This window comes from Sphingomonas sp. FW306-1B-B10E, assembly GCF_058782005.1.
Genome location: NZ_JBYSXG010000009.1, coordinates 66,386 through 112,480, shown reverse-complemented (window position 1 = coordinate 112,480; position 46,095 = coordinate 66,386). Strand labels below are relative to the sequence as shown.

Sequence of the window (46,095 nt, the reverse complement as noted above, 5' to 3'; positions counted from 1 at the left end):
CCCCCAACCCCTCCCCTGAAGGGGAGGGGCTAGACCGGCTTAGCATCAGTCGCCGCGGCGAGCGCGCCTCCAAGCCCGGCAGGCGCACGTCGAGCTTCGGGCGATCGACTTCCCAAGTGCGGCGCCCGACGAGGATCGCCTCGTGCCGCGCGCGTTCGAGATGGGCGTGCGCGCGCGCCTCGGGCCCGGTGATCCAGCGGCTCTCGCCCGACGGCAAGGCGATACGGCCGTCGAGCGAAGTGGCGAGCTTGAGCGTGACGAACGGACGGCGCTTCACCTGGCGGGTGAGAAAGCCCGCCATCGCCGCGCGCGCCGGCGCTTCGGCCACGCCCTCGGCAACCGTGATCCCGGCGGCGCGGAGCTTCGCAGCGCCCTGGCCGTTGGTGCGCGGATCGGGATCGCCGAGCGCGATCACCACGCGCGCCACGCCGGCCGCGGCGAGCAGGTTGGCACAGGCCGGCCCGCGCGGCGAGACATGCGCGCAGGGTTCGAGCGTGACGTAGCAAGTCGCGCCGCGCGACTTTTCGCCGGCCTGGGCGAGCGCCATCGCCTCGGCATGCGGCCGCCCGCCGGGCTGGGTCCAGCCGCGCCCTACGACACGGCCGTCCTGCACCAGCACGCAGCCGACATTGGGATTGGGCGCGGTGCGCCCGCGGCTACGCTCAGAAAGCGCCAGCGCCGCATCTAGCCAGCGCGCGTCGCTCAGAAGCCCCACGACTTCAGCTTGTCGTCATAGCGCTGGAATTCGGCCTGCTTGGCCTTGCGCCGCTTCTCGAGCTCGGCCTCTGCGATATGCTTCTTGGCCTGGTCGATCTTCTGCTGCGCCTTGATCTGCTCATCGGTGCGCGTGATCGGCCATTGCTCGACATAGATGATATTGCGCTCGTACGGCTTTTCGAACCCGGTCGCCGAATCCTTGAAGAAAACGAACAGCACGACCACCGTGACCGCGAGCGCCAGCCCGAGGAATCCCAATTGATGCGGCCGTCGGGTGGCGAGATACTGGCGCAGGTCGCGATAGGCCGCGACTGGCGAGAAGAATCTGAGAAAGCTCATGTCGCCGCAGAGATAGGGGCGCGTGGGCTCCAGGGCAAACCCCCGCGCCGCCGGCCGCCGCGGCAGCCGGCAAGGACGGCGTCACTGGTCCTTGATCAGGAACCGGACGCTGAGGGTCTTCCAGCTCTCTTCGGGAATGCCGCCGCGCGTCGCCGGCTTGAAGCGCCATTTGGCCAACGCCTGGCGCCGTGCCGCCTCAAAGAATGCGTCGCTGGTGGCGCTGACCGCCTCGGCCGCCTTCACACGCCCGTCCGCACCGATCAGCACGCGGAGCTGGACGACGCCATCGCGCTGCGCGCGCAGCTCGACCGCCGGATAGGTCGGCTGGAAGTCCTTGAGGTATCGCGGGTCCTGTTCCGCGCGGACCAAAGGCGGCAGCGGCGGTGTGATCGGTTCGGGCACATAGGTCGGCCCCTCCGCCGCCTTGGGCATCGGCGGCCCAGGCGGATCACCGATTACCCGCGTCGTTTCGGTCGGATTGTCCGATGCGGTCTTGATATAGGGATCGGGTGCTGTGGGCGTCGGGTTCTGCGCGACGCGATTCTCGACCTTGGGCTGCGGCTTGGGCGGTTCGGGCGGCGGCACGGGCGGATCGAAGACATCGATCAGCTTGATGTCAGGGCCCTTGAGCGCCGGAACGATATTCGGCGCCGAATAGATCAGCCCGGCGATCAGCGCCCCGTTGATCAGGAAGGCGCCTCCGAGGCTCACCGCGCGCGATTTGGGCGGTGCGTAGCGATGTTCGGCATACATAGGTTGCTCTCCATCTTGCGCCGATCTCATGTCGGCTTAGTGATGATACAACGTATCACGTATGTCGTAAATAGGTTGCCTATCCAGCCGCCGAGAGCCGGGCCAGCGCACGATCCTTGCCGATCAGCGGGAGCAAGGCGGCCATATCAGGGCCATGCGCGCGGCCGGTGAGCGCGAGGCGCAGCGGCAGGAACAGCGCCTTGCCCTTGCGCCCGGTCGCCTGCTTGAGCGCGTCGGTGAGCGCGCGCCACGGATCGCCCGACCAGTCGATCGCGGCAGCGGCCTGCGCCGCCTCGGCGAGATAGGCGCGATCCTCCGCCGGGACTTCGGCCGGGTCGACCGGACCTTCGACGACGTGCCACCAGTCGGTCGCTTCGGCGACGGTCGCGAGATTGGGCCGGATCGCCGCCCATCCGGCTGACGTCATGCCGTCGGGGAGCCGCGACGCGACCGCGGCGAAGTCGAGCAGGTGAACGATGCGCGCATTGAGCTGGCCGAGCTCGGCTTCGTCGAAGCGCGCCGGCGCGCGGCCGAAGCGGGCGAAGTCGAAGCCGGCAATCAGCGGCGCGGGATCGACATGCGGTTCGACCGGATCGCTGGTGCCGATCCGCGCGAGCAAGGCGACCAGGGCCTGGGGCTCGATGCCGGCCTCGCGGAAATGCTCGACGCCGAGCGAGCCGAGCCGCTTGGACAGCTTGCCCTCGTTGCCGACGAGCAAAGCCTCATGCGCGAACGCGGGGGCCGTGCTGCCGAGCGCACCGAACATCTGGAGCTGGGTCGCGGTGTTGGAGACATGGTCCTCGCCGCGGACCACGTGGGTGACGGCCATGTCCATATCGTCGACCACCGAGGGGAAGAGATAGAGCCACGAACCGTCGGCGCGGCGGATGACGGGGTCGCTCATCGTCTTCGGATCGAAGCGCTGATGGCCGCGGATCATATCGTCCCATTCGATGGCGCTGTCGTGGTCGAGCCGGAAGCGCCAGTGCGGCGCGCGGCCCTCGGCCTCGAGCGCGGCGCGGTCGGCATCGCCCAGCGCCAGCGCGGCGCGGTCATAGACCGGTGGCAGCCCGCGCCCGAGCAGCACCTTGCGCTTGAGCTCAAGCTCCTGCGCTGTCTCATATGCCGGATAGACGCGCCCCGCCGCGACCAGTTCGGCAAAGCGCGCCTCGTAGCGATCGAAGCGCGCCGACTGGCGTTCCTCGCCATCGGGCACGAGCCCGAGCCAGGCGAGATCGGCGCGGATCGACTCGACGTGACGCTCCTCGGAGCGCGCCTGGTCGGTATCGTCGATGCGCAGCAGGAAGCGCCCGCCCTGCGCCTGCGCGAACATCCAATTGTGGAGCGCGGTGCGCAGATTGCCGACATGGAGCGTACCGGTCGGGCTGGGGGCGAAGCGAGTGGTGACCGTCATCGCGGCGCTCTAGCCAGCGCAGGTGCCGCGCGCAAACCGATCATAATCGGCGCAGGCCCGACGCCTCGAGCGTCGCACGCAAGTCGCCGCGCTGCTCCTCCGAGAGGATCGCCGCCGGAATCACATGATAATGCTGCTCGTTGACGTAGAGGAGGAAGCCGATCCCGGCCAAATGCCAGCCGTAGAAGTCGCTCCACGGCAATTCGCTGGTCCCATTGGCCGAGCGCGCCGAAAGCCCGGCGGCGGACCAGCACGCCTCGACCGGACGGCCCGACATCGGGTTCTGGCGCACGACCCGCCGTATCCGGCGCGGAATGACGGCGTAGAGCAGGGCGCACATGAAGGGCACCAGCACCAGCACTTCTGCGCCGAACAGCAAGGCGGTTTCGAGCGGGTGCGGGTCGCCGATCAGGATCCCGAAGGCCAAGCCGGCCGCCGCGAAGAGCACCGCGCCGATCGCGACGCGCGCCGCCATCCGCCGCGAGAAGATGCGGCGCCGGAAGTTGGCACGGCTCGCGGCGACCTGCGCTTTCTCGTCGAGCGAATAGGTCAGGCAGGTGACCGTTTCGGGATGTTCGATCGGCATCAGGTCTTCCCAATCCGCCACTTTGGCCTCTAAGGCGCGGTGCATAGCAAGCCTTTGCGGAGTGGCGCATATGAAACTGATGGCCGGCAATTCGAACCTGCCGCTCGCCAGCGCGATCGCGGACTATCTCGAGATCCCGCTGACCCAGGCCAATGTCCGCCGCTTCGCCGACGAGGAGATCTTCGTCGAGATCCTCGAAAATGTCCGCGGCGAGGACGTGTTCGTGCTCCAGTCGACCAGCTATCCGGCCAACGACAATCTCATGGAGCTGCTGATCATGATCGATGCGCTGCGCCGCGCATCGGCCAAGCGCATCACTGCGGTGCTTCCCTATTTCGGCTATGCCCGCCAGGATCGGAAGCCGGGCCCGCGCACGCCGATCTCCGCCAAGCTGGTCGCCAATCTGATCACCACCGCGGGTGCCAACCGCGTGCTCTCTGTCGACCTGCACGCCGGGCAGATTCAGGGCTTTTTCGACATTCCGACCGACAACCTCTTCGCCGCCCCGGTGATGTCGGCGGACATCCATAGCCGCTTCCCGGGCAAGCAGTGGATGGTGGTCTCGCCCGACGTCGGCGGCGTGGTCCGCGCGCGCGCGCTCGCCAAGCGCCTCGACAACGCGCCGCTGGCGATCGTCGACAAGCGCCGCGAGCGCGCCGGCGAGTCCGAAGTGATGAACATCATCGGTCAGGTCGAGGGACGCTTCTGCATCCTGATCGACGACATCGTCGATTCCGCCGGGACTTTGTGCAACGCCGCCGCGGCGCTGCGCGCGGCGGGGGCCGAAGACGTAGTGGCCTATTGCACGCACGGCGTGCTGTCGGGCGGCGCGGTCGCCCGGGTCGACGCATCGGCGCTGCGCGAATTGGTGATCACCGATTCGATCGGCAACCACACTGTCATCGCCGAGAGCAGCAAGGTCCGCCACCTGACGATCGCACCTTTGCTCGCCGAGGCGATCAAGCGGATCGCCGACGAAAGCTCGGTGTCGTCGTTGTTCGACTGAGCGCGGCCCTCTTACGAGCGCGCGTCAGACGGTACAAAACAGGTCCATCTTGACGTCAGAGTCCGGGTAGGCGATGATTCCCCCGCACCCCCTGACATGCTGGAGACTGGGCGATGGCGTCCCGGGCACAACCGTCGCTGCTGCGCGACACGATGAAGGCCGGCGTGCGCCGGAGCAGCGCACTCATCGCCGGAACCCTGCTGTTCCTTGCGACCGTCGGCGTGTTGCTGGCGCTGCTCACCTATAATTCGCAGGACCCCTCGCTCAACACCGCGTCGGGCGGACCGGCGCGCAACCTGCTGGGGCTGCCCGGCGCGTGGATCGCCGACCTGCTGCTCGCCACGCTCGGCCTGCCGGTAGCGCTGATCGCGCCGGCGGGGCTGATCCTGACCAACCGGCTGTGGCTCGATCGTCCGCTCGGCGACTGGAAGCGGATGCTGCGGGGCGTCGTCATCGGCGTGGTGCTGATGGCCACCGCGCTCGCTTTCTTCTCGAGCGATTCGGTGCTGTGGCTGGTCGGCGGCTGGGGCGGCGTGGTCGGGCTGTCGATCGCCGGGTTGTTCGGCTGGATGATCGGCTTCATCGGCGATCCGGTGATCATCTTCTGGATGGGCCGCGGGCTGGGGCTGGTCTTCGCGCTCGCCGGGCTGTGGATCTGGTGGCGCAGCCTCGACTTCACGCTGCCCGAGCGCGTCGGGATCGGCATGCCGCGGCTGTTCGGCCCTGGCAAGACGCCGCTGCTGCGTGCGCCCGATCCGCAGGAACTGCGCGAACCGCGCGAGGCACCCGAAGTGCGGGAGACCCGGGAGCCGCGCAAGTTGGTCGTGCCCGACAACCGCCCCGGCCCGGTGATCGCCGAGCCGAGCATTTCCCCCTCGCCCGCCAAGCCCAAGCCGCCGGTGCAGAGCAGCCTGGACTTCAAGGACACGTACAAGCTTCCGCCGCTCGACCTGCTCAAGCCCGCGCCGCCCAACCAGAATGCCGGGATCGACAAGCTCGCGCTCGAGCGCAACGCGCGGCTGCTCGAGAGCGTGCTCGACGACTTCCACGTCAAAGGCCAGATCGTCGAGGTGAAGCCTGGCCCCGTCGTGACGATGTACGAGCTCGAACCGGCGTCGGGCATCAAGGCGAGCCGCGTCATCCAGCTCGCCGACGACATCGCCCGCAACATGAGCGCGATCTCCGCGCGCGTCGCGACGATTCCGGGACGCAGCGTGATCGGCATCGAGCTTCCCAACGTGAAGCGCGAATCGGTCAATCTGCACGAGCTGATCGGCAGCGAGGCATTCGAGGCGCAGGGCGCGACCCTGCCGCTGGTGCTCGGCAAGAACATCGCCGGCGATCCGGTGATCGGCGACCTCGCGCCGATGCCGCATCTGCTCGTCGCCGGCACCACCGGCTCGGGCAAGTCGGTCGGTTTGAACGCGATGATCCTGTCGCTGCTCTATCGGCTGACCCCGGACCAGTGCCGGATGATCATGATCGATCCCAAGATGCTCGAACTCAGCATCTACAAGGACATCCCGCATCTGCTCGCCGACGTCGTGACCGATCCGCCCAAGGCGGTGCGCGCGCTGAAATGGGCGGTCGAGCAGATGGAGGACCGCTATCGGATGATGGCGAGCGTCAACGTCCGCAGCCTTGCCAGCTTCAACGACAAGGTGCGCCAGGCCAAGGCCAAGGGCCAGAAGCTCGGCCGGAAAGTCCAGGTCGGCTATGATCCCGATACCGGCCGGCCGATCTACGAGGAAGAGACGCTCGACCTGCAGGCGCTGCCGCAGATCGTGGTGATCGTCGACGAGCTCGCCGATTTGATGATGACCGCCGGCAAGGAAGTCGAGTTCCTCATCCAGCGGCTTGCGCAGAAGGCACGCGCCGCGGGCATCCACCTGATCATGGCGACCCAGCGGCCGTCGGTCGACGTCATCACCGGCGTGATCAAGGCGAACCTGCCGACGCGGATCTCCTTTCACGTCACTTCGAAGATCGATTCGCGCACGATCCTCGGCGAGCAGGGCGCCGAACAGCTGCTCGGCAAGGGCGACATGCTCTATATGCCCGGCGGCAAGCAGATCGTCCGCGTGCACGGACCGTTCGTCAGCGACGAGGAAGTCCAGGCGGTCGCCGATTTCTGGCGTGCGCAAGGTGCCCCCGACTACATCACCGCGGTCACCGAGGAGCCGGAAGATGGCGGCTTCGCGCTCGAAGGCGGCCCCGACGGCGACGATTCGCCCGAGGACCAGCTCTATCGCCGGGCGACGCAACTGGTCGCGGAGAGCCAGAAGGCGTCGACGTCATGGCTGCAACGCCAGCTCCGCGTCGGTTACAATTCGGCCGCGCGTTTGGTCGAGCGGATGGAGAAGGATGGGCTGGTCTCGCGCCCCGACCATGTCGGCCGCCGCGAAGTGCTGATGGACACCGACGGCCGGCCGCTGTGAGGATCGTTTCGGGGGCATCGGGGTTCAGGGGGCATTCAAACCGCGCTCGCTAGCGGTCCGGCCCTACATTCGGAGACAATGACGTGTTTGCACGGCCCCTCGCCTTCACCCTGCTTGCCGCTCCCGCGCTGATCGCGGCGGCGCCCGCGAACGAGCTTACGCAGGTCCAGCAGCATCTCGCCGGCGTGGCGAGCATGACCGCTGCCTTCAGCCAGACCGATCGAAACGGCCGCGTGCTCACCGGCACGATGACGCTGAAGCGGCCGGGCAAGATCCGCTTTCAGTACCAGAAGGGCGTGCCCCAGCTGATCGTCGCCGATGGCAGCAGCCTCTATTTCATCGACTATCAGGTGCGTCAGGTCGATCGCTGGCCGATCGGCAACTCGCCGCTCGCGGTCCTGCTCAACCCCAAGCGCGACATCACCAAGTTCGCCAAGCTTAATCCGACCGGCGACCCGCGCGTCGTGTCGATTGAGGTCCACGATCCCGCGCATCCCGAATATGGCCGGATCACGATGATCTTCCAGAAGAATCCCGCCGGTCCCGCGGGCCTGATGCTCCAGGGCTGGGTGGCGCTCGATTCGCAGAACAACCGCACGACGATCCGGCTGTCGAACCAGCAGCTCAACGGCAATGTCTCCGACGGAACGTTCCGCTGGAACGACCCGCGGAGCAAAGGCCCGCGGAATCGCTGAGTTTCCTGAACATCGTTCATGCTGGCGACAGGTTGCCGGCCCTAGAAATGTGCTTGCGGATGTGGGGCGGTACCCGGGATTTTCCCCCTGTTGCTCGGGATCGAACCACTTCCCGCCTGCGTGACGAACGCTAGGTCGGCCCTCGCTCCAATGCCCCCGGAGCGGGGGCCTTTCCGTTTCCAAGGGTTCCGCTTACATCGCACGCGATGAAGATCGCTTCCTGGAACATCAATTCCGTCCGCTTCCGCATCGAGATCGTCGAGCAATTCCTCCGCGAAGAGGCGCCCGACATCCTCTGCCTGCAGGAAACCAAGGTGATCGACGGCGACTTCCCCGAGGCGCCGTTCCGCGCGCTCGGCTATGACCATGTCATCAAGCACGGCCAGCGCATGCATCACGGCGTCGCGATCATCAGCCGCGTGCCGGTGGCCGAGGACGACCGCTTCGACTGGCAGGCCAACCAGGAGGCGCGGCATGTCGGGGTGCGGCTGCCCAATGGCGTGCGGCTCGAGAATGTTTATGTCCCCGCCGGCGGCGACGTGCCCGATCGCGAGGTGAACCCCAAATTCGGTCAGAAGCTCGATTTCGTCGAGCGGATGACGCGCTGGGCCGAGACGCTCGACGTGCCGACGATCCTGACCGGCGATTTCAACATCGCCCCGCTCGAATGCGACGTGTGGAGCCACAAGCAGTTGCTCGGCGTGGTCAGCCATACCCCGATCGAGGTCGAGGCGCTGGGGCGGCTGCAGGCGGCGCATGACTGGGTCGATCTCGGCCGCCATTTCATTCCTGCGCCCGAGCGCTGCTTCACCTGGTGGAGCTATCGCTCGAAGGACTGGACCGCGAACGATCGCGGCCGGCGGCTCGACCATATGTGGGCCAGCCGCGAAGTCGCCGACAAGGCGACGAGCCACAAGGTGTGCGAGCCGTGCCGGAGCTGGCTCAAGCCTTCGGACCATGTCCCGCTCATCACCGAGTTCGACTTTTGACCGACCCGCGCGCCGTTGCCCGCGCCGTCGACGCGCTGCGCCGCGGCTGGCCGGTAGCGATCCGCGGGAATGACGGGACGCTTCAGCTGCTTGCGATCGAGACTGCGGATGCCGAGCGGCTGAAGGCGTTCGACCCCGATGGGGCAGCGCCAGTGCTGCTCTCTGCCGGTCGCGCGGCGACGCTCAAGCTCGCCAACCAGCGCGAGGCGGCGGCGCCCGACGGACCGGTGCTGGTCGAGCGAGTGCCCTGGTTCGACTTCGACACCGCGACCGCACTCGCCGATCCGCAACTCGACCTCGCCACCCCGCTCAAGGGACCGTTCCGCGCTATCGAGATCCAGTCGTCCGACGCCGCCGCCGCGGCGCTGCGGCTGGCGCGCGTCGCCGGGCTGCTACCCGCCTTCTTCGTGCTGGATCGCGACGACTCAACCGCGGTCACCCCTGCCGATATCGACGCGCATGAGGACGCCGACCGGCTGCGAATTGTCGGGCGCGCGCGGCTCCCGGTCGACGGCGCCGAGGATAGCGAGATCGTCGCCTTCCGCACCGATGAGATGCCAGGCGAGCATGTCGCGCTGCTGATCGGCCAGCCCGACGGCAATCCGCCCTTGGTCCGGCTGCACAGCGAATGCCTGACCGGCGACGTGCTCGGTAGCCTCAAATGCGATTGCGGGCCGCAGCTCAAGGCCGCGATCGCCGCGATCGAGACAAGCGGCTGGGGGATCTTGCTCTACCTGCGCCAGGAAGGCCGCGGGATCGGACTGATCAACAAGCTGCGCGCCTATGCGCTGCAGGACCAGGGCTTCGATACCGTCGACGCCAATACCCGGCTCGGCTTCGCCGTCGACGCGCGCAACTTTGCGGTGGCGGGGCGGATGCTGGCGCTACTCGGCCAGAAGACGGTGCGGCTGCTGACCAACAATCCCGACAAGGTCGCCGCGCTCGAAGCCGCCGGGATCCAAGTGGCCGAGCGCGTGCCGCACAAGCTGCCGCCCAATCCGCACAACCTACGCTATCTGGAAGCCAAGCGGGATCGGACCGGACACCAGCTTTAGTTCTCGGTCAGCCGATCAGCCGGGCGACCTCGTCAAAATCGGTCGCGATCGCCTGAACGCCGAGCGCGCGGAGGCGATCGGCATGGTCGGGCGCGCAGTGCGTGCCGGCGCACAGCCCGATGACATAGGCGCCGGAGGCCACCGCGCCGGTCACGCCGACCGGCGAATCCTCGAGGATCACGCAGCGGCGGATATCGGCGCCGAGCTCCTTGGCGGCGTGCAGATAGACATCGGGCGCCGGCTTGCCCCGCGCGACATGCTCGCGGCCGCTGAAGATCTTGTCCCCGAATGCGTCGCGCACGCCGAGATGGTCGAGATGCCGCGTGATCCACTCGGTGCTGCTCGACGAGGCGATCGCGCGGGGCAGGTCGAGCGGCAGGTTCTCGATGAAGCGGATCGCCCCGGCAACCGCGGGAAGCCCCTCTTCCAGCACGCGCTTGTCCTCGACCGCGCGGATCGCATGGAAATCGTCCGGGATCGGGCGGCCGATCCACGCCTCGATTGCGCTGAAGAAATCCGCGCCGGCCAAGCCCATGAAGTTGGCCATAGAATCCGCCGGCGTGGTGGGATGGCCGATGCTGGTCAGATATTCGGCGATCTGACGATTGCCGGCATATTCGCTCTCGAGCAGTACCCCGTCGAAATCAAAAATCATCGCATCGAACTTCACGCACGCTCTCCAAACAACGCAGTCCCGACGCGCACATGCGTCGCGCCGATCGTGACGGCGGTCTCGTAATCGCCCGACATGCCCATGCTGAGCCCGGCCACACCCGAATCGCGGGCAAGCTTGGCGAGCAGCGCGAAATAGGGCGCCGCCTCGACCTCGGCGGGGGGAATGCACATCAGCCCGGCGATCGGAAGCTCGGCGCTCCGCGCCTCGGCGAGGAGCGCGGGAAGATCGGCGACGAGACACCCGCCCTTTTGCGGCTCGTCGCCGATATTGACCTGGAGGAAGCAGGCGGGCCGCTTGTCGGCCTTGTCCATCGCGCGGGCAAGCGCAGTCACCAGCGACGGCCGGTCGACCGAATGGACCGCATCGAACAGTGCCACCGCTTCCTCGGCCTTGTTCGACTGGAGCTGGCCGATGAGGTGGAGCGCGATATCCGGAAGCGCCTCGCGCAGCGCGGGCCACTTCGCTGCGGCTTCCTGGACGCGGTTCTCGCCGAAGACGCGTTGGCCGGCGTCGAGCAGCGGCTGGATCGTGGCGTCGTCGTGCATCTTGGAGACGGCGATGAGCTCGATCGCTGCGGGTTCGCGCCCGGCTAGGCGTGCGGCACGGCCGATTTTCTCGCGAATATCGGCGAGCCGGGTTGGGGCGTCGTCTAGGGGCATGGCGCGCGCTATAGGCGGACCGATGCGCCCCCGCCACCCTTTGCCGCGCCTCTGGCTGATGACCGACGAGCGCATGGGCGATTTGCTGTGGGATGCACTCGACCGCCTGCCGCGGGGAAGCGGCGTGGTGTTCCGCCATTACAGCCTGCCCTCGGCCGAGCGCCGCGAACTGTTTGTAAAAGTGGCGAAAGTGACCCGGCGGCGCGGACTGCTGCTCGTGCGCGCGGGCGAGACGCGGCTCGGGCAGGAGGACGGCGTGCACGGACAGCGCGGGCTGGGGGTTCGGACCTATCCGGTCCACTCGCGGCGCGAAGCCGTGGCGGCGATGCGCGCTGGCGCCGACCTGCTATTCGTCTCGCCGATTTTCGCGACGCGATCACATCCCGGTGCGCGAGCGCTGGGAAGCGTGGGGCTGGGACTAACGGTCCGCGGACTGCCGGTGCCGGTCATCGCGCTGGGCGGGATGGATTCTCGACGCGCTGGCGGACTTCGTTCGCTCGGGATCTACGGCTGGGCGGCGATCGATGCGTGGGCGAATGGAACCTGCAAAGCGCCTATTCCCCGTTCGCCCTGAGCTTGTCGAAGGGCTGTACTTTTTCGGTCCCGAAGAAAGAACGGTGCTTCGACAAGCGCAGCACGAACGAGAATGGGGATCCACGGCAAGAAATCCGCAGTCGACCGAACGTCAGAAGCGGAAGGCAGTGCCCACATAGACCGCCTGGCTGTCGCGCCGATTGTCGGTCAGCTTGGGCAGGCGATCCTGCTCGCTCTTGTAGCGGACGCCCGCGGTGACATCCAAGTTGCGGGTCAGGGAATAGCTGCCGCCGACGTCGATCGAATAGCTCGGCTTGTCGCCGATCAACACCGGCGTGTTCGCCAGCGGCCGCTCGCTCGCGGCCTGGACGCGACCGGAGACGCGGCTGCCCGAATAGCTGACGCCGACATTGGCCCGCTCGGTGCTGCCCGGCTGGGTGACGAGTTCGACGCGAGTCACATCGCCGGCGACGGCGAAGCGCTTCCAACCGACCGACACGCCGAGATTATAGGCGATCGGGGCGAGGCTGACCGGCGTCGTCGCGATCGCATCATTGCGGCTGGCGATCGCAGTGGTGCGGGTCGAGCGAGCGCGGACCGCGACGGTCACGGCACGGCCGCCGCGGCGCGATTCGGACGGGGTGAAGCGGAAGCCCGATTCTGGCAGGCCGCTGCGTGCGAGGATCGCAGCGAGCTTGGGGTCAGCGGCGGCAGGCGTGAAGGTGCCGATGCCGCTGCGCAGCGCCGTCGCGGGCCGCTTGGCGAAGCCGCGCTCGACACGGCTATTTTCCTGTGCCTGGAGCGCCGGCGCGACGAAAGCACCGGCGGCGCAGATCGCCCCCAGTCCCATGATCGTCGCCCACCGTGCCAAACGCATTTTCATCCCCTTTTATGTAGAGGTGCCTACCATGATTCGGAAGCAAGGTTCCACAGGATGCTGAAATTTCGTGCCACTGTTGCCCGATGCCCACAGATTCGGCAGCGAATCGACCGCTTTGCCAGCGAATCCTCCGCGCGCTGCCGCCTTGCTCCCGCCACATGAGCCCCTATAGATGCGTTCGCTTATTTCTTTCGGGCTTAGGAATGTGTCGATGAACCGCCTGTTGCGCACCGCGATCCTGGGGTCGCTCGCTCTTTCGATCACCGCGTGCGGCGGCGGCAAGCGTCCGGAGGCGGACCTTGCCGCCTCGAAGGTCACGACGATCGGCGTCAATTCCTATCTGTGGCGCGCCAGCCTCGACACGCTGAGCTTCATGCCGTTGCTCCAGACCGATTCGAATGGCGGCGTCATCGTCACCGACTGGTACGTCAATCCGAACACCCCGGCAGAGCGGATGAAGGTCACCGTCACCGTGCTCGACCAGGACCTGCGTGCCGATGCGCTGCGCGTCGCGGCGCTGCGCGAAGTCAATCGCACCGGCCAGTGGGTCGCCGCGCCGGTCCAGGCCGCGACCGTCCAGAAACTCGAGGACATCATCCTGACGCGCGCCCGCGATCTGCGCCGCGCCGCCATCGCCAAGGACTGATCGCCCGCTCCTTCAGTACAGGCTGGCGCACTGCCCGGCCCGGACGTGCGCCGGGCGGGGTTGATCGCGCCTGCTCCGCTTCGTAGTGCCGGGGCGAGAATTTGAAGGAAATGCCCACGTGTCGCGGTTCAATGCGCTGAAGTCCGATTCACACTGGCAAAAGGTGTGGGAAGAATGCCGCACCTTCGCCGCGCGCGACGACAGCCCCAAGCCCAAGTCGTTCGTGCTCGAGATGTTCCCCTACCCTTCAGGGCGCATCCATATGGGGCATGTCCGCAACTATACGATGGGCGACGTGCTAGCGCGCTTCCGCCGGATGCAGGGCATGGAAGTGCTCCACCCGATGGGCTGGGACGCGTTTGGCATGCCCGCCGAAAATGCCGCGATGGAAAAGAAGGTCCATCCGGGCAATTGGACTCGCCAGAACATCGCGACGATGAAGGCGCAGTTGAAGCGCCTCGGCTTCGCGCTCGACTGGACGCGTGAGCTGGCGACCTGCGAACCCGACTATTATGGGCACGAGCAGGCGATCTTCCTCGATTTCTTCGAGAACGGGCTGGTCTATCGCAAGGAATCCGCGGTCAATTGGGACCCGGTCGACATGACCGTGCTCGCCAACGAGCAGGTGATCGACGGGCGTGGCTGGCGCTCGGGCGCCTTGGTCGAGCGCCGCAAGCTCAGCCAGTGGTTCCTCAAGATCACCCAGTTCGCCGACGAGCTGCTCACTGGCGTCCAGGGGCTCGAGCATTGGCCGGACAAGGTCAAGCTGATGCAGGAGAATTGGATCGGCAAGAGCGAGGGCCTGCGGTTCAAGTTCACCTTGAGCGACGGCGGCGAGGTCGAGGTGTTCACCACCCGCCCCGACACGATCTTCGGTTCGAGCTTCGTCGCGATCGCGGCGGACCATCCGATCGCGCAGAAGCTCGCCACCGGCAACCCTGAGGTGCAGGCGTTCATCGAGCGCTGCAAGCAGGGCGGCACCACCGCGGCCGAGCTCGAGACGCAGGAGAAGCTCGGCTTCGATACCGGGCTGCGCGCGACGCATCCCTTTGATTCGGGTTGGCAACTTCCGGTCTACATCGCGAATTTCGTGCTGATGGACTATGGCACCGGCGCGGTGTTCGGCGTGCCCGCGCACGACCAGCGCGATTTCGAATTCGCGACCAAATACGATCTGCCGATCCGCCGCGTCGTCTCCGATGGCGACAAGACCGCGCCCGACTTCCACGAGCAGGAAGCCTATACCGGCCCCGGCACGCTGGTGAACTCGCACTTCCTCGACGGGCTCGACGTCGCCGACGCCAAGCGCGCGGTGATCCAGCGCGCCGGAGAGGCCGGCTGGGGCAACGGCACCACGGTGTGGCGGCTGCGCGACTGGGGCGTCAGCCGCCAGCGTTACTGGGGGACGCCGATCCCGATCATCCATTGCGAGAGTTGCGGCCCGGTCGGCGTGCCGCGCGAGCAGCTGCCGGTGGTGCTGCCCGAGGATGTCTCGTTCGACATCCCCGGCAACCCGCTCGACCGCCATCCGACCTGGAAGCATGTCGACTGCCCGAGCTGCGGCAGCCCGGCGCGGCGCGAGACCGACACGCTCGACACTTTCGTAGATTCGTCGTGGTATTTCATCCGCTTCGCCAGCCAGCCGGGCGACAAGCCGTTCGACAAGGCGGTTGCCGAGCAATGGCTGCCGGTTGGGCAGTATATCGGCGGCGTAGAGCACGCGATCCTGCACCTGCTCTACGCCCGCTTCTTCACCCGCGCGCTGCAGCATATCGGCAAGCTCGACGTGGCCGAGCCTTTCGCGGGGCTGTTCACCCAGGGCATGGTGACGCACGAGACCTACAAGGCGCAGGACGGGCGCTGGCTCTCCCCCGAAGAGGTTCGCAAGGACAGCGCCGGCGCGGTCGAGATAGCATCGGGCGACGTCGCCGAGATCGGCCGCATCGAGAAGATGTCCAAATCGAAGAAGAACACCGTCGATCCCGAGCCGATCGTCGACCAGTACGGCGCCGACGCGGTGCGCTGGTTCATGCTGTCGGACAGCCCGCCCGAGCGTGACCTCGAATGGAGCGAGAACGGCATCGAGGGCGCATGGCGCTTCGTCCAGCGGCTGTGGCGGCTTTTCGACGGTCTCGAGGACGCGCAGGGCGAGGACAAGGAGCTCGACCGCAAGCTTCACCGTACCATCCATGGCGTCGCCGGCGACATCGAGGCGCTGACCTTCAACAAGTCGGTCGCGCGACTCTACGAGCTGGTCAACGCCATCGAGAAGGCGCCGCCCTCCGCCTCGCGGACCATTGCGATCCGCACGCTCGCCCGAATCGTCGCGCCGATGGTGCCGCATATCGCCGAGGAAGCCTGGGCAGCGATGGGCCAGCCCGGACTGATCGCCGACGCGGCCTGGCCCGAGGTCGATCCCGCCTTGCTCGTCGACGACGAAGTCACGATTGCCGTGCAGGTGAATGGCAAGCTGCGCGATACGCTGGTACTACCCAAGGGAACGCCGAAGGACGCGATCGAAGCCGCGGCACTCTCCGCCGACAAGATCGTTCGGACGCTCGAGGGCAAGCCGCCCAGAAAGGTGATCGTCGTGCCCGACCGTCTGGTGAACATCGTCGCATGAGGGCGATCGCACTGCTCAGCGCCGCGGCGCTGACGCTCTCGGGCTGCGGGCTGCGTCCGCTCTATAGCGGCGGCAGCGGCGGCACGGTGCCGTCGTTGCTCGCGTCGGTACAGGTCGCGCCGATCGAGGGACAATCGGGCTGGCTGGTCTCCAACGCGCTACGCGACCGGTTGCACGCCGGCGACACCTCGCCACGCTATCGGCTGGAGATCCAGCTCGACGACCAGATTTCCGGCCTCGGCGTGCGTCGCGACGACAGCGTCGCCCGCGAGCGCCGCGCGCTGCGCGCACGCTATCAGCTCGTCGACCTGGCGAGCGGCGCGGTCGTGCTCGACGCGACCGCGGGCTCGGACGCCGGCATCGACGTGGTCGGCTCCGAATATGCGACGATTGCCGCCGAGAAGAGCGCGCTCGAGCGACTCTCCGGGATCGTCGCCGACCAGATCATTGCGCGCGTGGCCCGCTACGCCCAATCGGGCGCGACGCCCGCAGGGGCGGCGCCTGGTACCGCGGGGCAATGAAGGCCAGCGCGGGGCAGATCCGCGCCGCCGTCGACAAGCCTGATCCGGCGACACGGCTATATCTGTTCCACGGCCCCGACGAGGCCGGCGCGGTCGAGCTTGCCGAGCGACTGGGACGCGCGCTCGGCCCCGATGCCGAGCGCATCGATCTCGACATGAAGGCGCTGCGCGAACAGCCTGGGCGCCTGGCGGATGAAGCCGCGTCGCTGTCGTTGTTCGGCACTGCACGATTCGTTCGCATCACTGGCGTGGAAGAAGGCGCGGGCGAGGCGATCGCATTGCTCCTCGCCGCCGAGCGCGCCGGCAACCCGGTGATCGCGATCGGGCCCGGACTCAAGGCGAGCGGCAAATTGGTGAAGGCGGCCATCGCCGCCCCCACCGCCCTGGCCTTTGCCTGCTATGTCCCCGAGGGCATCGACGCAGCCCGCCTGGCGACGACGGTGGCACGCGAGCACGGGCTGCGCCTAACCGGCGACGTACCGCAGCGGCTTGCTGCCGCGACCGGCGGGGATCGTGCGGTCCTTGCTCGCGAGGTCGAGAAGCTCGCCCTCTATCTCGATGCCGCGCCCGAGCGTCCTCGCGACGCCGACGGCGATGCCTTGGATGCGATCGGCGCCGACCTGGGCGATACCGAGCTGTTCCACGCGATCGACGCCGTACTCGATGGACGCGTCGCCGAGATCGGGAACGAACTGGCCGGATTGGGCGACGGCGTGGCGGTGCCGCTGATGCGGCAGTTGTCACGCCGCCTGATGACCCTGGCAGAGCTGCGCGCCGACATGGACCGTGGCGCCTCGGTCGACGAAGTGCTTGAAAAGCATCGTGTCTTCTTCCGCGAGAAGGCCGCGACGGGCCGCGCGCTGCGGCGCTGGAACGCCACGCAGATGGCACGGGCGATCCAACGCGTGCGCGAGACCGAGCGGGCGCTGATGCATTCGGGAAGCGCCGGGGAAGTACTCGCCGACGCGGAGTGCACTGCAATCGCCCGCGTCGCGGCGCGCGCGCGAGGCTGACTAGATCCGCTCGCCGGTGAGCCGCTGACAGACCATGTCGAGCTGGTCGAGCGTCGAATAGCTCAGCGTCAGCGTGCCGCCCTTTGCAGCATGGGCGATACGGACGTTGAGTCCCAAGACATCGCCTAATTGCCGCTCGAGCGCTTCGATGTCGGCATTGCGGAAGGCGGCATTGCCGTCCCCGCCTTTGCGCTGGCTGGCGGGCTTGACGTCGCGGGCGAGCCTTTCGGTATCGCGGACCGAAAGCCCCTTTTCGGCCACCGTGCGGGCAAGCCGTTCGGCGTCGGGCGCACCGATCAGCGCCCGCGCATGCCCCATCTCGATCGCGCCTTCAATCACCATCTGCCGGACAGGCTGCGGAAGATCGAGCAACCTCAGTAAGTTGGCGACATGGCTACGCGATTTGTGAACCAATCGGGCGAGCGCTTCCTGGGTATGACCGAATTCGCCGATCAGCCGGGCATAGGCCTCGGCCTCTTCGATCGCATTGAGGTCCTCACGCTGAATATTCTCGACAAGCGCGATTTCCATCGTCTCGGCATCGGTGAGCTCGCGGACGAGAACCGGCACCTCGTGCAGCCGCGCACGCTGCGCTGCGCGCCAGCGTCGCTCGCCCGCAACGATCTGATAGCTGTGGCCATGCGGGCGCACGACGATCGGCTGGATCAACCCGCGCGACGCAATAGATTCGGCGAGATCGTCGAGCGCCGCCTCATCGAAATGGCGGCGAGGCTGACCGGGGTGCGGCGCCATCGCGCTCACCGGAAGCATCCGCACGGCGGACCCGCTGCCGCGCTCGCCGCCGCCGGACACTGGAGCCTCGGCGACGCTATCTCCGAGCAGCGCGCTGAGGCCTCGCCCGAGGCCATGCTTGCGAGGAGTGGGATCGTTCATGCGGCTTTCCTCAGCTTCGGCAGGCGCTCGATCACTTCACGTGCCAGCGCGATATAGGCTTCGGACCCGGCGCAGCGGTAATCGTAGATCAGCGCCGGCATGCCGTGACTCGGCGCCTCCGACAGGCGCACGTTGCGCGGGATCACCGTATCAAAGACGACCTTGCCGAGTACCGCGCGAACGTCGTCGGCTACTTGGTCGGTAAGGCGGTTGCGACGGTCGTACATCGTCAACGCGACGCCGAGGATCGACAGGCCAGGATTGAAGCGGCTCCGAATCCGGTCGATCGTGCTGAGCAATTGGCTCAACCCCTCGAGCGCGAAGAACTCGCATTGAAGCGGCACCAGAAGCGCGTGCGCCGCGACCATGGCATTGATCGTCAGCAGGCCGAGCGATGGCGGGCAATCGATCAGCACCACGTCCCAACGAGCCGCAGCGTGACGCGCCAGCGCCGCATCAAGGCGATGCGTACGGGCTTCGAATTCAATCAACTCGATCTCCGCTCCGGACAGGTCTTGCGTCGCCGGGACGATGTCGAGCCGCGGCACCTTGGTGGCGATCGCCACGTCGTCGAGGCTCGCGCTGCCGACGAGCAAATCATATGTTGAATGCTGGTCGCGCTCGGCGCGGCCGATGCCCAGCCCCGTCGATGCATTACCTTGCGGATCGAGATCGAGTAGCAGAACTCTACTTCCGGTTGCAGCGAGCGCAGTGCCGACGTTGATCGCAGTGGTGGTTTTACCCACCCCGCCCTTCTGGTTCGCGATTGCTATGCAGATCATCTGGGCTGCACCTTCCGGGCTACCACGATACCGGAATCCGGTTGGGTAACGCTTGGTTCCACGTGGAACACACCTTGCCATTTCCGACGTGCGGCATCTACCTCGGACTGCGCATTTCGTCCCTTTGGCAGTATCCAAATTGTGGATAGATCGCTGCAATGCTGCGCCGACTTGAGGAGTTGCGATAGCTCGGCAACGGCGCGCGCCGAAATTACTGAGACCGGGGTTTTGGATCTGAACGCTTCCACGCGGCCCTTTTCGATTGACACTCGCGGGCTCAGCCCCAGCGCGCCAACGACACTCTCCAGAAATGCAACACGGCGTGCGCGGGGTTCGCAGAGGACAACCTCTTGGTCGGTGAGGATGCCTACCACCATCCCCGGAAGCCCGGCGCCGCTGCCAATATCAAGCCACGCGCCCTCTTTTGCGTCCGTAGCGATTGGCACGAGCTGCGCGGAATCGACGATATGACGCGCCCACATGCCCGTTAGCGTGGAAGAAGCCACGAGGTTTTGCTCCTCGGCCTCAGCAGCAAGCATTTCAGCATATTTTGCCAGGAGCGTTTCACGTGGAACGCCGAAACGCTCCCTAATCCACACCCGCGCCTCTTCTTCGGTCATGCGGAAGCCCTGCGCGCGCGAAGAAGGATGGCCGATAGCGCCGCCGGAGTAACGCCGCGTATTCTCGATGCGGCTCCCAAGGTCTGCGGGCGCGCGGCGCTGAGCTTTTCAACCATCTCGTTCGACAAACCAGGAATGGCGGCAAAGTCCAGATCAGAACCTAGACGCACAGAATCGTTGCTCCGTAATTGGGCTACCTCAGCGGCCTGCCGCTCAAGATAAGGCGCATAGCGGGCGTCCTCGATGAATTCCGCTAACAAGGGCGTGGGCTCGACGTCGAGCGCGAGATGATCCAGCTCAACGCCGGAAAACCGCAACCATTCCTTTGCAGAGCGACGTGCGCCATCGAGACCGACCGGAGCGCCGCGGGAATTAATTGCAGACGCCGTTAGTGGGGCGCGGAACACGGCCTCGAGCCGAGCGCGTTCCTCCACGTGCGTGCGTTGTCGGACAATCCGGTCGTGCCCCAAGAGTCCCAACTGCGCGCCTAGGTCGCCCAGCCGAGTCTCGGCGTTGTCCGCACGCAGCCGAAGCCGGAACTCGGCGCGCGCGGTCAGCATGCGATAGGGCTCGGTGACGCCCTGCAAGACGAGGTCGTCGACCATTACACCGAGATAACTCGTCGCTCGGTCCAAGACCAAGCTGTCGAGATCGCAAGCAAACGCCGCCGCGTTCGCACCGGCGACCAGCCCCTGCCCCGCCGCCTCTTCATATCCGGTCGTGCCGTTGATTTGTCCTGCGCAGTAGAGGCCGGCTATTTCTGGAAGGGCGAGTGTCGTATCCAGTGCACGCGGGTCTAGATAATCATATTCGACCGCATACCCTGGCGTCACGATTGCGGCGCGCTCGAGTCCAGCGACGGTCGCGACCATTGCCTGTTGGACGTCGACCGGAAGCGACGTAGACATGCCGTTGGGATATATCAGATGGGTGTCCAGGCCTTCGGGCTCTAGGAAGATCTGATGTCCATCGCGATCTCCGAAGCGATGCACCTTGTCTTCGATCGACGGACAATAGCGTGGACCCTGCGCGTCGATGGCACCCGTGAATAATGGCGATCGATCAAGCCCCGCGCGGATGACATCATGCGTCGACGTCGTGGTTCGCGTGACGCCACAATGTAGCTGTGGGAGGGTCCGCCGCCGCGTGACTGGTGACATGGTCCACGGATCTTCGTCCGACGGCTGCTCGGCAACACGCGCCCAATCGATCGTCCGACCATCGATGCGCGGCGGCGTGCCCGTCTTGAGCCTTGCCATCGGCAATGCGAGTTCACGCAGCTGTCCAGCCAACTGCGTCGCGGCGGCTTCCCCGACTCGGCCACCGGCCGCGCGCTCCTCGCCCCGGAAGATGCGGCCGCCCAGGAACGTCCCTGTGGCCAGCACAACGGACCTGGCGTGAAGTAGAGTGCCGTCTGCCAGCCGCACTCCGGCGATCGCGCCCGCGTGCACCTCGAGCGCGAACGCTTCGCCGGCCACCAACGTTAGATCGGCTTGCGCGTTGAGCATCGCCTGGATCGCGGCCGCATAACGCACTCGGTCGGCCTGGACACGGGGCCCCTGCACCGCGGTGCCTTTGCTCCGATTTAGCATGCGATAATGGATGCCGGCGGCGTCTGCCGCGCGTGCGATGAGGCCGTCGAACGCATCGACCTCGCGGACTAGATGCCCCTTCCCGAGCCCCCCGATTGCCGGGTTGCATGACATCGCACCTAGGTTGGCGAGGTCGAAGCTGAGTAATGCCGTCTTCGCGCCGCGCCGCGCAGACGCAGCGGCGGCTTCGGTGCCGGCATGGCCCCCGCCGATGACGATCACATCGAATTGCATGCAGCCGCGCTACCGCGTCTCGGCCCTCAGGTCAAAAGCGTTCCACGTGGAACATTTATTTGCCAATGCAGAATTGTGAAAACAGCGCGTCGAGCATCGCCTCGACACCCGCGCGTCCCGTGATCGCATCGAACGCATGTCGCGCCGCGCGAAGTTCCTCGGCCAGGATCAGCAGATCATGTTGCACCGCAGCACGTCCAAGCGCGGCCGCCGCAGCGATCGCCAGGCCTCGTTGTCGTTGGTTGAGCGCAAGCTCGTCTTCCGGAGGCAATAGCTGAACCGCCAGCGCGTCGAGCCGCGCCCATAACGCATCCAACCCCGCCCCCGTCGCGGCCGATACAGCGAGGTCCGCCGACGTCGGGGCCGCCCGTTCCGGGACGTCACAGCGCGCATGCAGCCAGAGCACCTTCGAATGCGACGGCGGCGGCGCATCGCCCAGCCAGAGCACGACATCGGCTGCCTCGAGCGCCGCGCGGGTGCGATCGATACCGATGGCCTCGATCGGGTCCGCGGTCTGCTCGGCAAGACCCGCGGTATCGATCAGCAGCCAGGCAACGCCGCGCCGCACCACCGGCACCTCGATCCGGTCGCGCGTGGTACCGGCGATCGCCGAGACGATCGCCGCCTCGCGCTCGGCCAGCGCGTTGAGCAAGGTCGACTTGCCGGCATTGGGCGGCCCGGCAAGGACGACGCGCAGTCCATCGCGCAGCCGCTCGATCGGCGGTCGCGCGGTGACCTCGGCGATGTCCCGTGCGAGAGCCGCAGCGGCGGCGTGAAGCTCGGCAAGCGTCTCTGCCTCCGCGGCGACATCGTCCTCGTCGCTGTGATCGAGCTGCGCCTCGACCTGCGCGGACAATGCCAGCAATCGCCGGTTCCAGCCTTCCACGGCATGGCGCAAGGCGCCTTCGGTCGCGCGTACCGCCATGCGCCGCTGCGCCTCGGTTTCCGCCTGAAGGAGGTCGCCGAGCCCCTCGGCCTCGCTGAGATCGATTCGGCCGTTCGCCAAAGCACGCCGCGTGAACTCGCCCGGTTCGGCCTGCCGGAGCCCGTCAATCGCACCGAGCGCCGCCGCTACCGCGCGCACCACCGCGCGGCCGCCGTGCAGATGCAGCTCGACCAGGTCCTCCCCGCTCGCGCTCTTGGGACCAGGAAAGGTCAGGACCAGCGCGCGATCGAGCAGCAGCCCCGTCGCCGGATCGTGGAGCGGTCGAAGTCCCGCGCGGCGCGGCTCGGGTAGAGTGCCCGCCAGCAGTTCGGCGGCGTCGAAGGCTGCGGGCCCGCTTACGCGCAGCACGGCGATGGCAGCCGGCGGCGCACCGCTCGACACCGCGAAGATCGTGTCCATGTTCAGCCGCTTTTGTTGCCGCTTTCCAGCATCGTGCGCCAGAAGTTCATCGTCCCCTCGCCCATCGGCCCCCAATTGCGGATCATGTCGGCAAAGCCTTCGGGGGTTCCTTGCTTCTCCACGGCTTCGACCATCATCTGGACATAGCGGTCGTGCACCGGCGACAGGTCCGGAAGCCCCATCGCGCGGCGCGCCTCCTCGGGCGTGCAATCGACTTCGAGATTGATCTTCATGCGGCCGTCTCCGTTGCGCGGGCCGCGGAGCGGCTGCTAGGTCTTAGGCCATGTATGCGCGCGACCATGCCGGAATCGCAACGCCCATTGGACTCGTCCGGGTGGAAGGGGACGAGCAGGCATTGGGCGCGATTCGCATCGGTGGCGATGGAGCGCCTAGCAGGGGCAGTGCCGCAGCAGTCCGTGCCGCCGCCGAGCAGCTCGAGCAATGGTTTGCCCGCGAACGGGAGGCATTCGACGTCGCGCTCGAACCGGCGGGTACGCCACGCGGCAAGGCATTGCGTGCCGGGCTGATCGCCGTCGGCTATGGCGAGACGCTGAGCTATGGCGCGCTCGCGCTGCGGCTCGGATCGAGCCCGCGCGCGATCGGCCAGCTCTGCGCGCGCAATCCCTTCCCGATCCTCGTCCCCTGCCACCGCGTGCTCGGCAGCGGCGGCGCGCTCGGCCATTATTCGGCCGGCGACGGACCCAAGACCAAATCCTGGCTGCTCGAGCATGAGCGGCGCGACTTCGGAGACACCTTGTTATGACGATCCAGATCGACGCGACCGACCACAGCGGCAGCTTCGACGCTTATGTTGCCGAGCCCGCGAGCACCCCGCGTGGCGCAATCGTGGTGATCCAGGAGATTTTCGGGGTGAACCCCGGGATCCGCAAGAAGTGCGACGGCTGGGCCGCGGCGGGCTATCTGGCAGTGGCGCCCGACCTATTCTGGCGGCTCGAACCGGGAATCGAGCTCGACCCCGACGTGCCCGAGCAGTTCCAGCAGGCGCTCGGCTGGATGAACCAGTTCGACCAAGGGAACGGAATCGAGGACATCGAAGCGACGATCAAGGCGGCGCGTGCCAGGCTGGGCGGCACCGGCAAGGTCGGCGTGGTCGGCTATTGCCTCGGCGGCCGCCTCGCCTTCATGACCGCGGCGCGTACCGATGCCGATGCCAGCGTCGGCTACTACGGCGTCGGTATCGACAATCTGCTCGGCGAGAAGCACGCGATCGCCAAGCCAGTGCTGCTCCACATCCCCCAGGCCGACCATTTCGTCACGCCCGAGGCGCAGGCGAAGATGCACGAGGGCCTGGATGACCACCCCAAGGTCACGCTGTACGACTATCCCGGCGAGGATCACGGCTTCGCCGCCGAGATGGGCAAGCGCCGCTCGGAAACGGCGGCGCAACTAGCGGACAAGCGAACGGCGGAATTCTTCGCCGAGCATATCGGCTAGAGCTTTCGCCGCCCCGACGCTAGGCCGGGGCGGCGATTAGCCGGAAGCGTCATGCAAAGAAGCTGGTGATCCCCGGTGTCTCGTGGCTGCCGACCCAGCCTTCGTAGATCATCCGGAACGCGACGAAGACGATCACCGCGAGGCCGACATAGGCGATCCACTTGTAGCGATCGATCAGCTTGGCGATCACGTTGGCGGCGATCCCCATCAAAGCGACCGAGAGCAGCAGCCCGACGACGAGAATGCCGGGATGCTCCCGCGCGGCGCCCGCGACGGCAAGGACATTGTCGAGGCTCATCGAGACGTCGGCGACGGCGACGGCCCAGGCCGCAGCTGCGAAGCTGCGTGCCGGCTTGAGCCCCGAATGCTCATCGCCGCCGATCTCCGCCGAGCCCTCGCTATGGCTGCCGGCGCGGATCTCGCGCCAGAATTTCCAACTCACCCAGAGCAGCAGCAGTCCGCCGGCGAAGATCAGCCCGACGATCCCCATCAGCCAGCTGACGACGAGCGCAAAGGCGATCCGCAGCAGCAACGCCGCGCCGATGCCGATCAGGATGACCTTCTTGCGCTGGTCGGCGGGAAGCCCCGCAGCTAGCGCGCCGACGACGATCGCATTGTCGCCGGCCAGCACCAGATCGATCATCAGCACCGAGCCGAACGCGGCGAGCCGGGCCGGATCGCCGAGATTGGAGAAATCGGCGACGATGTGCTGCCAGATGTCGGCGGGGGAGCCGATGCCGGATGCGGCGGCGCTGAGGATCAGGTCGAGCATAGTCCCTGCCTAGCGTGATGCGGATGGCATGCAAGCCTTCTAACTCCCCTCCCTGAAAGGGAGGGGGCGGGGGTGGGTGCGAGCGTCAGCGAGCCCAACGAGATGCGTCGAAAAGAAAAGGCCGGGCATCGAGCCCGACCTTTTCTAAACCCACCCATGATCGGGTGAACAGCGCCCCGCGCTGTTCAGGCAATGCCGGGGGCATGGCCGACCCGATCATCCCTCCCTTTCAGGGAGAGGGAAAACAAGGACTATTGATTCATCGAGTCGAAGAAGTCCTCGTTGGTCTTCGAATCCTTCATCTTGTCGAGCAGGAATTCCATCGCGTCGATCGTGCCCATCTGCATGAGGATGCGGCGCAGCACCCACATCTTGGTGAGCTTGGCCTTGTCGACGAGCAATTCTTCCTTGCGGGTACCCGACTTGCCGACGTCAAGCGCCGGGAAGATGCGCTTGTCCGCCACCTTGCGATCGAGCACGATTTCCGAGTTGCCGGTGCCCTTGAACTCTTCGAAGATGACTTCGTCCATGCGACTGCCGGTGTCGATCAGCGCGGTGGCGATGATCGAGAGCGAGCCCCCTTCCTCGATGTTGCGCGCGGCGCCGAAGAAGCGCTTGGGGCGCTGGAGCGCGTTGGCGTCCACGCCGCCGGTCAGCACCTTGCCCGAGCTCGGCACCACGGTGTTGTAGGCGCGGCCGAGGCGCGTGATCGAGTCGAGCAGGATCACTACGTCCTTCTTGTGCTCGACCAGGCGTTTCGCCTTTTCGATCACCATTTCAGAGACTTGCACGTGGCGCTGGGCCGGCTCGTCGAAGGTCGAGCTGATCACCTCGCCCTTCACGCTGCGCTGCATGTCGGTGACTTCCTCGGGACGCTCGTCGATGAGCAGCACGATCAGGAAGACCTCGGGATGATTGTCGGTGATCGCCTTGGCAATGTTCTGGAGCAGAACCGTCTTACCGACGCGCGGCGGCGCGACGATCAATGCGCGCTGGCCCTTGCCCTGCGGCGCGACGATGTCGATCACGCGCGCCGACTTGTCCTTGACCGTGGGATCGAGACTGTCGAGCGTCAGCTTTTGCTCGGGGTAAAGCGGGGTGAGATTGTCGAAATTGACGCGGTGACGGACCGCATCGGGATCGTCGAAATTGACCGAGACCAAGCGGGTGAGCGCGAAATAGCGCTCGCCGTCCTTGGGGCCGCGGATCTCGCCTTCGACCGTGTCGCCGGTGCGCAGGCCGAATTTGCGGACCTGGTTGGGCGAGACATAGATATCGTCGGGACCTGCGAGATAGTTCGCCTGCGGGCTGCGCAGGAAGCCGAAGCCGTCAGGGAGCACTTCGATCGTGCCCTCGCCCATGATCTGCTCGCCATTCTCGGCCTGGGCCTTGAGGATCGCGAACAGAAGATCCTGCTTGCGCAAGGTCGATGCGCTTTCGACGCCCAGCTCCTCGGCCATCGAGACCAATTCTGCGGGCGGGGTTTTCTTGAGTTCCTTGAGGTGCATGGGGAGTCCGGGTGCTGGGAAGCTATGGGGAGAGCGTCGGTCGGCGGATGCGCGCGGTGGGCGATGCTGGAAGGAAGGAACCGCCGCCTGGAAGAGCGTTCGGCCTAGGTCGCGAATTAGGTGTCGCCCTCTCCCAAGTCAACGGGGCATCGCACCGATTCGCGCGCAGGAAAATTGCGAAAAGCGCAGGCGCGCCGCAAAATTAGAACGGTTTTACCACCGCGAGCACGACGATCACCACGACAGCGAGCGCCGGCACTTCGCCGAGCAGTCGCAAGCGGCGTGGCGGAATTGCGCCCTGGCCCCTGGCGAGCTTCTTCGAATAGCCGACCGCCCAGCCATGATAGCCACTCAGCGCCACCACGAAGAGCAGTTTCGCATGGAGCCAGCCGAGCCCCGGCTGGCCGTCGAGCAACCCGACATTGACGGCAAGCGTAAGTCCGAGCAGCCAGACGATCGCCACCGAGGGCACGAGGATCATCCGGCGGAGCAATGCCTCGCGTTTTTCCCAAGCCGCGGCCTCGGGCGTGCCCAGCGCCTCCTGATGGTGGACGAGATAGCGCGGCAGCAGGAACAGCCCCGCCATCCAGAAGATGACGAAGATGATGTGGAACGCCTTGATCCACAGATAGGCGCTGCCCAGAAATCCGGTCATCTTCCCCCCCGCACCAGCGCCATTAATTGCTCGACATGCCCGATCGGCGTGTCGGGCAGGATACCGTGGCCGAGATTGAACACGTGCGGGCGCTCTGCAAAGGCCGAAAGAATGCGATCGATCGCGCTGTCCAACGTCGCGCCGCCAGCGATCAGTGCGAGTGGATCGAGATTGCCCTGGACCGGCAGATGCTCCGGCAGCGAGGCATGCGCCCAGGCTGGGTCGACGGTCTCGTCGACGCCGATCGCGTCCACCCCGGTCTCCCGCGCATAGGCCGGGAGCTTGCCGCCAGCGCCCTTGGGGAAGCCGATCACCGGCACGTGCCGCGCACGACCGTGCAACGCCGCGACGATCCGCGCGGTCGGCGCGATCACCCACTGCTCGAACTGCGCCGGGCTGAGGCTGCCCGACCAGCTGTCGAACAATTGTACCGCCTCGACCCCCGCTGCGATCTGTCCGAGCAGATAGTCGATCGTGCAATCGGCGATGCGGTCGACCAGCGCCTGCATCAGCGCCTGGTCGCGATAAGCCAATCGGCGTGCCTCGGCCTGTTCGCGGCTGCCCTGGCCCGTGATCATATAGGTGGCGACGGTCCAGGGGCTGCCGGCAAAGCCCAGGAAGGTGGTCTGGGGCGGCAATTGCGCGGCGACCCTCCGGACAGTGCCGTAGATCGGTTCGAACTTCTCAGGCGAGTGCTGGAGGGCGTCCAGCACCGCGCGCGCCTGCACGGTCGGGGCGAGCCGCGGGCCCTCGCCGGTCTCGAACCACAGATCCTGCCCCAGCGCCATCGGGACGATCAGGATGTCGGAGAACAGGATCGCGCCGTCCATGCCGAAGCGGCGGATCGGCTGGAGCGTGATCTCGGCGGCGGCCTCCGGGTCCAGCGCCAGCGCGAGGAACCCGCCTTTCTCCTCACGGAGGGCACGATATTCGGGGAGATAGCGCCCGGCCTGGCGCATCAGCCAGATTGGCGGGACTGGCTGGCGCTGGCCCTTGAGCGTCGCGAGCAGGGGCTTGGTGGGATCGGCGTGCATCGCGCGGTCTCTGCACCGTCCCAGCGGCCAGTTCCAGTCCGTTCGCCCTGAGCTTGTCGAAGGGCGGCATGCCCGGGTCGTGAGGCCGGAGAGTCGTGCTTCGACAAGCTCAGCACGAACGGGCGATTGGATGTCCGAAGCCCATCCGCGACCCGAACCCAATATCTATAAGAAAGAGAATCTATAGGTTGTTGGAGTCAGTAGGCGCGTGGAAGCCGGGAAACCCGGAATCGCCCAAGGCTTTCCCACAGATTGACTCCATCGCCGCCACGCAGCGCCTCGGATTCGGGGACACGCTCCCCGCTTTCCACAGCCTGTGCATCGGAACGGGGGCCTGGGGACGGGGTTGTGGAAGAAACTGCGCCGATGCCTCGGTTTCGACGCGCTTGGCCGCTGCGCCTGGTTGCGCTAGCGGCTGTCCGGCATGTTTTCCACAGATTCACGCACGGCCTGAATGCGGCTCCATCTCCATTTGCTTTCCGACTCCACCGGCGAGACGCTGGAGAATATCGCCAAGGCCGCGCTTGCGCAGTTCGACGATGTCGAAACGCTGCGGCACTTCTGGCCGATGGTGCGCAGTGAGGCGCATCTCGAGCGGATCCTGCAGGAAATCGCGCAAAATCCTGGGCTGGTGATCTTCACCTTGGTCAATGCCGATGTCCGCCGCACGCTCGAGAGCCGCTGCCGCGCGATGGGGCTGCCGGCGATCGCGCCGCTCGATCCGGTCAGCCATGCGCTGTCGGGGTTGCTCGGCCAGGAAGCCAAGGCGCGGCCGGGTCGGCAGCACACGCTCGACGCCGCCTATTTCGCGCGCGTCGACGCGATCCAGTTCACCATCGCGCATGACGATGGCATCGGCGCCGACGATTGGGAGGAATGCGACATCGTCCTGGCCGGCGTGTCGCGCTCGTCCAAGACCCCGACCTCGATCTATCTCGCCAATCGCGGTTACAAGACCGCCAATATCCCGATCGTCGTCGAATCGCCGCCGCCGCCGCAATTGTTCGGTCTCAAGCATCCTTTGGTGGTTGGGCTCACCACCAGTGCCGACCGGCTGGTGCAGATCCGCCGCAACCGGCTGCTGTCGCTCAACCAGAGCCCGGAGACGGCCTATGTCGACCAGGATTCGGTCCAGCGCGAGATCGCCTATGCGCGCCGCATGTTCGCCGACAATGGCTGGCCGGTGATCGACGTCACCCGGCGGTCGATCGAGGAGACCGCGGCGGCGATCATCCAATTGTGCAACGAGCGCACCTTGCGCGCGCGCGACTCATGAACCTCGTGCTCGCTTCGCAGAGCGCCTCGCGCCGGGCGATGCTCGATGCGGCCGGCGTACAGCATGAGGCCGTCGCCGCGCAGGTTGACGAGGCTACTGCCAAGGAATCGCTGATCGCCGGCGGTATCTCCGCGCGCGACTTGTCGGACGCGCTCGCCGAGTTGAAGGCGCTCAAGGTCTCGCGGATGGCCCCGGGCGCGCTTGTGCTCGGCGGCGATTCGGTCGTCGCCCTCGACGACGGCACCCTGCTCGACAAGCCGGTGAGCCTCGAAAATGCCGCCGAGCATCTCCGCAGGATGTCGGGCCGCCACCACGATATCTATTCCGCGGCGGTGATCGCGGAGAACGGCCATGCCGTCTGGCGGCATGTCGATCGCGCGCGGCTGTTCGTCCGGCCGCTGTCCGAGGATTTCATCGCGCGCTATCTCGACTTGGAATGGCCGGCGATCGCGGCTTGTGTCGGCTGCTTCCGCATCGAGGGGCCCGGCGTGCAATTGTTCAGCCGCACCGAAGGCAGCCATTTTACGATACTCGGCATGCCGTTGCTGCCCTTGCTCGACTATCTGCGCGTGCGAGGCGTTCTGACGTCATGACACCCTATGCCGAAGTGATCGGCGACCCGATCGCCCATTCAAAATCGCCGCTGATCCACGGCTTCTGGCTCGACGCGCTCGACATCCATGCCGAATACCGCCTGGCGCACGTCACCCCCGACGCGCTGGCCAGCTATTTCGAGTCGCGGCGCGCTGATCCCGCCTGGCGCGGCTGCAACATCACCATCCCGCACAAGCAGGCCGCGCTCGACCATGTCGAGGATCGCGGCAATGTCCGCGGCTCGATCGGCGCGATCAACACCGTGATGCGCGGCGACGACGGCGCACTGGTCGGCACCAACACCGATGCCGGCGGCTTCTACGCGCCGATCGCCGGGCTCGACCTCGAAGGCCGCCACGCGGTGGTGATCGGCGCCGGCGGTGGCGCCCGCGCGATCCTGTTCGCGCTGTCGAAGGTAGGGATCGGCCGCGTCACTGTCCTCAATCGCAATGTGCTCAAGGCGGCAGCGTTGCTGTCGAGCTTCGGGATCAAGGGCGACGCGGTGCCGCTCGGCAGTCCGCTGCCGCCTGCCGACCTGTTGGTCAATGCCAGCGCGCTGGGGATGCAGGGCCAGCCGCCGCTCGAGCTCGACCTGGCGCCGCTTCCTGAGCATGCCGTGGTCTACGATATCGTCTATGCGCCGCTCGAAACCGCGCTGCTCGCCCAGGCGCGCGCGCGCGAGCTCGACACGGTCGACGGGCTCGACATGCTGATCGGCCAGGCCGCGCTGGCGTTCGAATTGTTCTTCGGTGCCGAGCCGCCGCGCGACCGCGACGAGGCGCTGCGCGACCTGCTCACGCGATGATCACGGTCGGCCTCACCGGCTCGATCGGAATGGGCAAGTCGACCGTGGCGCAGATGTTCGCCGACGAAGGCGTGCCGGTGTTCGACGCCGACGAGACCGTGCACCGGCTCCAGGGCCCCGGCGGCGCGCTGATCGAGTCGATCGAGGCGGCGTTTCCCGATACCACCGGTCCTGAGGGCGTCGACCGCACTGCGCTCCGCGAGGCGGTGTTCGGCGATGAGGCGGCGTTCGCCCGGCTCGAGGCGTTGGTCCACCCCGCCGTCGCCGCGGCGCGCGACGCTTTCCTCGCCGCGCACCGCGATGCACCTGTCGTGGTGCTCGACGTGCCCCTGCTGTTCGAAGCAGGCGGCTGGGCGCGGGTCGACAAGGTCGTCGTGGTTTCGGCGCCGCCCGAAGTGCAGCGCGCGCGCGTGCTTGGGCGACCCGGCATGACCGTCGAGCGCTTCGAGGCGATCCTGGTCCGCCAGCTCCCCGACGCGGAAAAGCGCGCCCGTGCCGACTTCGTGATCGCCACCGACACGCCGCTGGCGGAGACTCGCGAGCAGGTGCGTGCGGTCCTGGCTTGCCTAGCCGCGCCGGCAGGCCGATAAGGCGGCATGCGCGAAATCGTGTTCGATACCGAAACGACGGGGCTCAGCTTCGCGGGCGGAGACCGGCTGGTCGAGATCGGCTGTATCGAAATGCACAACCGGGTACCCACCGGCAGGCATTTCCACCAATATATCAACCCGCAGCGCGACATGCCGGCCGAGGCCGAGCGCGTCCATGGGCTGAGCGCGCGCTTCCTTTCGGACAAGCCGCTGTTCCACGACGTGGTCGAGGACCTGCTCGAATTCCTCGGCGATTGCCCGCTGGTCGCGCACAATGCCGGTTTCGACTTTTCGTTTCTCAACGGCGAGCTCGGCCGCTGCGGCCGGCCGGTGATCTGCACCACCCGCATGGTCGACACGCTGGCGATCGCCCGCGTCAAGCATCCCGGCGCCAAGCACACGCTCGATGCCCTGTGCAGCCGCTACGGGATCGATCTCAGCGCCCGCCAGCTCCACGGCGCATTGCTCGACGCGCAGTTGCTGGCGCAGGTCTATGTCGAACTGACCGGCGGCCGCCAGATCACGCTGGGCCTCGCGGTCGACGCGCCGGTGATGCGCGAGACGCCGGCGGAGGCGCCGAACCGCGTGCATGTGCGGCCTGCCCGGCATTTTGCGGCATCGGCCGTGGAACTTGAGCGCCACGCAGCCTTTGTCCAAGGATTGGAGGACCCGCTCTGGGCCCTGGCCGCATCCGGTTAGCCGGATCCGGCCGCCGGGCATGGAACGGGCGGCCTCGTTTGAAGTGGAGGTATAAGTCATGGATATCCGAGTCTCTGGCCATCAGGTCGAAACCGGTGATGCGCTCAAGACGCTGGTCACCGAACGGCTCCAGGGTATCGCCGACAAATATTTCTCGCGTGCCCTCTCCTCGCAGGTCACCTTCGGCAAGGGCCCGCACGACAACGGCTTCACCTGCGACATCATCATGCACGTGATGCAGGGCCTGGTGCTCAAGGCGGCCAATCGCGGGATGGAAGCCAACGGCGCGTTCGACGGCGCCGCCGATCGGATCGACAAGCAGCTGCGCCGCTACACCCGCCGGCTCAAGGATCGTCAGAACGGCGCGATCAGCGCGCTCGCGGAGAACGGCGCCTATGACAATGCCGGCTATACCTTGTTCCAAGAGCCGGCCGAGGAGGAAGAACCCGCCGAGGCGCCGCTGATCATCGCCGAAACGCGCGTCGACGTGCCCGAGGCGACGGTGTCGGACGCAGTGATGATGCTCGACCTGCGCCACACCAACGCGCTGCTGTTCAAGAACACGGCGACGGGCACGCACAATATGGTCTATCGCCGCGGCGACGGCACGATCGGATGGGTTGAGCCCAACCGCACACAGGCCTAGGGGAAGCGCGCCCGGGGGGCGATCTTTTGGACATGTGATGACCGAACTCAGCGATTTGCTGATGCCCGAGGCGGTGCTCGCCGGCTTGGGCGCGGCGAACAAGAAGACCCTGTTCCAGCAACTCGGCACCGCCGCGGCGCGCGCTTATGGCGTCGACGCGAAGCTGGTGACCGAGCGGCTGGCCGAGCGCGAGAAGCTCGGCTCGACCGGCTTCGGCAGCGGGATCGCGATCCCCCATGCCAAGCTCGAGGGGCTCAAGCGCGTCGCCGGAATTTTTGTACGGCTCGACCAGCCGGTCGATTTCGTCGCGATCGACGATCTGCCGGTGGACCTGGTGTTCATGCTGCTGTCGCCGGTGGGTGCGGGTGCCGAGCATTTGAAGGCGCTCGCCTGCGTGTCGCGCAAGCTGCGCGACCGCAATTTCGCCGCCAAGCTGCGCGGCGCGGGATCGCCGGACGCTTTGTTCGCGCTGCTCGCCGGCGTGGAGACGCGTGACGCCGCCTGAGGCGCCCCGCGGCGCCGAGGCGCATTTCCGCGCGCTCGAATCGCTCTACGCCGCGGCGCCGATCAACCGCTTGTTCGAATCGACGCTCGAGATCGCCGAGGGCGGCGTCGCGCGGATTCGGTTCGATATCGACTCGCGCTTCTTCCACGCGGCAGGTGCGGTGCACGGCACGAGCTATTTCAAGATGCTCGACGACGCCGCTTTCTACGCGGCGAACAGCCTCGTCACCGACCGCTTCCTGCTCACCACTGCGTTCAACCTGCTGTTCACCAAGCCCTTGGGCGAGGGACCCGTGATCGCCGAGGGACGCTGGGTGAGCGGGCAGCGCCGGGTATTCGTCGCCGAAGCGCGACTGATCGACGCTCAGGGCGAGGAAGCGGCGCGTGGCACCGGCACCTTCATGCGCTCGCGCATCCCGCTCGCGTCGCTCCCCGGCTATCGGACGAACTGATGGCGCGGTTGACCAGCGCGATGCTGGTGAGCGCGCTCGTGCGCCGGGCCGACCAGCAGGGCGGCTCGGCGATGGTGTTGGCCAGGGGCGACGAGAGCGCCGGTGGAATCTTGCTGATAACGTGTCGAAAAGGCACGGATCCGCGCTTCTTCGAGCGCGGTCTGGGGCCGCAGGGGCTTCCGGCGCTAATCCCCGCCGGACCACAAGATCTTGCGGATGAGGCGGCTGTGACCGGCTATTGGCAGCGGCGGCGCAGCTTCGATCGCGACCTCTGGGTCGTCGAACTGGATATCGCAGACGCCGAACGCTTCGCCGCTGAAACGATGAACCTTTGTTGACTTGACGCGTGCGCGCGGGCCAAGGGCGGTATTCGTTCAATAGCGTTGTGCCGGTCGGGGTGTGAAACCGGGCGGTTACGCAGTCGGGGGGAAGTCCGACAGTCCCACATGTATCCCGGGGCTGGTCGCGCACCACCGCACAGTATCGAAGTTTGATGAAGTTCATGCCACGCGCCGCGACCTTCGCGGCTGTGACTTTCTGCGCTGGCGCACTTGCGAATGCAGCCACGCTCGACGCCGGACAGGTGGCCCAGCAGGCTCAGGTCCAGGCAGTCAACACTCAGGAACATCATGTTGTTCCCGCGCCCCAGATCGGGGCGCAGCCGATCCAGCAGGACGGCGAGATCGTGCAGCCGCTTCCGCAGGCCGCACTCCAGGAAGACCAGGATTTCGCATCGCTCTCGGCCGCGGTCGACGCACACGACGATGCAGGCGCCGCAAATGCCGAGCTCAACTGCCTCGCCATCGGCGTCTATTACGAGGCCAAGAGCGAATCGCTCGCCGGCCAGCTCGCGGTCGCCGATGTCATCATCAATCGCACCAAGTCGGGCCGCTTCCCCAAGTCGATCTGCTCGGTGATCACCCAGCCTGGCCAGTTCTCGTTCGTTCGCGGCGGCAAGCTGCCGACCCCGCCTTCGAATGCCCAGTGGCGCAAGGCCGTCGGCGTCGCCAAGGTGGCGCAGAACGATCTGTGGGACAGCCCCGCCGGCAACGCGCTCTACTTCCATGCGCGCTATGTGAAGCCGAGCTGGAACCGGGCACGCGTCGCCACCATCGGCAATCACGTTTTCTATCGCTGAAGTCGACGCGGGGCTTTCCCGTGTTCGCCGAATGTTCTAACAGCCGGGGATGACCTCCCCGGCTGTTTTGCATTCCGAAGCGCCGCTCGTCGCGGCCGATGTCGCGCGCGGCGTGACGCGGATGCTGCTGCGCCACGATATCGCAGCGATCGGCGAGGTGCCGCTCGATGGCGGCCGCCGCGCCGATTTGATGGCGCTCGATGTGCGCGGCAACATCGTCATCGTCGAGATCAAGGTGTCGCGCGCCGACCTGCTCGGCGATGCCAAATGGACCGACTATCTCGCGCATTGCGACCGCTTCTTCTGGGCGGTGCCGGCGGGGTTCGACCTGCGCCCGTTCGAGCAAGATGGGTTCCTGCCGGCGCGCGCAGGGCTGATCGTCGCCGATCGCTACGATGCGGCGGTGGTGCGCGAGGCGGCGACGGTGCCCCTGGCGAGCGCGACGCGGAAGAAATGCACCCTGGCCTTCGCCCGCCGTGCGGCGCGCCGCGTCACCCATTTGCTCGACCCCGAGGCCGAGCAAGTATTCTAGCGCGCCTAGCGGCCAGTCGAAAGGACCGATGTGCTCCTGCGAAAGCAGAGCCTAGAGTCACGGGGGAGGCCTGTACGGCCCTGGGCTCCTGCTTTCGCAGGAGCACGAACAGCCCGCGTCTTAGTTCGAACCGGGGCCGGTCGCCGGCTTCGCACCCTTCTTCGGCGCGTCCGTGAGCAGCTTGGCGATGTTCGGGTAGCGGGTGTTCTCGCGGGCATAATCGCGCGCGGACTTGCCGCTGCCGTAATCGGCGCGGTCGGGATCGGCCTTGGCGTCGAGCAATTGGCGGACGATCTCGATATTATGCATCTGGACCGCGCGGATCAGCGGCGTCTCGCCGCCATTGTTCGGCAGATTCACATTGGCGCGATACTTGATCAGGATGCCGACGCCCTCGCCCCAATTCTGTTCGACCGCGACCATCATCGCGGTGTTGCCGCGGCCATCCTGAAGATTGGGATTGATGTCGTCGGCCTGGAGCAGGACGCGCAGATAGAGTGCGTCCGAACGCTTTGCGACGATGTGCAGCGCACCCTCGCCGCTGCCGCGCTCCTTGGTGTTGACGATCCGCAGCGAGCGGTCGAGCAGGAACTTGTTGAGCTTCGCCCCGTCCGAATCGCGGACGGCCTTCAGGAACTCATAGCCGTCCGAGAATTGTTGCGCGGCGGCAGGCACGGCGGCGAGCGCCAAAGCGGCGACGGCGATGACGCGAAACCCACGAAAACCCATGATGCGAGCGAACCTTCTGCTGAACCCCGTCCTTGCAAGCGATCGCCTAACAGATCATGGCTGCCCACGCCATGTACAGGATGTTTCCAGCCCTCGCGCTGCTCGCCGCGGTTCCGCTCGCCGGCTGCGGCGCAGGCAAGGCCGAGGACCCGCCGCTGGCCGGTGCGCGCATCGGCGGGTCGTTCGCGCTCACCGACCAGAACGGCAGGACCGTGCGCGATACCGATTTCGCCGGCCGCTATCGCGTCGTCTATTTCGGCTACACCTATTGCCCCGATGTCTGCCCGACCGACATGGCCAAGATCGGCCAGGCGATGACGCTGCTCGACAAGGAGTCGCCGAGGATTGCGCAGAAGGTCGTGCCGATCTTCATCACCGTCGATCCCGAGCGCGACACGCCCGCCGCGATCAAGCAGTTCGTCGCCAACTTCCATCCGCGCATCGTAGGGCTGACCGGCAGCCCACAGGCGATCGCCGCGGTCACGAAGAATTACGCGGTCTATTTCAAGAAGCAGCCGCCGGGACCTGGCGGCGGCTATATGGTCGATCATCTCGCGGTGGCGTTCCTGATGGGTCCCAATGGCGAGCCGATCGCCTCGCTGCCGATCGACAAGGATGGCGCGGCGATTGCCGAACAAGTGAAGCATTGGGTGCGATGAGCGGGCGCTTCTGGGAAGATACCCCGCTCGCCAAGCTCGATCGCGCGCAGTGGGAGGCCTTGTGCGACGGCTGCGGCAAGTGCTGCGTCCACAAGCTCGAGGACGAGGATACCGGCGAGCTCCACGCGACCAACGTCGCGTGTCGGCTGCTCGATCGGCGGATGGGGCAGTGCAGCGACTATCGCCACCGCCACGCTTATGTCAGCGAATGCGTCCGCCTGAACGCCAATAACGTCGCCGGGATCGAGTGGCTGCCCTCGACCTGCGCCTATCGGCTGCGCGCCGAGGGCCGGCCGCTGCCCGACTGGCATTATCTGGTGAGCGGCGACCGCGAATCGGTCCATGCCGCCGGCCAGTCGACGCGCGGCTGGACAGTGTCGGAGGACGATGTCGGCGATCTCGAGCACCATCTCGTGGACCGGGAGCTTTGAGCGCGGAGATCGAGATCGTCCGCCACGCCCGCGCCCGGCGGATGCGCCTCGCCGTCGATCCGCGCGACGGCACGATCCGCCTGACCCTGCCGCCGCGCGCGTCGCTCAAGAAGGGATTGGCCTGGGCCGAGGAGCAGCGCGCCTGGATCGCGGCGCAGCAGGCGCGGCTTCCCGAGGGGCAGCCGCTGGCACCGGGCGCTCGCTTTCCGTTCGCGGGGCGCGAGATCGCGATCGAGCACGCGCCAGCGGCGGCCCGGGTGCCGCGGCTCGATGGCGACCGGCTGGTTTGCGGCGGTCCGCGCGAAGGGCTTGAGCGGCGCATCGAGCGCTGGTTGCGCGGCGAGGCGCTGCGCGTGCTCAGTGCAGAGACGGCCGAATATGCCGTGCGTGCCGGCGTGACGGTGACGCGGGTGTCGGTCGGCGATCCGCGCGGGCGCTGGGGGAGCTGCGCGGCGTCGGGCGCGATCCGTTACAGCTGGCGGTTGATCCTTGCGCCGGAACATGTCCGCCGCGCGACGGTGGCGCACGAAGTCGCGCATCGCATCCACATGAATCACTCGCCGGTCTTCCACCGCCTGGTCGAGACGCTGTTCGAAGCCGACCCGACTCCGGCGCGCCACTGGCTGCGGCGCAACGGCGCGTCGCTGCATTGGGTGGGACGCGGGGACGCGCCAGCGCTGTAACGCACGTCTGACCCCGCACTAACGCGCGCGGCGCGCAGTGCCGACCTCTCCCCGTTCGTGCTGAGCTTGTCGAAGCACCGTTCTTCTTCGCGCTAGGAAGAACGTCCGCCCTTCGACAAGCTCAGGGCGAACGGTAAGGAGCGCGACTCTTGCACCACGATGAGGCCTGCGCCGGTCGAGCTCAGAATCCGTCCTGGTTCTCGCGTGGCGGCGCGCGGTCCTGCTGCGGCTGCTGGCGGGGAACGTCGCGCGGGGGTGGTGCGCGGTTCGGATCGGGTTGCTGCGGCGGCGGACGGTTCCCCGTCATTCGGTCGATCCAGTCCTGGTCGAGCTGCTCGTCGCTCTGCGCCTGCGGATCCGCGCTGCCGTCGCCACGGGGCTGCTGGTCGGTGGGCAGCGGATTGCCGTCGGCGTCGACGAACATGCCGTTGTCGGGCGCGGTGTAATAGGCGTTATCCTCGGGCTCGAGCTGCCATTCAGGCAGGGTCACCTGCGTCTCGAACTGCTCGACCGGGCGGTTTGCCACGGCCTTGCTCATGAACGCCGAGAAGGCGCGCGCCGGCGCGGTACCGCCCTGCAGCCCGGGGACGACCTTGGCGTCGTCGCGGCCCATCCAGACGCCGGTGGTCAGCCCGCTCGAGAACCCGATGAACCAGCCGTCCTTGTTCGAGCTGGTGGTACCGGTCTTGCCCGCGACCGGGCGTCCGATCTGCGCGGCGCGGCCGGTGCCGGTGGCGACCGCGGTCTGGAGCAGGTCGGTCATCTGCGCCGCGACATAGGGCGCGACGAGTACGTGGCTGGTGTCGACTTCGTGCTGGTAGATGACGTTCCCGTTCGCCGTGACGCGGGTTATGCCATAGGGGGTGACCGCCACCCCCTTCTGCCCCACCGAGGCGAAGGCGCGGGTCATGTCGATCAGCCGCACGTTCGAAGTGCCGAGCACCATTGCCGGCTGGGTATTGATCGGGGTGGTGATGCCGAAGCGGCGTGCCATGTCGGCGACGGTGCCGAAGCCGACTTCCTGGCCGAGCTTCGCCGCGATCGTGTTGATCGAATAGGCGAAGGCGGTGCGGATCGTGATCTGCCCCGAATTGCGTCCCGAACTATTGCGCGGACTCCAGCCGTTGATCGTCACCGGCTCGTCGACGACGATATCGTCGAGCTTGTGCCCCGCCTCGAGGGCGGAGAGATAGACGAACAGCTTGAACGCCGATCCCGGCTGGCGCGTCGCCTGGGTCGCGCGGTTGTAGATGGACGCGACATAATCCTTGCCGCCGACCATCGCGCGCACCGAACCGTCGCGATCAAGGCTGATCAGGGCGCCCTGGGCGTTGCCCGGTGCGTTCTTGCGAATCGCCTCGTCCGCGGCGCGCTGCATGCCGAGGTCGAGCGTGGTCCACACCTCCAGCGGCGCTTCGGTCTCGTCGATCAAAGTCTCTAGCTGGGGAAGCGCCCAGTCGGTGAAATAGCGCACGCTGTTCTGACGCGGCTCGGGGGCGAGCTTGACCGTGCGCGGATCGATGGCCGAGGCGGTCGCCTGGCTGATCTTGCCGGTCTCGGCCATCACGTCGAGCACGACGCTGGCGCGGCTGACCGCCGCCTCGGCGTCGGCCGTCGGCGAGTAATGCGACGGCGCCTTGACCAGCCCGGCGATCACCGCCGCCTCCGCGAGCGTGAGGTTGGTCGCCGGATGCCCGAAGAACTTTCGCGACGCCGCGTCGATGCCATAAGCGCCGCCACCGAAATAGACCTTGTTGAGGTAGAGCTCGAGGATCTGGTTCTTCGAAAATTTGCGCTCCATCGCCAGCGCCAGCACCGCCTCGCGCATCTTGCGGCCGAAATCATATTTGTTCGACAGGAAGATCGTGCGCGCGACCTGCTGGGTAATCGTCGAGGCGCCCTGCAACCGGCGCCCGGTGCCGCGGTTGGCGATACCCGTGCGCACGGCGCGGGCGAGGCCGAGCGGGTCGACGCCCCAATGGCTCTCGAAGCGGCGATCTTCGACCGCGACGATCGCGTCCTTCATCACCTGGGGGATTTGGTCGTACTTGATCCACTCGCCATAGCTCGGCCCGAGCGAGACGAGCACGGTGCCGTCGGCGGCGTGGACGCGGACCATCTGGCCGTTGGGCGAGGATTTGAGCTCGTCATAGCTCGGCAGCGAGGATTTGGTCGAATAGACCGCGATCAGCAGCGCCACTACGGCGATCAGCGCGACGCTGATGCCGGTGACCAGGGTCCACAGCGCGATGCGTTTCCAGACCGAGCCGGAGCGCCACCAGGATTTGCGGGAGGATTGCGGTTTTCTGGAAGCCATCGGAAGCGGTGGTTAAGCCCTAAACCCTCGGCTCACAAGAATCAGCCTGCGGAAGCGTCGCTAGCCCCGTTGGTGTTTCCGCCGCGTGAACGGAAATCCAGGCTCACCGAGTTCATGCAATAGCGCCGCCCGGTCGGCGGCGGACCATCGGGGAAGACATGGCCGAGGTGCCCGTCGCAGCGCGCGCAGCGCGCCTCGACTCGGCGCATGCCGTGGCTGTTGTCGGCATGCTCGACGACGCGGTCCGTCGCGATCGGCTGCGTGAAGCTGGGCCAGCCCGATCCCGAATCATATTTGTCGGCGCTGTCGAACAATTCGAGATGGCACGCGGCGCAGCGATACAGGCCGTCGGCCTTGTTGTCATTGTAGAGCCCCGAAAAGGCGCGTTCGGTGCCGGCCTCGCGCAACACGTGAAATTGTTCGGGGGTGAGCCGCTTGCGCCACTCGGCCTCGGACAGGTTGAGCTGTTCCATGGCCCAGCATGTGTGCGCGGGCCGGCGGCGCGTCAATCCGACTCGGCACGAACGCGGATCGATCCGCCGCGTGCCTTGAGCTCGCGCTTGAGCTCCTCGGCGCGCGGTGCCCACAGAAACCCGAAGCTCACCGTACCGTGCTTCGACTCGACCGCGTGATGGAGCCGGTGCGCCTGGACGATACGCTTCATGTATCGCGAGCGCGCGACATAGCGGTGCGGCAGGCGCTGGTGGACGATGATGTCGTGAAAGCCGAAATAGATCGCGCCATAGGCGGCGATTCCCGCGCCGATCCACGCCGAGCCCGGCCACCATCCGAGCTGCACCCCGCCGAGCAGCAGCACGAAGGAGGGGACCGCGAAGATCACCGCATAAAGATCGTTGAGTTCGAACGCGCCGGTCCGCGGGCGGTGGTGGCTGGCATGAAGGAACCAGCCCGGACCATGCATCACCCAGCGATGCGCGGCATAGGCGAACACCTCCATCGCGGCGACGGTACCGACGAACAACAGGATGCCGAGCCAAATGTTCATGGTTGCTAGATAGGGTGCCTGGCGCCGCGCGTCATGTCCGTCAGAATGCGAACTTGGTGTCGCCGCAGGATACCGGCGTCAGCCGATAGGAAGCGAAGGGCTTGTCGCCGTCAGGCTTGCGCGCGACGATCGTCCAGCGCCAGCCTTGGCCGTCGGGTACGAGCTGATTTACGTAGGTCGCGTCGGGATAGGCATAATCGACGACGATCGCACCACCTTCGACGGTTCCCTCGCCCGCCGCGCTGTAGCCTGCGCCGAAACTGTCCATCCACCAGCCACTGAGCCTGGTCCCGTCATGATCGCCGAGGACGATCGCAGCATCATAGGGGTCAGACGCGTCGAGCCCGTGCATCTCGAGTAGCAGATAGCGCCCGTCGAGCCGCCACGCGCCGCGCACGCGAGTCGCGACGCGTTTGCCCATCACTTCGCCCGGGGCGTCCCAGCAGCCGGCAAGTCTATCGAGCGCGACGTGCGCGGGGGCGGCGGTTGCGGCTAGCAAGGCGAGCATGGTTGCGAGGAACATCGGCTGCCGATAGCGGCGCGCGTTGGGCAACGCTATCGTTGGCCGCCGGCGATCTCGAGGTATGCGGGCGTCGAAGGTTGACCCATGCTGGGCTCCCCCGCCGCTCGCGCCCACAGGGCGCGCACTAAGCGGGCTTGGCCCACCGTACCGCAAACACGAAATTAATTGCGAGCGCGTCGCAATTGCAGTTACGAGGAAAAGGTTTGGATTCATCGACGCTCCGTGCTTAAGGCCTCCGCAAACCCCCCGCCAGCAACATGAGGGCGCGCCCATGAACATCCACGAATATCAGGCCAAGGAATTGCTCGCCAAGTTCGGCGTGCCCGTCCCCGCAGGCTTCGCCGCTCTCACCGTCGAGGAAGCCGTCGAAGCCTCGAAGAAGCTCCCCGGACCGCTCTATGTCGTCAAGGCGCAGATCCACGCCGGCGGCCGCGGCAAGGGCAAATTCAAGGAGCTCGGCCCCGACGCCAAGGGCGGCGTCCGCCTCGCCAAGACCGAGGACGAAGTGCGCGCCGCCGCGGCCGACATGCTCGGCAACACGCTGGTGACGATCCAGACCGGCGAGCACGGCAAGCAGGTCAACCGCCTCTACGTCACCGACGGCGTCGACATCGCCAAGGAATTCTACCTTGCCTTGCTCGTCAATCGCGCCACCGGCCGCATCTCGATGGTTGCCTCGACCGAGGGCGGCATGGACATCGAGACTGTCGCGCACGACACGCCCGAGAAGATTCATAGCATCGACATCGATCCGGCGACCGGATTCATGGCCCATCATGGCCGCGCCGTCGCCGCCGCGCTCGAGCTGACCGGCGACCTCGCCAAGCAGGCCGCCAACGTCGCCTCGAAGCTGTACGACGCCTTCCTCGGCACCGATGCCGAGCAGATCGAGATCAACCCGCTCGCCGTCACCGACGACGGCAAGCTGATGGTCCTGGACGCCAAGGTCGGCTTCGACGGCAATGCGATGTTCCGTCACAAGGACGTCGCCGCACTCCGCGACGAGACCGAAGAGGACCCGATGGAGCTCGAGGCGTCGAAGTACGACCTCGCCTACATCAAGCTCGACGGCGACATCGGCTGCATGGTCAACGGCGCCGGCCTCGCCATGGCGACGATGGACATCATCAAGCTCAACGGCATGTTCCCGGCCAACTTCCTCGACGTCGGCGGCGGCGCCAACAAGGAGAAGGTCACCGCGGCGTTCAAGATCATCCTGAGCGATCCGGCGGTGAAGGGTATCCTCGTCAACATCTTCGGCGGGATCATGCGCTGCGACATCATCGCCGAGGGCATCGTCGCCGCGGCGAAGGAAGTGAACCTCTCGGTGCCGCTCGTCGTCCGCCTCGAGGGCACCAACGTCCAGCAGGGCAAGGACATCCTCGCCAATTCGGGCCTCGCCATCGTTCCGGCGAACGACCTGGGCGATGCGGCGAAGAAGATCGTCGCGGAGGTCCAGAAGGCGGCGTGAGCGCTTCTGCCGACAGCGCGGAAGGGGGCTGCCGTTGCGGGCAGGTCCGCTTCTGCGTGGTCGGCGCGCCGATCTTCACCGGCGCCTGCCATTGCCGGGGCTGCCGGAAGATGACCGCCAGCGCCTATTCGGTGAGTGGCGCCTGGCCGGCGGAGGCATTCCACGTCGCGGCCGGCGAGCCGGTGATCGGCGGGATGCACGGTGCGACAAGGCACTATTTCTGCGGTCATTGCCTGAGCTGGATGTTCACGCGGCCGGAGGGGTTCGACGCCTTCGTTAACGTGCGCATTACCTTGCTCGACGTGCCCCCGGCCGATCCGCCGTTCCTCGAGACCTACACGTCCGAGGCTTTGCCCTGGGCAAAGACCGGCGCGGCGCACAGTTTCGCAACCTTCCCCCCGTCCGAATCATTCGAGACGCTGGTCGCGGAGTTCGCGCAGGCGCGCGCAGGTTGACGTTCGCGTAAACGTAAGCCAGTGAAGTTTTATTCGAGGCTCGACCTTTCCTCCCCGGAAACAGGGAAGAGCCTAGGGAGAGAAGCAGATGAAGGTCCTGGTGCCGGTCAAGCGGGTGCTTGACTATAATGTGAAGCCTCGCGTGAAGGCCGACGGGACGGGGGTCGACCTCGCCAACGTCAAGATGAGCATGAACCCGTTCGACGAGATCGCGATCGAGGAAGCGGTTCGCCTCAAGGAAAAGGGCGCCGCCACCGAGGTCGTCGTCGTCACGATCGGCGTGCCCAAGGCCGAGACCGACGTGCTGCTCACCGCGCGCGCAATGGGTGCCGACCGCGCGATCCTGATCGCGACCGAAGACGAGGTCGAGCCGCTGGCGGTCGCCAAGCTCCTCGCCAAGGTCGCCGAAGAGGAGCAGCCCGGGCTGGTCATCCTCGGCAAGCAGGCGATCGACGACGATTCGAACCAGACCGGGCAGATGCTCGCCGCCCTGCTCGGCTGGGCGCAGGGCACCTTCGCCTCGAAGGTCGAGGTCAATGGCGAGCGCGTGTCGGTCACTCGCGAAGTCGATGGCGGGCTCGAGACGGTCGATCTCAAGCTGCCGGCAATCGTCACCACCGATCTCCGTCTCAACGAGCCGCGCTACGCCACCTTGCCCAACATCATGAAGGCCAAGTCCAAGCCGGTCGCGAAGAAGATCGTCGCCGATTACGGCGTCGACGTCGCGCCGCGGCTCAAGACGCTCAAGGTGGTCGAGCCGGGCAAGCGCCAGGCAGGCGTCAAGGTCGGCAGCGTCGACGAACTGGTCGAGCGCCTCAAGGGCCTCGGCATCGCCAAGTAATCCACCGCTCGGGCTGAGCTTGTCGAAGCCCGAGCGAGTCTCACCGCCCTTCGACAAGCTCAGGGCGAACGGAGAGATAAAGCTATGAAAACCCTGGTTTGGGTCGAACACGACAATAAGAGCGTCAAGGATGCGACGCTCGCCACGGTCACCGCGGCGTCGAAGCTCGGCGAGGTCCACCTCCTCGTCGCTGGGTCGGGCGCCGCAGCGGTGGCCGACGAAGCCGCCAAGATCGCCGGCGTCGGCAAGGTCCATCTCGCCGACGATTCCGCGTTCGAGCATGCGCTCGCCGAGAATGTCGCGCCGCTGATCGCGACGTTGATGCAGGATCACGACGCGGTGCTGTTCCCGGCGACCACCACCGGCAAGAACGTCGCGCCGCGCGTTGCCGCCTTGCTCGACGTGATGCAGATTTCGGACGTGCTCTCGGTCGAGGGTCCCGACACCTTCACCCGCCCGATCTATGCCGGCAACGCGATCGCCACGGTGCAGACCAGCGACAAGAAATTGGTGATCACCGTCCGCGGCACCGCATTCGAGAAGGCGGCGACGAGCGGCGGCAGCAGCACCGTCGAGCCGGTGAGCGGCAGCGGCGATGCCGGCCTCTCCACCTTCGCCGGTGCCGAGATCGCCGAGTCGGTGCGTCCGGAGCTGACCAGCGCCAAGATCATCGTCTCGGGCGGCCGCGCGCTCCAGAACAGCGAGAATTTCCACACGCTGATCGAGCCGCTTGCCGACAAGCTCGGCGCCGCGGTCGGCGCCTCGCGCGCGGCGGTCGACGCGGGCTATGTTCCCAACGACTATCAGGTCGGCCAGACCGGCAAGATCGTCGCGCCGGAGGTCTATATCGCGGTCGGCATCTCGGGCGCGATCCAGCACCTCGCCGGCATGAAGGATTCGAAGACGATCATCGCGATCAACAAGGACGAGGACGCCCCGATCTTCCAGGTCGCCGACATCGGCCTGGTCGGCGACCTGTTCAAGATCGTCCCGGAGCTGACCGAGAAGCTCTGAGGCGCTCGAGGATAGTTGCGAGAGGGGCGCTCCTGCGGGGGCGCCCTTTTCATTTGGCGAGCGGCCTCGCGTCCTGGATAATGGAAGCGGCCATCTGTCATGTACGCACGGTGCTCCGGCGAAGGCCGGAGCGCCGGAGACGACGCGATGACGACCGTATCGCACCGCCGCCAACGCTCGGCCTTCGCCGGAGCACGAACGGAATGCGCCTCGGCTTCGACCGAAGCGCGATAATCATCCGCGCTATCAACCGGTGCTCCTGCGAAAGCAGGAGCCCAGAGCCGCAGGCGGGGCG

53 protein-coding genes are annotated in these 46,095 nt (G+C 66.6%); 30 read left to right on the top strand and 23 right to left on the bottom strand.

Annotated elements, in window-relative coordinates; all coding sequences use genetic code 11:
* From ribD to AC3WJI_RS05770, 5 genes are all read right to left on the bottom strand, one after another.
* On the bottom strand, window positions 1–706 hold a 706-nt coding region (gene ribD, locus AC3WJI_RS05790), incomplete at its 3' end, for a bifunctional diaminohydroxyphosphoribosylaminopyrimidine deaminase/5-amino-6-(5-phosphoribosylamino)uracil reductase RibD (RefSeq protein WP_492756304.1).
* Window positions 703–1,056, bottom strand: coding sequence for a hypothetical protein (locus AC3WJI_RS05785; protein WP_492756299.1), 354 nt, complete (start codon window positions 1,054–1,056; stop codon window positions 703–705). The genes ribD and AC3WJI_RS05785, both read right to left, overlap by 4 nt.
* An 81-nt stretch (window positions 1,057–1,137) precedes the next feature.
* The gene (locus AC3WJI_RS05780) at window positions 1,138–1,809 is read right to left on the bottom strand and encodes an energy transducer TonB (RefSeq protein WP_492756298.1); all 672 of its coding nucleotides are present in this window, start codon (window positions 1,807–1,809) and stop codon (window positions 1,138–1,140) included.
* 79 nt (window positions 1,810–1,888) lie between these two features.
* Complete coding sequence (gene gltX, locus AC3WJI_RS05775; RefSeq protein WP_492756297.1) at window positions 1,889–3,223, bottom strand: glutamate--tRNA ligase; 1,335 nt, start codon at window positions 3,221–3,223, stop codon at window positions 1,889–1,891.
* Between the two features lie 40 nt (window positions 3,224–3,263).
* The gene (locus AC3WJI_RS05770; protein WP_492756296.1) at window positions 3,264–3,809 is read right to left on the bottom strand and encodes a YcxB family protein; all 546 of its coding nucleotides are present in this window, start codon (window positions 3,807–3,809) and stop codon (window positions 3,264–3,266) included.
* 70 nt (window positions 3,810–3,879) lie between these two features.
* Between AC3WJI_RS05770 and AC3WJI_RS05765 the strand changes: the two genes are divergently transcribed.
* From AC3WJI_RS05765 to ribA, 5 genes are all read left to right on the top strand, one after another.
* On the top strand, window positions 3,880–4,815 hold the full coding sequence (locus AC3WJI_RS05765; protein ID WP_492756295.1) for a ribose-phosphate pyrophosphokinase: 936 nt from the start codon (window positions 3,880–3,882) through the stop codon (window positions 4,813–4,815).
* 113 nt (window positions 4,816–4,928) lie between these two features.
* The gene (locus AC3WJI_RS05760) at window positions 4,929–7,253 is read left to right on the top strand and encodes an FtsK/SpoIIIE family DNA translocase (protein WP_492756294.1); all 2,325 of its coding nucleotides are present in this window, start codon (window positions 4,929–4,931) and stop codon (window positions 7,251–7,253) included.
* Window positions 7,254–7,336: 83 nt separating this feature from the next.
* Complete coding sequence (locus tag AC3WJI_RS05755) at window positions 7,337–7,948, top strand: LolA family protein (protein ID WP_492756293.1); 612 nt, start codon at window positions 7,337–7,339, stop codon at window positions 7,946–7,948.
* 206 nt (window positions 7,949–8,154) lie between these two features.
* Window positions 8,155–8,937 carry an exodeoxyribonuclease III gene (locus tag AC3WJI_RS05750; protein WP_492756292.1) on the top strand — a complete coding sequence of 261 codons (783 nt, stop codon included), beginning with the start codon at window positions 8,155–8,157 and terminating at the stop codon, window positions 8,935–8,937.
* A complete protein-coding gene (gene ribA, locus AC3WJI_RS05745) occupies window positions 8,934–9,992 on the top strand; it encodes a GTP cyclohydrolase II (protein ID WP_492756291.1) in 1,059 nt (352 codons plus the stop codon). The genes AC3WJI_RS05750 and ribA overlap by 4 nt, the downstream gene beginning before the upstream one ends.
* A gap of 7 nt (window positions 9,993–9,999) precedes the next feature.
* Here the strand turns inward: ribA and AC3WJI_RS05740 are convergent, their stop codons facing one another.
* Window positions 10,000–10,662 carry an HAD family hydrolase gene (locus tag AC3WJI_RS05740; protein ID WP_492756290.1) on the bottom strand — a complete coding sequence of 221 codons (663 nt, stop codon included), beginning with the start codon at window positions 10,660–10,662 and terminating at the stop codon, window positions 10,000–10,002.
* Window positions 10,659–11,327 carry a YggS family pyridoxal phosphate-dependent enzyme gene (locus tag AC3WJI_RS05735; protein ID WP_492756289.1) on the bottom strand — a complete coding sequence of 223 codons (669 nt, stop codon included), beginning with the start codon at window positions 11,325–11,327 and terminating at the stop codon, window positions 10,659–10,661. Before AC3WJI_RS05735 ends, AC3WJI_RS05740 begins: the two co-directional genes overlap by 4 nt.
* A 58-nt stretch (window positions 11,328–11,385) precedes the next feature.
* On the opposite strand from AC3WJI_RS05735, the gene AC3WJI_RS05730 reads away from it, so the two are divergent.
* Entirely contained in the window at window positions 11,386–11,901 is a 516-nt protein-coding gene (locus tag AC3WJI_RS05730) for a thiamine phosphate synthase (protein ID WP_492756288.1), read from the top strand.
* A 111-nt stretch (window positions 11,902–12,012) separates the two neighbouring features.
* On the opposite strand, the gene AC3WJI_RS05725 is transcribed toward AC3WJI_RS05730, so the two are convergent.
* A complete protein-coding gene (locus AC3WJI_RS05725; protein WP_492756287.1) occupies window positions 12,013–12,738 on the bottom strand; it encodes a hypothetical protein in 726 nt (241 codons plus the stop codon).
* A 214-nt stretch (window positions 12,739–12,952) separates the two neighbouring features.
* Between AC3WJI_RS05725 and AC3WJI_RS05720 the strand changes: the two genes are divergently transcribed.
* From AC3WJI_RS05720 to holA, 4 genes are all read left to right on the top strand, one after another.
* A complete protein-coding gene (locus AC3WJI_RS05720) occupies window positions 12,953–13,387 on the top strand; it encodes a DUF3576 domain-containing protein (RefSeq protein ID WP_492756286.1) in 435 nt (144 codons plus the stop codon).
* Between the two features lie 118 nt (window positions 13,388–13,505).
* Window positions 13,506–16,010: a leucine--tRNA ligase gene (gene leuS, locus AC3WJI_RS05715; RefSeq protein WP_492756285.1), complete on the top strand. Its 2,505-nt coding sequence runs from the start codon at window positions 13,506–13,508 to the stop codon at window positions 16,008–16,010.
* Window positions 16,007–16,531 (top strand): LPS assembly lipoprotein LptE, encoded by a 525-nt coding sequence (gene lptE / locus AC3WJI_RS05710; RefSeq protein WP_492756284.1) that lies wholly within the window; start codon window positions 16,007–16,009, stop codon window positions 16,529–16,531. The genes leuS and lptE overlap by 4 nt, the downstream gene beginning before the upstream one ends.
* A complete protein-coding gene (holA, locus tag AC3WJI_RS05705) occupies window positions 16,528–17,544 on the top strand; it encodes a DNA polymerase III subunit delta (RefSeq protein ID WP_492756283.1) in 1,017 nt (338 codons plus the stop codon). The genes lptE and holA overlap by 4 nt, the downstream gene beginning before the upstream one ends.
* Here the strand turns inward: holA and AC3WJI_RS05700 are convergent, their stop codons facing one another.
* Genes AC3WJI_RS05700 through AC3WJI_RS05675 form a run of 6 tightly spaced genes read right to left on the bottom strand, consistent with a single transcriptional unit; the run spans window position 17,545 to window position 23,244 of the window.
* A complete protein-coding gene (locus AC3WJI_RS05700) occupies window positions 17,545–18,438 on the bottom strand; it encodes a ParB/RepB/Spo0J family partition protein (RefSeq protein WP_492756282.1) in 894 nt (297 codons plus the stop codon).
* Complete coding sequence (locus AC3WJI_RS05695) at window positions 18,435–19,220, bottom strand: ParA family protein (RefSeq protein WP_492756281.1); 786 nt, start codon at window positions 19,218–19,220, stop codon at window positions 18,435–18,437. Before AC3WJI_RS05695 ends, AC3WJI_RS05700 begins: the two co-directional genes overlap by 4 nt.
* Window positions 19,217–19,840, bottom strand: coding sequence for a 16S rRNA (guanine(527)-N(7))-methyltransferase RsmG (gene rsmG / locus AC3WJI_RS05690; protein ID WP_492756280.1), 624 nt, complete (start codon window positions 19,838–19,840; stop codon window positions 19,217–19,219). The genes AC3WJI_RS05695 and rsmG overlap by 4 nt, the downstream gene beginning before the upstream one ends.
* Complete coding sequence (gene mnmG / locus AC3WJI_RS05685; protein ID WP_492756279.1) at window positions 19,837–21,666, bottom strand: tRNA uridine-5-carboxymethylaminomethyl(34) synthesis enzyme MnmG; 1,830 nt, start codon at window positions 21,664–21,666, stop codon at window positions 19,837–19,839. Before mnmG ends, rsmG begins: the two co-directional genes overlap by 4 nt.
* A 55-nt stretch (window positions 21,667–21,721) precedes the next feature.
* Window positions 21,722–23,011: a tRNA uridine-5-carboxymethylaminomethyl(34) synthesis GTPase MnmE gene (mnmE, locus tag AC3WJI_RS05680; protein WP_492756278.1), complete on the bottom strand. Its 1,290-nt coding sequence runs from the start codon at window positions 23,009–23,011 to the stop codon at window positions 21,722–21,724.
* Between the two features lie 2 nt (window positions 23,012–23,013).
* Window positions 23,014–23,244 (bottom strand): DUF6489 family protein, encoded by a 231-nt coding sequence (locus AC3WJI_RS05675; RefSeq protein ID WP_492756277.1) that lies wholly within the window; start codon window positions 23,242–23,244, stop codon window positions 23,014–23,016.
* A gap of 50 nt (window positions 23,245–23,294) precedes the next feature.
* Between AC3WJI_RS05675 and AC3WJI_RS05670 the strand changes: the two genes are divergently transcribed.
* Window positions 23,295–23,774 (top strand): methylated-DNA--[protein]-cysteine S-methyltransferase, encoded by a 480-nt coding sequence (locus AC3WJI_RS05670; RefSeq protein WP_492756276.1) that lies wholly within the window; start codon window positions 23,295–23,297, stop codon window positions 23,772–23,774.
* The gene (locus tag AC3WJI_RS05665; RefSeq protein WP_492756275.1) at window positions 23,771–24,466 is read left to right on the top strand and encodes a dienelactone hydrolase family protein; all 696 of its coding nucleotides are present in this window, start codon (window positions 23,771–23,773) and stop codon (window positions 24,464–24,466) included. Before AC3WJI_RS05670 ends, AC3WJI_RS05665 begins: the two co-directional genes overlap by 4 nt.
* A 49-nt stretch (window positions 24,467–24,515) precedes the next feature.
* On the opposite strand, the gene AC3WJI_RS05660 is transcribed toward AC3WJI_RS05665, so the two are convergent.
* The 4 genes from AC3WJI_RS05660 to hemE all read right to left on the bottom strand — a co-directional run bounded on the left by AC3WJI_RS05660 (window position 24,516) and on the right by hemE (window position 28,435).
* On the bottom strand, window positions 24,516–25,238 hold the full coding sequence (locus AC3WJI_RS05660) for a TerC family protein (RefSeq protein WP_492756274.1): 723 nt from the start codon (window positions 25,236–25,238) through the stop codon (window positions 24,516–24,518).
* A gap of 251 nt (window positions 25,239–25,489) precedes the next feature.
* Entirely contained in the window at window positions 25,490–26,746 is a 1,257-nt protein-coding gene (rho, locus tag AC3WJI_RS05655) for a transcription termination factor Rho (RefSeq protein WP_492756273.1), read from the bottom strand.
* Window positions 26,747–26,948: 202 nt separating this feature from the next.
* The gene (locus AC3WJI_RS05650; RefSeq protein WP_492756272.1) at window positions 26,949–27,401 is read right to left on the bottom strand and encodes a CopD family protein; all 453 of its coding nucleotides are present in this window, start codon (window positions 27,399–27,401) and stop codon (window positions 26,949–26,951) included.
* Complete coding sequence (gene hemE / locus AC3WJI_RS05645; protein WP_492756271.1) at window positions 27,398–28,435, bottom strand: uroporphyrinogen decarboxylase; 1,038 nt, start codon at window positions 28,433–28,435, stop codon at window positions 27,398–27,400. The genes AC3WJI_RS05650 and hemE overlap by 4 nt, the downstream gene beginning before the upstream one ends.
* Before the next feature lie 454 nt (window positions 28,436–28,889).
* Here hemE and AC3WJI_RS05640 point away from each other — a divergent pair, with 454 nt between their 5' ends.
* The 11 genes from AC3WJI_RS05640 to AC3WJI_RS05590 all read left to right on the top strand — a co-directional run bounded on the left by AC3WJI_RS05640 (window position 28,890) and on the right by AC3WJI_RS05590 (window position 35,671).
* A complete protein-coding gene (locus tag AC3WJI_RS05640) occupies window positions 28,890–29,711 on the top strand; it encodes a pyruvate, water dikinase regulatory protein (protein ID WP_492756270.1) in 822 nt (273 codons plus the stop codon).
* Window positions 29,712–29,749: 38 nt separating this feature from the next.
* Entirely contained in the window at window positions 29,750–30,304 is a 555-nt protein-coding gene (locus tag AC3WJI_RS05635; protein WP_492756303.1) for a Maf family protein, read from the top strand.
* Window positions 30,301–31,110, top strand: coding sequence for a shikimate dehydrogenase family protein (locus AC3WJI_RS05630; RefSeq protein ID WP_492756269.1), 810 nt, complete (start codon window positions 30,301–30,303; stop codon window positions 31,108–31,110). The genes AC3WJI_RS05635 and AC3WJI_RS05630 overlap by 4 nt, the downstream gene beginning before the upstream one ends.
* Window positions 31,107–31,700 (top strand): dephospho-CoA kinase, encoded by a 594-nt coding sequence (gene coaE, locus AC3WJI_RS05625; protein ID WP_492756268.1) that lies wholly within the window; start codon window positions 31,107–31,109, stop codon window positions 31,698–31,700. Before AC3WJI_RS05630 ends, coaE begins: the two co-directional genes overlap by 4 nt.
* Before the next feature lie 6 nt (window positions 31,701–31,706).
* On the top strand, window positions 31,707–32,399 hold the full coding sequence (dnaQ, locus tag AC3WJI_RS05620; RefSeq protein ID WP_492756267.1) for a DNA polymerase III subunit epsilon: 693 nt from the start codon (window positions 31,707–31,709) through the stop codon (window positions 32,397–32,399).
* A 58-nt stretch (window positions 32,400–32,457) separates the two neighbouring features.
* On the top strand, window positions 32,458–33,045 hold the full coding sequence (gene hpf, locus AC3WJI_RS05615) for a ribosome hibernation-promoting factor, HPF/YfiA family (RefSeq protein ID WP_492756266.1): 588 nt from the start codon (window positions 32,458–32,460) through the stop codon (window positions 33,043–33,045).
* A 37-nt stretch (window positions 33,046–33,082) separates the two neighbouring features.
* Complete coding sequence (locus AC3WJI_RS05610; protein ID WP_492756265.1) at window positions 33,083–33,550, top strand: PTS sugar transporter subunit IIA; 468 nt, start codon at window positions 33,083–33,085, stop codon at window positions 33,548–33,550.
* A complete protein-coding gene (locus tag AC3WJI_RS05605; protein WP_492756264.1) occupies window positions 33,537–34,001 on the top strand; it encodes a PaaI family thioesterase in 465 nt (154 codons plus the stop codon). The genes AC3WJI_RS05610 and AC3WJI_RS05605 overlap by 14 nt, the downstream gene beginning before the upstream one ends.
* Window positions 34,001–34,339, top strand: a complete 339-nt coding sequence (locus tag AC3WJI_RS05600; protein ID WP_492756263.1) for a DUF1491 family protein — start codon at window positions 34,001–34,003, stop codon at window positions 34,337–34,339. Before AC3WJI_RS05605 ends, AC3WJI_RS05600 begins: the two co-directional genes overlap by 1 nt.
* Before the next feature lie 155 nt (window positions 34,340–34,494).
* A complete protein-coding gene (locus AC3WJI_RS05595) occupies window positions 34,495–35,139 on the top strand; it encodes a cell wall hydrolase (protein ID WP_492756262.1) in 645 nt (214 codons plus the stop codon).
* A 49-nt stretch (window positions 35,140–35,188) separates the two neighbouring features.
* Window positions 35,189–35,671, top strand: a complete 483-nt coding sequence (locus AC3WJI_RS05590) for an MmcB family DNA repair protein (RefSeq protein WP_492756261.1) — start codon at window positions 35,189–35,191, stop codon at window positions 35,669–35,671.
* Window positions 35,672–35,791: 120 nt separating this feature from the next.
* Here AC3WJI_RS05590 and AC3WJI_RS05585 read toward each other — a convergent pair whose 3' ends face one another.
* Window positions 35,792–36,400 carry an ankyrin repeat domain-containing protein gene (locus AC3WJI_RS05585; RefSeq protein WP_492756260.1) on the bottom strand — a complete coding sequence of 203 codons (609 nt, stop codon included), beginning with the start codon at window positions 36,398–36,400 and terminating at the stop codon, window positions 35,792–35,794.
* A gap of 80 nt (window positions 36,401–36,480) precedes the next feature.
* On the opposite strand from AC3WJI_RS05585, the gene AC3WJI_RS05580 reads away from it, so the two are divergent.
* The 3 genes from AC3WJI_RS05580 to AC3WJI_RS05570 are packed head-to-tail and all read left to right on the top strand — an operon-like array spanning window position 36,481 to window position 38,173.
* Complete coding sequence (locus AC3WJI_RS05580) at window positions 36,481–37,059, top strand: SCO family protein (protein ID WP_492756259.1); 579 nt, start codon at window positions 36,481–36,483, stop codon at window positions 37,057–37,059.
* On the top strand, window positions 37,056–37,490 hold the full coding sequence (locus AC3WJI_RS05575) for a YcgN family cysteine cluster protein (protein WP_492756258.1): 435 nt from the start codon (window positions 37,056–37,058) through the stop codon (window positions 37,488–37,490). The genes AC3WJI_RS05580 and AC3WJI_RS05575 overlap by 4 nt, the downstream gene beginning before the upstream one ends.
* The gene (locus tag AC3WJI_RS05570) at window positions 37,487–38,173 is read left to right on the top strand and encodes a M48 family metallopeptidase (protein WP_492756257.1); all 687 of its coding nucleotides are present in this window, start codon (window positions 37,487–37,489) and stop codon (window positions 38,171–38,173) included. Before AC3WJI_RS05575 ends, AC3WJI_RS05570 begins: the two co-directional genes overlap by 4 nt.
* Before the next feature lie 181 nt (window positions 38,174–38,354).
* Here the strand turns inward: AC3WJI_RS05570 and AC3WJI_RS05565 are convergent, their stop codons facing one another.
* From AC3WJI_RS05565 to AC3WJI_RS05550, 4 genes are read right to left on the bottom strand one after another with little or no spacing between them, the layout of a single operon-like run.
* Window positions 38,355–40,490 (bottom strand): transglycosylase domain-containing protein, encoded by a 2,136-nt coding sequence (locus AC3WJI_RS05565; RefSeq protein ID WP_492756256.1) that lies wholly within the window; start codon window positions 40,488–40,490, stop codon window positions 38,355–38,357.
* Window positions 40,491–40,531: 41 nt separating this feature from the next.
* Window positions 40,532–40,963, bottom strand: coding sequence for a peptide-methionine (R)-S-oxide reductase MsrB (msrB, locus tag AC3WJI_RS05560; protein WP_492756255.1), 432 nt, complete (start codon window positions 40,961–40,963; stop codon window positions 40,532–40,534).
* Window positions 40,964–40,995: 32 nt separating this feature from the next.
* A complete protein-coding gene (locus AC3WJI_RS05555; RefSeq protein ID WP_492756254.1) occupies window positions 40,996–41,496 on the bottom strand; it encodes a sterol desaturase family protein in 501 nt (166 codons plus the stop codon).
* Window positions 41,497–41,536: 40 nt separating this feature from the next.
* Complete coding sequence (locus tag AC3WJI_RS05550) at window positions 41,537–42,019, bottom strand: hypothetical protein (protein ID WP_492756253.1); 483 nt, start codon at window positions 42,017–42,019, stop codon at window positions 41,537–41,539.
* Window positions 42,020–42,290: 271 nt separating this feature from the next.
* On the opposite strand from AC3WJI_RS05550, the gene sucC reads away from it, so the two are divergent.
* From sucC to AC3WJI_RS05530, 4 genes are all read left to right on the top strand, one after another.
* Window positions 42,291–43,490, top strand: a complete 1,200-nt coding sequence (gene sucC, locus AC3WJI_RS05545; RefSeq protein ID WP_492756252.1) for an ADP-forming succinate--CoA ligase subunit beta — start codon at window positions 42,291–42,293, stop codon at window positions 43,488–43,490.
* On the top strand, window positions 43,487–43,945 hold the full coding sequence (locus tag AC3WJI_RS05540; RefSeq protein WP_492756251.1) for a GFA family protein: 459 nt from the start codon (window positions 43,487–43,489) through the stop codon (window positions 43,943–43,945). Before sucC ends, AC3WJI_RS05540 begins: the two co-directional genes overlap by 4 nt.
* A gap of 88 nt (window positions 43,946–44,033) precedes the next feature.
* Window positions 44,034–44,786 carry an electron transfer flavoprotein subunit beta/FixA family protein gene (locus AC3WJI_RS05535; RefSeq protein ID WP_492756250.1) on the top strand — a complete coding sequence of 251 codons (753 nt, stop codon included), beginning with the start codon at window positions 44,034–44,036 and terminating at the stop codon, window positions 44,784–44,786.
* Window positions 44,787–44,870: 84 nt separating this feature from the next.
* Window positions 44,871–45,800, top strand: a complete 930-nt coding sequence (locus tag AC3WJI_RS05530; protein ID WP_492756249.1) for an electron transfer flavoprotein subunit alpha/FixB family protein — start codon at window positions 44,871–44,873, stop codon at window positions 45,798–45,800.
* Window positions 45,801–46,095 lie beyond the last annotated feature (295 nt).

What these genes read in the sequence shown, in the direction of transcription:
- AC3WJI_RS05780 (WP_492756298.1), bottom strand. Translation starts at nt 1,809, where the DNA reads ATGTATGCCGAACATCGCTACGCACCGCCCAAATCGCGCGCGGTGAGC.
- hpf (WP_492756266.1), top strand. Translation starts at nt 32,458, where the DNA reads ATGGATATCCGAGTCTCTGGCCATCAGGTCGAAACCGGTGATGCGCTC.
- gltX (WP_492756297.1), bottom strand. Translation starts at nt 3,223, where the DNA reads ATGACGGTCACCACTCGCTTCGCCCCCAGCCCGACCGGTACGCTCCAT.
- AC3WJI_RS05665 (WP_492756275.1), top strand. Translation starts at nt 23,771, where the DNA reads ATGACGATCCAGATCGACGCGACCGACCACAGCGGCAGCTTCGACGCT.
- AC3WJI_RS05575 (WP_492756258.1), top strand. Translation starts at nt 37,056, where the DNA reads ATGAGCGGGCGCTTCTGGGAAGATACCCCGCTCGCCAAGCTCGATCGC.
- AC3WJI_RS05550 (WP_492756253.1), bottom strand. Translation starts at nt 42,019, where the DNA reads ATGTTCCTCGCAACCATGCTCGCCTTGCTAGCCGCAACCGCCGCCCCC.
- AC3WJI_RS05770 (WP_492756296.1), bottom strand. Translation starts at nt 3,809, where the DNA reads ATGCCGATCGAACATCCCGAAACGGTCACCTGCCTGACCTATTCGCTC.
- AC3WJI_RS05670 (WP_492756276.1), top strand. Translation starts at nt 23,295, where the DNA reads ATGTATGCGCGCGACCATGCCGGAATCGCAACGCCCATTGGACTCGTC.
- mnmG (WP_492756279.1), bottom strand. Translation starts at nt 21,666, where the DNA reads ATGCAATTCGATGTGATCGTCATCGGCGGGGGCCATGCCGGCACCGAA.
- AC3WJI_RS05630 (WP_492756269.1), top strand. Translation starts at nt 30,301, where the DNA reads ATGACACCCTATGCCGAAGTGATCGGCGACCCGATCGCCCATTCAAAA.
- hemE (WP_492756271.1), bottom strand. Translation starts at nt 28,435, where the DNA reads ATGCACGCCGATCCCACCAAGCCCCTGCTCGCGACGCTCAAGGGCCAG.
- AC3WJI_RS05610 (WP_492756265.1), top strand. Translation starts at nt 33,083, where the DNA reads ATGACCGAACTCAGCGATTTGCTGATGCCCGAGGCGGTGCTCGCCGGC.
- AC3WJI_RS05580 (WP_492756259.1), top strand. Translation starts at nt 36,481, where the DNA reads ATGTTTCCAGCCCTCGCGCTGCTCGCCGCGGTTCCGCTCGCCGGCTGC.
- sucC (WP_492756252.1), top strand. Translation starts at nt 42,291, where the DNA reads ATGAACATCCACGAATATCAGGCCAAGGAATTGCTCGCCAAGTTCGGC.
- AC3WJI_RS05530 (WP_492756249.1), top strand. Translation starts at nt 44,871, where the DNA reads ATGAAAACCCTGGTTTGGGTCGAACACGACAATAAGAGCGTCAAGGAT.
- AC3WJI_RS05695 (WP_492756281.1), bottom strand. Translation starts at nt 19,220, where the DNA reads ATGATCTGCATAGCAATCGCGAACCAGAAGGGCGGGGTGGGTAAAACC.
- AC3WJI_RS05650 (WP_492756272.1), bottom strand. Translation starts at nt 27,401, where the DNA reads ATGACCGGATTTCTGGGCAGCGCCTATCTGTGGATCAAGGCGTTCCAC.
- AC3WJI_RS05725 (WP_492756287.1), bottom strand. Translation starts at nt 12,738, where the DNA reads ATGCGTTTGGCACGGTGGGCGACGATCATGGGACTGGGGGCGATCTGC.
- AC3WJI_RS05555 (WP_492756254.1), bottom strand. Translation starts at nt 41,496, where the DNA reads ATGAACATTTGGCTCGGCATCCTGTTGTTCGTCGGTACCGTCGCCGCG.
- AC3WJI_RS05660 (WP_492756274.1), bottom strand. Translation starts at nt 25,238, where the DNA reads ATGCTCGACCTGATCCTCAGCGCCGCCGCATCCGGCATCGGCTCCCCC.
- AC3WJI_RS05535 (WP_492756250.1), top strand. Translation starts at nt 44,034, where the DNA reads ATGAAGGTCCTGGTGCCGGTCAAGCGGGTGCTTGACTATAATGTGAAG.
- AC3WJI_RS05635 (WP_492756303.1), top strand. Translation starts at nt 29,750, where the DNA reads ATGCTCGATGCGGCCGGCGTACAGCATGAGGCCGTCGCCGCGCAGGTT.
- dnaQ (WP_492756267.1), top strand. Translation starts at nt 31,707, where the DNA reads ATGCGCGAAATCGTGTTCGATACCGAAACGACGGGGCTCAGCTTCGCG.
- holA (WP_492756283.1), top strand. Translation starts at nt 16,528, where the DNA reads ATGAAGGCCAGCGCGGGGCAGATCCGCGCCGCCGTCGACAAGCCTGAT.
- AC3WJI_RS05590 (WP_492756261.1), top strand. Translation starts at nt 35,189, where the DNA reads ATGACCTCCCCGGCTGTTTTGCATTCCGAAGCGCCGCTCGTCGCGGCC.
- AC3WJI_RS05760 (WP_492756294.1), top strand. Translation starts at nt 4,929, where the DNA reads ATGGCGTCCCGGGCACAACCGTCGCTGCTGCGCGACACGATGAAGGCC.
- rsmG (WP_492756280.1), bottom strand. Translation starts at nt 19,840, where the DNA reads ATGACCGAAGAAGAGGCGCGGGTGTGGATTAGGGAGCGTTTCGGCGTT.
- AC3WJI_RS05640 (WP_492756270.1), top strand. Translation starts at nt 28,890, where the DNA reads ATGCGGCTCCATCTCCATTTGCTTTCCGACTCCACCGGCGAGACGCTG.
- AC3WJI_RS05595 (WP_492756262.1), top strand. Translation starts at nt 34,495, where the DNA reads ATGAAGTTCATGCCACGCGCCGCGACCTTCGCGGCTGTGACTTTCTGC.
- AC3WJI_RS05700 (WP_492756282.1), bottom strand. Translation starts at nt 18,438, where the DNA reads ATGAACGATCCCACTCCTCGCAAGCATGGCCTCGGGCGAGGCCTCAGC.
- AC3WJI_RS05735 (WP_492756289.1), bottom strand. Translation starts at nt 11,327, where the DNA reads ATGCCCCTAGACGACGCCCCAACCCGGCTCGCCGATATTCGCGAGAAA.
- mnmE (WP_492756278.1), bottom strand. Translation starts at nt 23,011, where the DNA reads ATGGACACGATCTTCGCGGTGTCGAGCGGTGCGCCGCCGGCTGCCATC.
- AC3WJI_RS05765 (WP_492756295.1), top strand. Translation starts at nt 3,880, where the DNA reads ATGAAACTGATGGCCGGCAATTCGAACCTGCCGCTCGCCAGCGCGATC.
- AC3WJI_RS05750 (WP_492756292.1), top strand. Translation starts at nt 8,155, where the DNA reads ATGAAGATCGCTTCCTGGAACATCAATTCCGTCCGCTTCCGCATCGAG.
- AC3WJI_RS05730 (WP_492756288.1), top strand. Translation starts at nt 11,386, where the DNA reads ATGACCGACGAGCGCATGGGCGATTTGCTGTGGGATGCACTCGACCGC.
- AC3WJI_RS05675 (WP_492756277.1), bottom strand. Translation starts at nt 23,244, where the DNA reads ATGAAGATCAATCTCGAAGTCGATTGCACGCCCGAGGAGGCGCGCCGC.
- coaE (WP_492756268.1), top strand. Translation starts at nt 31,107, where the DNA reads ATGATCACGGTCGGCCTCACCGGCTCGATCGGAATGGGCAAGTCGACC.
- msrB (WP_492756255.1), bottom strand. Translation starts at nt 40,963, where the DNA reads ATGGAACAGCTCAACCTGTCCGAGGCCGAGTGGCGCAAGCGGCTCACC.
- AC3WJI_RS05720 (WP_492756286.1), top strand. Translation starts at nt 12,953, where the DNA reads ATGAACCGCCTGTTGCGCACCGCGATCCTGGGGTCGCTCGCTCTTTCG.
- AC3WJI_RS05565 (WP_492756256.1), bottom strand. Translation starts at nt 40,490, where the DNA reads ATGGCTTCCAGAAAACCGCAATCCTCCCGCAAATCCTGGTGGCGCTCC.
- AC3WJI_RS05585 (WP_492756260.1), bottom strand. Translation starts at nt 36,400, where the DNA reads ATGGGTTTTCGTGGGTTTCGCGTCATCGCCGTCGCCGCTTTGGCGCTC.
- AC3WJI_RS05785 (WP_492756299.1), bottom strand. Translation starts at nt 1,056, where the DNA reads ATGAGCTTTCTCAGATTCTTCTCGCCAGTCGCGGCCTATCGCGACCTG.
- rho (WP_492756273.1), bottom strand. Translation starts at nt 26,746, where the DNA reads ATGCACCTCAAGGAACTCAAGAAAACCCCGCCCGCAGAATTGGTCTCG.
- lptE (WP_492756284.1), top strand. Translation starts at nt 16,007, where the DNA reads ATGAGGGCGATCGCACTGCTCAGCGCCGCGGCGCTGACGCTCTCGGGC.
- AC3WJI_RS05600 (WP_492756263.1), top strand. Translation starts at nt 34,001, where the DNA reads ATGGCGCGGTTGACCAGCGCGATGCTGGTGAGCGCGCTCGTGCGCCGG.